Below are 57,671 nucleotides of genomic sequence, written 5' to 3'. Positions count from 1 at the left end.
TGAGCAAGGAAAGTTAGATCCTGTAATCGGACGGGACGAAGAGATACGCCGCACCATTCAAGTTCTACAAAGACGCACCAAAAATAACCCTGTGTTAATTGGAGAGCCCGGTGTGGGTAAAACGGCCATCGTCGAAGGATTAGCACAACGTATTATCAATTCAGAGGTACCAGAAGGACTCAAAAACAAACGTGTGCTTGCCTTGGATATGGGCGCTTTGGTTGCCGGGGCAAAATTCCGTGGTGAATTTGAAGAGCGCCTCAAAGCCGTGCTCAATGAACTGTCTAAAGAAGAGGGCAGGGTCATACTGTTTATCGATGAGTTGCATACCATGGTCGGCGCTGGTAAAGGTGAAGGCGCCATGGACGCCGGGAACATGCTCAAACCAGCGTTAGCCAGAGGGGAACTTCACTGCGTTGGTGCAACAACTCTGGATGAATATCGTCAATACATCGAAAAAGATGCGGCACTTGAGCGTCGTTTTCAAAAAGTCCAAGTGGATCAACCTAGCGTTGAAGATACCATCGCGATACTTCGCGGTTTAAAAGAGCGTTATGAGCTTCATCATTCCGTTGATATAACTGATCCGGCTATCGTCGCTGCAGCATCCTTGTCCCATCGATATATATCGGATCGTCAGTTGCCAGATAAAGCCATTGATCTGATTGATGAAGCGGCCTCTAGCATTAGGTTACAAATGGATTCCAAACCTGAAGATATGGACAGGTTGGAACGCCGAATCATTCAATTGAAACTCGAAGAGCAGGCATTGGCCAAGGAAAAGGATGATGCGAGTCATAAACGGCTCGAGCTTATCGAGTTGGAGCGGGAACAAGCAGAAATTAAATATGGCGAACTGGAGTCAATTTGGAATTCTGAAAAATCGGCGATGCAAGGCACACAATCAATAAAATCTGAGCTGGAGCAAGCCAAACTAGATATGGAAATCGCCCGAAGAGCATCAGATTTGAGTCGCATGTCAGAGTTACAATATGGCCGTATTCCTGAGCTAGAGCTTAAATTGGAACAGGCCGCAGAGAGTGAGCAAACCGAGACGCAACTGGTAAAAAATAAAGTCACCGAAAACGAAATCGCTGATGTACTGTCTCGCTGGACCGGTATTCCTGTAAGTAAAATGCTAGAAGGCGAAAAAGAAAAGCTGCTACGCATGGAAGAAGTGCTCCATAGCAGAGTAGTGGGGCAATCCGAAGCGGTTAGTGCAGTATCGAATGCAATCCGCCGATCCCGTGCAGGTTTATCCGACCCAAGTCGGCCGATTGGTTCGTTCTTGTTCCTCGGGCCGACAGGTGTTGGTAAAACAGAGCTATGTAAGGCGTTGGCAGGATTTATGTTTGATACCGAACAAGCCATGGTACGCATTGACATGTCTGAATTCATGGAGAAACACTCCGTTGCAAGGTTGGTCGGCGCGCCTCCTGGTTACGTAGGATACGAAGAAGGTGGCTACCTCACCGAAGCTGTGCGCCGCAAGCCTTATTCGGTCATCTTATTAGATGAGGTGGAAAAAGCTCATCCCGATGTGTTCAACATTCTTTTGCAAGTGCTGGATGATGGTCGATTGACCGATGGCCAGGGACGCACAGTAGACTTTAAAAATACGGTGGTCATCATGACCTCGAATATTGGTTCGGACGTGATCCAAGATAAACACCTGGAGAGCCAATACGAAGAGATGAAAAAGCTCGTAATGGATATAGTTGGACAGCACTTCAGACCAGAGTTTATCAATAGAATCGATGATTCTGTCGTGTTTCATCCACTTGGAATTGAGCAAATTAAGGCAATTGCAAAAATCCAGTTATTGTCCTTGCGACAACGTCTGAATGAAAAAGGATATAAATTGGAATTATCCCAGCAGGCACTCGAGAAAATTGCTGAAGCAGGTTTTGATCCCGTTTATGGGGCTAGACCGCTTAAAAGAGCAATTCAGACTGAGATTGAGAACCCACTTGCGCAGAAACTGCTTTCAGGTGAATTACAACCTGACAGCACTATTCGGATTGATTCTGATGGGGAAACTTTACAAGTACTCAGTTAACCGGGCAATCACAACTAAAAACGCCAGCGATATAATCGCTGGCGATTTGCTTGTTATCAACTGGCAAGTATTAGTTTATAGTTTTTCCATCAGCAATAAGGCGTCTTGCCGTTCATTGAAGGGATAACTAGTCGATAAGGCTCGATTTAACGAAGACTTAGCCTCTGAGTTTCTGCCTAGTTTATGAAGCGTATAGGCAAGATGGTATTGGTTAGAGGGATCGTCGGAATTCATTGCATAAGCTTTACGCAATATTGTGAGCGCTTCCTGATGTTTGCCATTGAGTGACTTAATCCAACCCTGCGTATCGTAAATTGCGGCAACTTCAACACCTTCTTGAAGTGCTAAATTAATGTATTCTTCCGCTTTATTTAGGTCTTTATTAACGTATATATTTGCCAGGTTATTTAAAATAAATGCTTTGTTGGGTAAGGCATCCACTTCCAATAATCTCTTGTAGTGCGGCATCGCTTCATCCATGCGACCTTGATTAACAAAAAAGTCAGCCAGTAAGTTACGCTGGAAATGATCCTGTGAAGATTCAGCAACAAGTTTTGTAATCCTTTTCTCAAATCCGGCAACGTCTATGCCTTCAGAGGCCAATTGATAATATTTCGCCAGTGCTACACGGTAGCCATTTGCTGCATCCAGTGCTTTTGCATACTCTTGAGCCGCTTTTACTTTGTCTTGTTGTGCTAAATAGACATCTCCTGAGAGTACCAGCAATTGTGGTTCTTGTTTGTCACCTGTTAGCCAAGTGTTTAGCATGTCACGGGCGGTCACGTAGTCATTAGAAGCCAGGTGAACTCGAACAAATTCCGTAGTTAAAAATAAGCTGTCGGGGTGGATTGCATGGGCTTCAGCGATGCTCTGTTTGGCCGCTTCCAATTCACTTGCTCTAAATTGAATTTTACTCAATTCAACTAACCCAACAGGATCATCTGTAACTAAAGACTTTATCTTGCGAAGCTCTCGTTTCGCACGATCAAATTGTTTTAATGCCAAATATAACTCAGCCCTTTGCATTTGGTATTTAGGTTCTTCCGGCTCAGTTTTAATCGCTATATTGAGTTGTCTGACGGCGCGGTCCAGTTCACCGCGTTGAGCATAAATTGTCGCCAACAATTCCAACGCCGTGAGATTATCAATATCCTTTTCTAATACTCGCTGTAGATTATCAATGGCGGGGTCAACAATTCCGGCATTAAATTGATTGCGTGCTAATAACGTTAAAACACTGACTGTGTCTGGACGAATTTGATTGAGCTGATCAACAATGTTTAACGCTTCTTGATGTTGACCGCGAGAACTTAGCAAGTTTGCTTTATTAAACCGTGCGGCAAAGTGCTCAGGGTTAATCGCTAGGGCTTTGTCGAGAAACGTTTCCGCATCGGCCAAACGTTTCAAACGGATTAAAATAGCTGCCTTGATGTTTAAAAAATCGATGTTATCTGGCGCTACTTCCAGCAACTTATCAGCAATCTCATTGGCTTCTTGTATATTCCCCATATCGATATATAGTTGAGCCCGAGTAATAACAAAACGTATGTTATTGACGTTAGGCGAACGATTTAGTTTATTGACTGCCTCGTCGAACTTGCCCCTTGATGCAAGAGTTTTAATTTCCAATAGCTCCACACTAGGGTTGTCAGGATATTGTTCGTTTAGCTTCGAGGTAATTTCTACCGCTTTAAACGCTTTGTTATCGGCGAGATACAATTCGGCAAGCAATAGTGCCGATTCGATATTCTTCATCAACTCTCTTTCGTGCCTTTGCATGGCTTCAAGGGCTAGTTTTTGTTCGTTCAGTTTGACGTGTGTTTGTGCGAGCAATGCAACAGCTTCCACATTGTTTGGAACAAAGTTAAGATATTGAATGAAGTGCGTTTTTGCTTGCAGGTAGTTTTGCAACGCGAAGGCAGAAAGGGCGCTAACATAGATTAAAGAAGGATCTTCTTGCAAGGTTTCGCCTGTGAGTCCTGCTAACTGCGCACTTAAGTTTTCCAGTTCCCGAGCTGCATCATCACTCAATTGATTTTTCGCTAATATCCAAGCTTTGAGTAACATGCCTGTAGGGTCGCCAGGCGTCTGCTTCAATATTTCATCTAACAGTTCTTTTGCTGAATTGATATCTTGTTTTTGCAGATAGGCGGTGACCAATGAACGTTTTATTAGTGGGTCTTCATTGTCTAAGTTATAACTAGTGCGGTAGATCTCTATAGCTTGGTCAACTTGTTTTTGACGAAGATAATAATCGCCTAGAAAACGCCAGGTTTGTGCATCCTGATCATCCAGTTTAAAAGACTGATCTAAGTAAGATTTTGCCAATTCATAATTGCCTTCATTTAACTCCAATGAAGCGAGAGCATTGTGGGTTCGAACGCGATTAGGATCAGTCCTTAGTGCTTTTAAGTAACCCTCTCGAGCCCCTTCAATATTACTTAAATTTTGATTGGCTGCAGCAACAATTATTTGCCAATCTGTTGCTGCTTTGGGAGTTAGATTTTTAAAATCACTATCGATAATTTTATCGTTTTGACCGGTGAATAACCAAACTTTACCAATGGTATCAACCACTAGACTTGGATCAGCTCCTAAGGTCAACGCTTCTTCCAATACTTCTTCTGATTCTTGCAGATAACCACTGATCAACAAAACCTTTCCCATTAGAATTTTGGCAGGTAAGTTATCTTCGTCTTTTTGTAAGCTATTTTTTAGATGAATATAAGACGCTTCAAAATCTTGTTCTTCAAATGAGGCCAGGGCTCTTTCATAGTATTCACTGCTACTTTGGGAAAATGACGCAGTAGCAAATAAGGTTAAACCGATTAATAGACTAGATTTAACTACTTTAATCACGTGAAATCTCTCTTAAATGGAATAGTGGACAAACTGCGACCTCTAAGATACATGAAAGTCAGTATTTTTTACACTGGCTAAATACCATTCACCAAAGGAGATGGCTGCATTCATAAGTACAGCAAGTTTTCTGGCATAGCTCGTTAAAAGTAGAAAAATCAGGCATAAAAAAAGACGGCGAACCGTCTTTTTCCACAATCTATATGTTTATGCTTTTGTCTTACGACGAAAAACTGCGGCAACGCCGGCCAACAATAATGCAAAAGTCGCTGGTTCAGGAACCTCAGTTCGATGAGTGAGTTGAGTGCTTATTGAGCGAAGTTTGAAAACGTCGTTTCCTTCGTGATTAACCGAACCTCCGAAAACCGGATTATAAACGCCAACCAACCAATACTTAGATTCGAATCCAGAAGACACGGCCTCTGAGCCTACTCCAATGTTGAATGAGTCTTGTCTGAAATCCCAACCTTGATTGAGCAAATCGCTCCACTTAGTGTTACCACTAAATGGTGTGCTGCCTAAATCTGTGCCACCTTGATAGCCAAGAATGCTTGCATCAGAGTCGTAGCCGCCTGTCCACCCTATATTGATGGCTGTCAATTCGACTGCTTCATCAAAGCTGAACAAAACCATGTCAAAATCCTTCTCGTCTCTGTTTTGACCGCGACTATCGATAGCATGGTTTGGTGAGTTGTCACTCTCGTCTTCGTTAATTGCACCTAAGCCAGAACTGTAATTTGTGAGCTGAGCTCTTTCGATGAAAGGGTCAGTATCCCTACGAAAGGTATTCCCACATTCTGGGCCCGAATTACACGCTCCTTCACCCGTTGATGACCATGCAGTAACCTTTACGTTAACACCGCCTGCAGACATATTGATCTGAGAGTTTGAAGAACCGCCAGTAACGCTAACGTTGTTAGACGAAAAATCCCAATTTTGCGTCGTAAAAGTTGTGGTGCTTGCATTTGCATAACTTGCTAACGTTAATGCAAAAATGCCTGTCAGTGCTTTTTTCAACATAATTCTTTTTCCGGTATTCTTATAATCTACGGCAATGCCGACTACTGATTCGTAACAAAGCAAAATCTATGCCTACGCTATAAAGTCATTTAAAAACAATGTTTTGACATTGTGATTGGGACTGGTGTATTTCTAGTTGTAAAGTATCTCGACAGTGTTTGGTACTAGTGTTATTGATAGGCGACTAATTTTTTTCCCATGGGCAAATCACCTTCAATATATCATTTCCATGATGGATTTAATATCGTGATTTGTATCCCTGTGTTATCTTATATCGAACAAGCTTGGGAGGATAAATGGCTGAAACGAAACGCAAAGGTATTTATTTATTACCTAATTTACTGACTACAGCGGGACTTTTCTCGGGGTTCTATGCTGTTGTTTCTTCAATGAATGGTCATTTTGAAGCCGCTGCAGTGGCGATTTTTGTTGCAATGGTGTTTGATGGCCTTGATGGTCGTGTCGCTCGGATGACTAACACTCAAAGCGAATTTGGCGCTGAGTATGACTCTATGGCCGATATGGTGTCTTTTGGCATGGCACCAGCGCTGGTTGCTTACAATTGGGGGTTGACTGGGTTAGGTAAAATAGGTTGGTTGGCAGCATTTGTGTATGTCGCGGGCGCAGCCTTGCGATTGGCAAGATTCAATACTCAGCTTGGCACTGCAGACAAACGGTTTTTCCAAGGACTTGCAAGTCCGGCTGCTGCCGCATTAGTAGCCGGATTAGTGTGGGTTGGCGGCGAATACGGATTAAACGGCAATGACTACGGTATTGTAGTCGCTATTGTTACTGGTCTTGCTGGTTTACTGATGGTCAGCAACTTTAAATATAACTCATTTAAAGAGGTGGACTGGCACGGTAAAGTGCCTTTTGTTGCGTTATTAGTGATAATGTTAGTTTTCATTATTGTCGCAACAGAACCGTCCTTAGTTCTTTTCATTGTCTTTGCTTTATATGCCCTTGCGGGACCTGTCAACACCTTTAGAAGTGTCGAAAAAGTTCGGCTTGAAGATGTTGTGGGCGATCATGAAGAAGAAGATAGTGAGTTTGAAGGGGCGACAACTAAAATTGACGAAAATGTCGAATCTCAATCTGAGCATAAAGAATCCTAAAATAACACTGTCAGAAAATTTAACGATCATTCATCTGAGTGACTAAGCTAATATTTTAAGTTGTTGATAGTAAAGGGATAAAAATTTTGGAACGGTTATTGCTAAATCATTCCGCAGAGATCAGCTACGTTAAAAACTGATCGCTCGATTGAAAAAATAATAAAAACAAAAAATAAACTTAGTAATAAAACAAAAATAAGGTCCACTTATGAAGTATTTGAAAAACGTTTTACTCGCAACAGGATTGGTCGCTACTACCCTTGGCATGTCTTTGTCAGCAAATGCTGGTGCAATTATTCAGCAAGATATCTACCTTGACGTTGCAGAATTTGATGCATTTCCTAACGGTTTAGGAATTACTGATGGCATGGACCAACTGATTGGTTCTATTACCTATGCAACACGTGATGCAGACGGTGCTGGGGAAATTTTTGCTGAAGATGTTGATTTAGAAATCAACCTTGGCCCTGTAACCTTAACTGAAGCAGATTTGTTGACAGGTCCATTCCCACTAGCAGTGCTAGTGTTGGATGATACGTCAGTCACTACGGGTGCTGCATTGTTCGTTTCAGATTTTGAATTCGATTTTGCCGGATTGTTATACACAGCTACTGCAATTGCTGATAGAGACTTTGGTGGATTTTTTGAATTGTCAGAAGACTTCTTCCCAGTGGTATTTGGTGAGACTCGTCTTGGTAACGTGACATATGTTCCAGAGCCTTCAGCACTTATCCTAATGCTTGCTGGCCTTGGTATGCTAGTTCGCAGGAAAGTTGCTGCAAAATAAAATATAGCGCTCTACCATGTTGAAAGTAAAAGCCCGGCTCTTGCCGGGTTTTTTATTTTTGTCTTTTCTTTTTACTATGAATTGATCCTCAGGTGTCAAATTAAAGGCGCGCTATTTTGGCGCGGTTGTTGCAAAACCTCCATACATCTCAATAAACGTCAAAAATTCGTTGTATGGAACTGGCAGGCTATTTTAATCGCATCGATAAAAATCAAGTTAAGAACTTCACCAATGGTGTAGGGGCTCCCCTTGTCCTGTTAGCGATTATGGGTATGGTGATATTGCCCATGCCAGCGTTTCTACTCGATATCTTATTTAGCTTTAATATTGCTTTATCGTTAATGGTTATTTTGGTCTCTGTTTTTACCAAAAAGCCGGTCGAGTTCGGTATTTTCCCATTAGTCCTGTTGATAGCCACCGTTTTACGCTTGGCATTAAACGTTGCCTCAACGCGTATTGTTTTACTTGAAGGTCACGAAGGAGGAGACGCCGCTGGTAAGGTCATACAAGCGTTTGGTGAAGTGGTAATCGGTGGGAATTACGCAGTCGGTATCGTAGTATTTGCGATCTTACTGATCATTAATTTTAAAGTGGTTACTGCTGGTGCCGGCCGTATCTCTGAGGTGAGTGCACGTTTTACCTTGGATGCAATGCCAGGTAAACAAATGGCAATCGATGCTGATTTGAACGCCGGTTATATTGACCAAGACGAGGCTCGTAAAAGACGAGTTGAAATTACTACCGAAGCCGACTTCTACGGCTCAATGGACGGTGCGTCAAAATTTGTGAAAGGTGATGCTATCGCAGGATTGTTTATCATGCTGATCAATATTGTTGGTGGGTTGTTCATCGGGATAATTCAGCATGATCTGGACTTTAACGAAGCGATAGAAATCTACACGATTTTGACTATTGGTGACGGCTTGGTTGCACAAATACCCTCGTTGCTACTATCCGTTGCCACTGCAATTATTGTCACCCGTGAAAACGATTCGCAAGAGATGGGTCAAGAAATGCGTCGCCAACTCGGCAGTCGCAAAGCTTTGTATGTTACGGCAGGGATACTCTTTGTGATGGGGATAGTGCCGGGAATGCCTCATTTGGCATTTTTAGGATTTAGTGCCATTGTCGGTGGCGTTGCGTTTTTCAATGACTGGCAAGCTCGTCGCCAAGCAAATTTACCAGAAGTCATTGAGCCTAGTGCTGAGCAAACACAACAACCTGCAGAAATCAAAGAACTCGGTTGGGATGACGTACAGCACGTGGATACGATTGGCTTGGAAGTTGGCTACCGTCTGATTCCGCTTGTTGATAAAACCCAGGGCGGTGAATTACTCACTCGTATTAAAGGCGTACGTAAAAAACTGTCGCAAGAACTCGGGTTTTTAATTCCTCCTGTGCACATTCGCGACAATTTAGATCTCAGCCCCAATAACTATACGATTTCCATGCTCGGTGTGAACGTGGGTGATGCTGAAATTAGTCACGATGACGAATTAGCCATTAATCCTGGGCAGGTGTTCGGTAATTTGGAAGGTAAAGCGACTAGAGACCCAGCATTTGGGCTAGATGCCATATGGATTAGACCACAACAACGCGAACACGCGCAAACCTTGGGTTATACCGTTGTAGATTCTGCCACTGTAGTTGCTACGCATTTGAGTCAATTATTGACTAACAATGCTTATCAGCTGCTTGGTCATGAAGAAGTGCAACAACTCTTAGACATGTTAGGTAAAAGTAGTCCTAAATTAGTTGAGGGACTAGTGCCTGAAATCCTCCCGCTAAGCACAGTAGTTAAAGTATTGCAGACCTTGTTGTATGAGGGAGTACCCATCAGAGACATGCGTACAATCGTGCAAACCCTAAGTGAATATGGCCCCAAAACTCAAGACCCAGATGTACTGGTTTCAGCCGTCCGGATTTCACTTAAACGTCTTATCGTTCAAGAGATTAATAATAACGAATCCGAACTGCCGGTCATTACCTTGGCACCAGATTTGGAACAAATGTTGCACCAGTCATTACAAGCTGGTGGAGAAGATGGTGCTGGCATTGAGCCCGGGTTAGCAGAGAAATTGCAAAACTCACTGACCGAAGCATCTCAACAACGAGAACTTGAAGGTGAGCCTGCAGTGCTACTTACATCAGGTATGTTGCGGCCCGTACTATCGAAATTCTTCAAACATTCGGTGATGGGGCTGCATGTTCTGTCTTACCAGGAAATTCCTAGCGATAAACAAATCAGAATTGTTAGCGCAGTAGGACAATAGATTAAAGGTCAAGAAAATGACACAGCAAACATTATCAACCGCCAAGCTGCCGCGATACAGGGGGCAATGTGAAAATTAGACGATTTATTGGTAGAGACATGCGCGAAGCACTCAACATGGTCAAAAAAGAGTTGGGTGGTGAGGCTGTGATCATGTCAAATAAAAAGGTCACTGATGGCATTGAAATCGTTGCTGCCTATGACAGCCCGGCAAAGCCGACACTGTCGCGGCAGGAGACGAATCAAACTGGTCCTGCACAGGACGTGATGCAATCAGTTAAACATCGTCAAGCCAGCGGCACTGGGTCTGGCGCACAAAGCATGGCCACGAAAAAGCCAATACCCAGCTTAAGTGAAATCATCGGAGATTCCGGACCCGACAGTTTGCGAGAGCTCCTAGAAAAACAGAATGGCCAAACCACTCAGCAGCAATTGGCGAATGGTCGAAATGAAAATAATGGACACCCATCTATTGCTGGTCAAAATCAACCGTTGAACAATTCCGTTGGAACAGCGCACACAGCTAAAGCCGCAACCGATACCAATGCGCAAGCAATGGCTGACATTCGAAGCGAATTGCACTCACTACGTAATGTGCTGCAATTCCAAATATCGGGTTTACTTAAACAAGAGCAAAACCGCCATCACCCGCTGCATGGATACCTCACTTCCAGACTCGAACAGATGGGAATAAGTAGTAAAATTGCCAATGAAGTTATGTCTTACACACCGGCGGATGCCGATGAACGTCAAGCATGGCTGTATCTATTGAAGTTATTGGCAAATAGAATCAACACAAGCGGCAATGCCATTTTAAATGAACAGGGCGCTGTCGCTTTGGTGGGCCCTACGGGTACAGGAAAAACGACGACGATTGCAAAGCTTGCTGCCAGAGCGGCACAAAAATATGGTGCGGACCAAGTTGCACTGGTGACTATTGATTCTTATCGTATTGCTGCGTATGAACAGTTGGCAACTTATGGAAAAATTATTGGTTGTGCGGTAAAAAAAGCTCAAAACGCACAGGAATTATCAGATATACTTTTCCAACTTCGTAACAAACGACTTGTTTTAATTGATACCGCTGGATTTGGGCAAAGAGATTCCAGATTAATCAAACAGTTAGATACCTTGCATCAGGATTCTTGTGCTAATATCAAAAAATACATTGTGATGCAGGCCAATACACAGCATAAAGTCATGGAACAAACATTAAACGTTTTTAATCATGTGGCGCTGCAAGGGTGTATTTTCACCAAGTTGGACGAATGTTATAGCCTAGGAGAGGCGATTAGTGCGGCTATTGAACACAAACTAGCCGTAAGTTACGTAACGGATGGACAAAGAGTCCCTGAAGATATTAAAGTTGCAGATGCAAAATATTTAATCTCAACAGCGGCTAAGCTTTATAAAAAATATGGTTTGATCCATACTGAAAAGCGCGAACAAGATATTCCGGCAATGGCAGTATGATTGAGGACCAGGCGAGTAGCTTAAGACGAATGAATCAATCTCGATTAATTAAAGTAATTGCAGTGACTGGCGGTAAAGGGGGCGTGGGTAAAACCAATATCACCCTTAACACAGCAATTTCAATGGCCAAAATGGGCAAGCGAGTCATGGTCCTGGATGCTGACTTAGGGTTGGCAAACGTGGACGTGATGTTAGGTTTGCGGGTCGAAAAAAACTTGTCACACGTGCTGTCGGGAGAATGCACCTTAGATGACGTGCTAGTGCAAGGCCCTCATGGTGTGCTGATAGCACCAGCAACCTCTGGAACACAGGCCATGACAGAACTGAGTTCAACTGAACATGCAGGTTTGATCAGGGCGTTTAGCGAATTAAGAACAAATATAGATGTTTTAATCGTGGATACGGCTGCCGGCATTTCCGACATGGTGTTGAGCTTTTCTAAGGCATCTCAAGATATTGTCATGGTTGTATGCGATGAGCCCACGTCATTAACAGACGCCTATGCCCTGATTAAATTATTAAATCGTGAGCATGGGGTATTCAAATTCAAAATCGTAGCGAATATGGTTCGAAACAGCCGTGAAGGACAAGAGTTGTTCGCGAAGTTGTCCAAGGTCACAAACCGGTTCCTCGATGTGGCTTTGGAGTTGGTGGCTACCGTTCCCTATGACGAAAATATCCGCAAATCGGTGCGCAAGCAAAAAGCAATTGTCGATGCCTTTCCCAGTTCACCCGCTTCCGTTGCAATTAAAGGTTTAGCAGATAAAGCACTGCACTGGCCTATTCCTAATCAACCTGGTGGACACTTAGAGTTTTTCCTCGAGCAACTCATTGCTGATAAAGTTGTGGGTGGTCAAGGGTGAATAAAAAGGCAGCCGCTTACCAACAACAGGCTGACACAGCCCAGTTGGTAGAAAGACATGCTTCCTTAGTTAAGCGAATCGCTCATCATTTATTGGCAAGGTTACCTGCAAGTGTATTGGTCGACGATTTAATTCAATCCGGCATGATAGGTTTACTCGAGGCGGCTAAGAACTTTGATGGTTCAAAAGGTGCTAGTTTTGAAACTTTTGCGGGAATTCGTATTCGTGGCGCTATGCTGGACGAAATTCGAAAAGGTGATTGGACACCTCGATCTGTGCATAAAAATGGCCGTGCCATCACCGAAGCCATTAACCAGGTAGAGCGAGAAACTGGTCGCGATGCAAGAGATGTGGATGTCGCGGAGAAGCTCGAAGTCTCTCTGGGTGAATATCATCAAATGTTAAACGAGGTTAATGCTGGGAAAATTATTGGCATCGAGGATCTTGGGATTACTGAAGATGTAATCACCACAGAACAAAACAAAGGCAATGACATGCCTTTTCAAGATTTATTACAAGGATCATTTCAAAAAGCGCTTGCTCATGCTATTACTACGTTACCTGAACGAGAAGCGATTGTTTTATCACTGTATTATGACGAAGAACTAAATTTGCGAGAAATTGGAGAAGTACTAGAAGTCAGTGAATCGAGGGTGAGTCAAATTCACAGTCAAGCAATGCTAAAACTTAAAAATAAAATGCAATCTTGGCGGCAGAATGAAGAATAATAGAATACACTTTTTGGGTTTAATCCTCATTGGAGGCAGTTTTGGATAAAAATATGAAAATTCTTGTTGTTGATGACTTTTCAACAATGAGACGTATCATTAAAAATTTACTTAAAGACTTAGGCTTTACAAATGTTCAAGAAGCCGATGACGGGAGCACGGCACTGCCAATGCTTCAACAAGGCGATTTTGATTTTGTCGTGACAGATTGGAATATGCCTGGAATGCAGGGAATTGACTTGTTGCGAGAAATTCGTAAAGACGACAGTTTAAAGCACCTTCCAGTTCTGATGGTCACCGCTGAGGCTAAAAAAGAACAAATCGTGGCAGCAGCGCAAGCGGGTGTTAATGGCTATGTTGTGAAGCCCTTTACCGCAGCAACGCTAAAAGAAAAGCTGGATAAAATTTTCGAGAGACTGGGTTAAGACGCCCCTACAATGAGAAAATAGGAGTGTCTAATGACAGGCTCTGATAAAGCTCCTCTGTCTCTTGATGACGCCAAGAAACTAGTAGAGCTACTTGAAAGTGGCGAAAACCAAGCCGCCACAGAATTACTCGAAGAAGCATCACTCACCGATTCGGTCGAACTATTTGCCGAAGTTGGAAAACTGACTCGTCAGTTGCATGACTCACTAAACAGTTTTCAACTGGATCCTCGTATTTCAAATCTGGCCATCGAGGACATACCCGATGCACAAAGCCGCCTGACCTACGTAATTGAAACAACAGAGAAAGCTGCCAATACCACAATGGACGCTGTGGAAAGTAGTATGCCTATCGCTGAGAAACTGCATGTCGGCATTGCTAAGATCCTTCCTGAATGGAAAAAGTTGATGAACCGTCAGCTTGAACTTGGTGAATTTAAGACCCTATGCTATGAATTAGATACCTTATTGGAAGATTCGTCTGCAGATACTGTCAAGCTCAACGAGTTACTGACTGAAGTTCTTATGGCACAGGGGTATCAGGATCTAACTGGGCAAGTCATACGACGAGTCATTGAGTTAGTCAAAGAGGTTGAGGATAGTTTAGTTCATATGCTCACGGTGTTTGGCGCACCAGAGACTGCGGGTCTTTTGTCAAAAGTTGATGAAAAACCTAACAAATCTGAAACTCAGACCGATAAAGTGAAAGCAGAAGGACCAATCATCGATGCAGATTCGCGCGATGACGTAGTGTCGGGTCAGGATGACGTAGACGACTTACTATCAAGCTTAGGGTTTTAAGAGGAATTGATTCATGTCTTTTGAAGTTGACGAGGATATCCTACAGGACTTTTTAGTCGAGGCCGGTGAAATACTGGAACAATTGCAAGAGCAACTCGTTGACCTCGAAAACAATCCGGAAGACTCAGATCTACTCAACGCAATTTTCCGCGGTTATCACACTGTAAAAGGTGGTGCAGGATTTCTGGCACTAACTGAACTTGTCGATATTTGTCACGGTGCAGAGAATGTGTTTGACGTCATGCGCCAGCAGCAACGTACACTGACTCCAGAATTGATGGATGTTATCCTTCGCGCGACAGACGTTGTGGTCGAAATGTTTGAAAACGTGAAAGCGCGTGAGCCGCTAGAGCCGGCAGACCCCGAACTACTTGATATACTTCACAAGCTAAGTAAACCCGAATCTGAAGATGAAGTCGTCAGTGAGGCGCCAGCTGCTGAACCAGAAGTTGTTGAAACGCCAGAAGCACAGCCTGCTGCCTCAGCCAAAGCTGAAAGTAGCGGCGACATTGATGAGATAACTGAAGATGAATTTGAGGCTTTGCTTGATGAATTGCATGGCTCTGGTTCACCTTCTTCTGCTTCTCCCGCGCCTGAAAAATCTGAAGCACCGACTTCCGCGGGTGGTGATGATGATATTACCGATGATGAATTTGAAGCCTTACTCGATCAACTTCATGGTGAAGGCAAGTTTGTTGCGGAGAAATCTGCAGACACTCCACCAGCCAAAAAAGAACAGAATGCGGAAACGAGTGCGTCAGGGTCAGACGATGAAATCACTGATGACGAATTTGAAGCACTTTTAGATCAGCTGCATGGTTCAGGCAAAGGCCCTGCGGAAAAGGCGCCAGAAAAGCCTGTTGCTGCGCCACCTCCGCCGCCTCCTCCGCCACCACCAAAACCCGCTGCTACTGCTAAAGAAGCGCCAAAACAAGCAGCGCCCCCTAAAAAGGCTGCGGCCCCGAAAAAAGATGATAAAAAAGCACCACCAGCTGCAAGCCAAGGTGAAACGACGGTAAGGGTAGATACCAAGCGTCTTGATCAGATTATGAACATGGTCGGTGAATTAGTATTGGTGCGTAACCGGTTATTAAGCCTGGGCATCAACATTGCCGATGAAAGCATGTCTAAAGCGATTGCCAACCTAGACGTAGTAACAGGTGATTTGCAAGGCGCGGTGATGAAAACTCGCATGCAACCCATTAAAAAGGTGTTCGGACGTTTCCCTCGCGTTGTCAGAGATTTGGCGCGAACACTTAAAAAGGAAATCACCCTAGAGCTTGAAGGTGAAGAAACAGATTTAGATAAAAACTTAGTTGAGGCCCTAGCCGATCCGTTAGTCCACTTGGTAAGAAATTCTGTTGACCATGGTATTGAGATGCCAGCTGATCGCGTCGCGGCTGGTAAGGCATCAATGGGTATCGTCAAATTGTCCGCATCACAAGAAGGTGATCATATATTATTGACCATTGAAGATGATGGTAAAGGAATGGATGCAGACAAGCTAAAGGATATTGCGATTAGTCGTGGTGTACTGGACGCTGATGCGGCGGCCAGAATGTCCGATGTTGAAGCCTTTAATTTGATTTTTGCACCTGGATTCTCTACAAAAACCGAAATTTCTGATATCTCAGGACGAGGTGTCGGTATGGATGTGGTTAAAACAAAGATTAATCAATTAAATGGTACAGTGAATATTGACTCACAGTTGGGCAAAGGCACGCGGCTAGAGATTAAAGTTCCATTAACTCTAGCTATTTTACCTACGTTGATGATTGTTGTTGGTGAACAAACCTTTGCGCTGCCTTTAGGAGCAGTAAGCGAAATCATCAATATGGACATGAGTAAAATGAATACTGTTGACGGGCAATTGACCATGATTGTTCGCTCTAAAGCGATTCCATTATTCTATTTGCGTGATTGGCTTAAAAATGGTCGAGGTGCAACGGACAAAAACCAAGGGCATGTTGTTGTTGTGCAGATTGGCACCCAACAAGTTGGCTTTGTTGTTGATGCATTGATCGGCCAAGAAGAAGTGGTTATTAAACCACTAGATGCTCTGTTACAAGGTACACCTGGCATGGCTGGTGCTACGATAACCAGTGATGGTGGAATTGCCCTTATCATTGATATCCCGAATCTGCTGAAACGGTATGCTAAAAAGACTTAGTTACCAAATTACCACATAGAGCAAGCACGAGGACGCGGTTGAGCGATGGCATACAGAGTATTGGTAGTAGACGACTCAAGTTTTTTCTGCCGTCGAGTAAAAGAGATCTTAAATCAAGACTCACTTCTTGATGTAGTGGGCACTGCGCGTAATGGCGAACAAGCCATACAAATGGTTCAGGAGCTGAAACCGGATGTAGTCACCATGGACGTTGAAATGCCTGTAATGGATGGGATCACTGCCGTTAAGCGGATCATGTCGGTTAACCCAGTGCCTATATTAATGTTTTCCTCACTCACCCATGATGGTGCTCAAGCGACACTGGATGCGTTGGATGCAGGAGCGCTGGACTTCCTACCAAAGAAATTTGAAGATATCGCGGCAAATCGAAAAGAATCTATTAGTTTGCTGCAAAGCAGGGTTCGTGCGCTGGCCTCAAAACGTTCGTTGGTGGGTCGCAAAAGCCCTCTTTCTACTGCGCGTTCGCCTGGCTCAACCCCAAGAACCCAGGTTTTCATGCGCTCTAGCAGTATGTCGGTTGAGCCTGCTGCAACGCCATCTCGCTCAATCAATAAAAATACCTTTGAACGTTCATCTGGTAAGCGATATAGCGTACTCGCGATTGGCACGTCAACGGGAGGACCTGTCGCATTGCAAAAGGTGTTAACAAATTTGCCTGCAAACTTCCCTCATCCAATTATACTGGTTCAACACATGCCAGGGAGCTTCACATCTGCATTTGCACAACGATTGAATGATGCGTGTAAGATCGCTGTAAAAGAAGCTGAAAATGGCGACAGGCTCGCTGCTGGTTGTGCGTACCTCGCGCCGGGTGGCAAACAAATGTTAGTTGAAGGTTCAAGCAGAGATGCAAGACTGAAAATCGTTGAAGCCGATAGTCAGGATCACCTGCTTTTTAAACCTAGCGTCGACCTGACTTTTAGTGCCTTGGCAAATACCTTTGGTGGCGATGTGCTTGGGATTATTTTGACGGGAATGGGATCTGATGGCAAAGAAGGCAGTGCAACGCTTAAGAAACGCGGTGCTAAAATCTGGGCTCAAGACGAAAATACCAGTATTGTTTATGGGATGCCGCAAGCGGTGACAACAGCAAATATAGCAGAACGAAATATTGCGATTGATGAAATTGCAGCAAGCATCCTGACTGAAATGCAGGTAAAATAGAGAGCAATTTGTGCATATTGCTACTGGGGTAAGATCTTGATTGTTTGGGCTGTGGCCAATCAAAAAGGCGGAGTGGGAAAGACTACAACAACAGTTACACTCGGTGGCTTACTCGCCCAACAAGGTAAGCGTGTGCTTTTAGTTGATACTGATCCTCAGGCGTCGCTAAGCTATTATTTTGGTATCGATTCAGAAGAATTGTCGAGCAGTGTATATGATGTGTTTAAAGCTGCGCAAACATTAGACAAAGATAAAGTCCTTGATTGCTTATGTCCTACAAAATTGGACTCTTTGTTTATTCTACCCGCCTCAATGGCACTGGCGACATTGGACCGTACAATGGGTGCGCAAGGTGGAATGGGGTTGATTCTGAAAAAAGCCTTTGCACTTGTAGAAAACGAATTTGATTATGTGCTTATTGATTGCCCCCCTGTTTTGGGTGTGTTGATGGTTAACGCGGTTGCCGCATGTGAACGCTTATTGGTCCCCGTGCAAACTGAGTTTTTGGCACTGAAAGGCTTGCAAAGAATGATGCATACATTAGAAATAATGGCCAAAACACAAAAACGGGAATTTCAGCATTTAATTATCCCAACCATGTATGATAAGCGCGTTAATGCTGCAGCTGATGCCTATAAAGTGTTATGTGAAGATTATAAAGGTCAAGTTTGGTCTGGTGTGATCCCAGTGGACACTCGATTTAGGGACGCCAGTCAACGACAATCACCACCGTCAGTATTCTGTCCTAAGGCTAGAGGTGTATTTGCGTACCAGACCCTTTTGAAACAACTGCAAACCACAATCAGAACGATATAAAAGAGTGTGATGAAATGAACAGTGGGAATTTCGCAAAAGAAGAATTGGTCGAAGAATATTTGTCTTCTTTACTAACGGAAGAGACATCTGTCGATACCGTGCAACAAGATAGTGTTGCGAAATTGCTTGAGTCTGCAAAACTTAGTGAACATTCCGCGGCAATTGAAAGCCCTGTCGCAGAAACACAACCGGTCGAAATCAGTGCTAAAGAAAGCGTTGCAAAGGTCGAAATAAAAGAAGCAATTGATACGCCTAAATTAGACACTAGGCAAGCGTTAAGGCCGACAGCGGAGTTTCAGGCATTATTTTTTAAAGTTGCGGGTTTAACTTTAGCGCTTCCTTTGACTGAGCTAGGCGGGATCCACAAGATTGAAAAGATTGGTCCGTTGTTCGGTAAACCCGATTGGTTTATGGGTGTTATGTTACACCGAGAGGATAATTTGAGTGTTGTAGACACTGCAAAATGGGTTATGCCAGAAAAATATGACGAAAAACTGGCAGAATCTTTAAAATATCAATATCTTATTATGTTAGATGATAGTGGTTGGGGCCTAGCATGTGAAAGTTTGGTCACAACGTCTACCCTTCTTCCTGACGATGTAAAGTGGCGAGATGCCAATTCAAAGCGTCCTTGGTTAGCGGGTATGGTAAAAGAAAAAATGTGTGCTTTGGTAAACGTAAAACAACTCATTGAATTACTGAACCAGGGCCTAGGTAGTAACGATAAATAGACGCAGCTTGTAGGGAGCGAGTCATATGAATGACGAAAGAATTGCCAATAATGCCGCAGTAGATAGCAATGATGAGGTTTTGCAGTGGGTAACATACCGACTCGGCGAAGAAACCTATGGTATCAATGTTATGCAGGTACAAGAGGTGCTTAGGCATACTGAAATTGCTCCTGTGCCTGGTGCTCCTGAATATGTGTTAGGTATAATAAATCTTCGCGGTAATGTCGTGACTGTCATTGACACACGCACACGCTTTGGTTTGCCACCTACAGATATCACCGACAATACACGTATTGTTATCATCGAGTCGGATGAGCAGGTGGTTGGCATCCTGGTTGATAGCGTTGCCGAAGTTGTCTATCTGCGTTCATCAGAAATTGACAGTGCGCCGAATGTTGGAACAGAAGAAAGTGCCAAATTCATTCAAGGCGTGAGTAATCGCGATGGAGAATTGTTGATTCTTGTCGACTTAAACAAACTGTTAAGTGACGAAGAATGGGATGAAATCAGCGGTCTGTAAAAGGCTTTTGGCAAGTATTTGATAAAAACCCTGGTCTATTGAGCAGGGTTTTTTGTTTAATCACTTTTTTAGTCTAACGAGGACATAATATGACATCGCAAGAGCTGGTAATTTTAGCTGCTGGATTGGGGTTGTACATCGTTCTCTTAGTATGCGTACTGATATTATTTAGCCGTTTAAAATCCCTCTCTCATCAATATTCTGATCTTGAAAAAAGATTCTTCAAAAGCCTCAAAACTCAATCGCTCTTGCAAGAAGAGCTAAACGAAGTTCGCTCAGGAGCTATCGGTTTAAGTAACAAAGTAAAAGAACTTGTTGTAAATGTGATTGGATTGTCAGATAAGCTCAATGAAATCGAGTATCTTGATCCAGAAACCAGGTTGTATGCGCAAGCAACCAAGATGGTAGAGTCTGGTGCGACTTTAGAAGAGCTGATGGAAGAATGCGACTTGCCTCGTGCCGAAGCTGAATTACTCATGTCAGTTAAACAGAATAGATCTTAAACATTTTTATCTATCAAAGCTCTCGTTTTAGGCTGCTAAAACTCAGACCCCTTGGCCATTCCAATTTACTGTTTTCGTATTCGATGCGAACATTTAATCGCTTTCAGATAAGCACCTGAGTGTCATGGCGTAGGCCTTCTTTAATTTTTGTCTGTCTATCAACATTGATTTGCGAGGTTCGTTTTTCAGCAGAACATTGGTAGTGGTTTTTCAGTGAATTGACGTGGGTGTCCAATCAACGCATTGGTGGGTGTCCACGCAATGCACACGCAATGCATTAATGCCCAATCAATGCACTAATGGGTATCCAAGCAATGCACTGCTAGTGGGTGTCCATTATCTTTCAATTTGTCCACACATTACTTATAACATTGTTTTGAATGTTGTTTTTGTGGTCAATCGCTAATCATTTCAATGAGCGTTTAGACGTCTAGACGTAAAGATGTTGACTTTTGAGGTGGATTAAGACAAATTTGCGTCATCTTTAAGTTTATCGGAGTTTCTATGCCTATTCGTATTCCTGCTGAATTGCCAGCGTTGAATGTGCTAAACGGAGAAAATATCTTCGTGATGGAAACTGAAAAAGCGGCTAAGCAAGATATCCGGCCCCTTGAGGTCGGGATTTTAAATCTAATGCCCAATAAAATCGAAACGGAAATACAGATTCTTCGTTTGTTATCGAACACCCCACTGCAAATTAATATTGACTTGATTCGCATCGATAACCAGGCACCTAAAAATACGCCACAAGCGCACATGGATAATTTTTATTTGTTGTTTGACGATATTGCACATAAAAACTATGACGGGTTGATTATTACCGGTGCGCCTATCGCGCATCTTGAATATTCCGATGTTAAGTATTGGGACAAGATCACGACAATCATGGAATGGTCGAGACGACACGTGCAATCCACACTATATTCATGTTGGGCTGCACATGCGGCCTTTTATCATTTCTACGGGTACAACAGAAAACTAAGAAAGCACAAATTGTCAGGTGTGTTTGAACACCAAGTTAATCACAAGCATGACGAATTATTGCGTGGTTTTGATCCGATGTTTTGCGCACCTCATTCACGATTTGGTGAAGTACCAATTGAACGCTATCAGTCAACACCAGGTCTGAGCGTTTTGGCCAGCTCTGAGGAGACGGGTGCCTACATAGTCGCATCGCAAGACAAACGTATGGTGTTTCTGACAGGACATCCTGAATATGATCCTGATACCCTTGATCAAGAATATAATCGCGATATTGGAAATAACTTATCTCCAAGTGTTCCACAAAACTACTATGAACAAGATGACCCTAGTAAACCTTATCGGGTAACATGGCGTTCACATGGCACATTACTGTTCACCAACTGGCTAAATTATTACGTTTATCAAACGACGCCTTTTGATCTGGCTAAATTGCCAAAAAACCAATAAGAGGTATTTGCGTGAGTGACGCAACGACGACATTTAAATCCTTGGCAGAACAACGCATTCTGATTTTAGACGGTGCTATGGGTACTATGATCCAAAAACACCAACTGGAAGAAGATGATTATCGAGGAGAGCGCTTTGCTGATTGGCATTGCGACGTTAAAGGCAACAATGATTTGTTGGTATTGTCGCAACCAAAAATCATTTATGACATTCATTGTGAATATTTGCAGGCTGGCGCAGACATCATCGAAACTAACACCTTCAATGCGACGACTATCTCTATGGCTGATTATGATATGCAATCACTTGCCAAAGAAATTAACGTAGTTGCTGCGCAATTGGCAAAAAAAGCTGCAAACGAATTTACCCAGCAAAACCCGGATAAACCGCGTTTTGTCGCTGGCGTTTTAGGGCCAACTAATCGTACTGCTTCAATTTCACCAGATGTTAACGACCCGGGCATGCGCAATGTTCATTTTGATCAACTTGTTGAAGCCTATAAAGAGGCGACGTTAGGATTGATTGAAGGCGGTGCTGATTTTATTCTAATTGAAACAATTTTTGATACGCTAAATGCCAAAGCAGCAGCGTTTGCAGTTGATGTAGTCTTTGAACAGCTTGGCATCACTTTGCCGGTAATGATCTCTGGGACCATTACAGATGCCTCAGGTCGGACTTTGTCAGGGCAAACTGCCGAGGCGTTTTATTATTCATTGCGCCATATTAATCCAATCTCTTTTGGACTTAATTGTGCGCTTGGTCCGGACCTACTTCGGCAGTATGTTGAGGAAATTTCCGATAAGGCAGAGTGTTTGGTGTCAGCCCATCCAAATGCTGGTCTACCAAACGAATTTGGTGAATACGATATGGATGGCGATGAGATGGCCAGCCACATTCAAGAGTGGGCACAGTCAGGTTTAGTTAATATCGTTGGTGGATGTTGTGGTAGCACCCCGGAGCATATCGCTGCGATTGCAAAAGCTGTTGAATCTCTTGCGCCAAGAATCCCCGCTCAGCCAGACAACAAAATGCGCTTGTCTGGGCTTGAACCATTTGTGCACTAGTAGGAGTGATTTGTGTCTCAAACCCAGCAAACTAGCGCGACTTTCATCAATGTCGGTGAACGAACTAATGTCACTGGCTCCGCGATGTTTAAAAGGCTCATTTTAGAAGGTGACTATGAAACTGCTTTAGATGTTGCACGGCAGCAAGTCGAAAATGGTGCGCAGATCATTGATATCAACATGGATGAGGCCATGTTGGATTCAGAAGCCGCGATGGAACGATTTTTAAATCTGATTGCTTCCGAGCCAGATATTTCGCGAGTTCCTATTATGATTGACTCGTCAAAATGGAGCGTTATTGAGGCGGGACTCAAGTGCGTTCAAGGAAAAGCGATTGTTAATTCGATCAGTTTAAAAGAGGGCGAAGCGCCTTTTTTACACCAAGCATCGTTGATTAAGCGATATGGTGCGGCAACCGTGGTTATGGCATTTGACGAAGTGGGGCAAGCTGACACTCAAGCGCGGAAATTCGAGATTTGCCAACGTAGCTATAAATTACTGACTGAGAAATTAGGATTTCCTCCAGAAGATATTATTTTTGACCCTAATATTTTTGCTGTCGCAACAGGCATTGATGAGCACAATAACTATGCCGTCGATTTTATCGAAGCAACGCGGCAGATACGCCAACAACTTCCCCATTGTCACGTGTCGGGCGGATTGTCGAATATTTCATTTTCATTCCGCGGAAACAACCCAGTTAGAGAAGCGATGCACTCGGTATTTCTATTTCATGCTATTAAAGCTGGAATGGACATGGGGATTGTCAACGCTGGGCAATTAGAGGTTTATGACGAGATCCCAAAAGAGCTAAGGGATGCTGTTGAGGACGTCATACTTAACCGTCATCCTGAAGCAACAGATAAGTTACTTGCCATTGCTCCGAATTACCAGGGTGATGGTAAAGCTGCGGTTAAAGAGAACATGGAATGGCGCGAGCAACCAGTAAATAAAAGGTTAGAGCACGCGCTAGTCAAGGGAATAACAGATTTTATCGTCGAGGATACTGAAGAGGCCCGTCAATTAGCGGACAAACCATTGCATGTCATTGAGGGTCCATTGATGGATGGCATGAACGTGGTGGGCGACTTATTTGGCGAGGGTAAGATGTTTCTGCCGCAGGTGGTTAAATCCGCACGGGTTATGAAGAAAGCCGTTGCTTACTTAGAGCCGTTCATTGAGCTTGAGAAGGAAGCTAGCAACACCAACGGCAAAATCCTGCTAGCAACAGTTAAAGGTGATGTACATGATATTGGTAAAAATATTGTTGGCGTCGTTTTACAGTGCAATAACTACGAAATCATCGATTTGGGTGTAATGGTACCCGCGGCGAAAATACTTCAGGTTGCCAAAGAAGAAAATGTCGATATGATTGGATTATCTGGTCTGATAACACCCTCTTTAGATGAAATGGTTCATGTTGCAAAAGAAATGCAGCGATTGAATTTTAGTTTGCCTTTGTTAATCGGCGGTGCCACCACTTCTAAAGCGCACACTGCGGTGAAAATTGAGCAAAATTACAGCTCTCCTGTGGTGTATGTCCCCAATGCGAGCCGTGCGGTAGGTGTATGCCAAAAACTGTTGTCTGATGAACACCGGCCCGCTTACGTAGAGCAACTGCAAAAAGAGTACGATGTAGTTAGGGAACAGCACGCTCGCAAAAAACCGCGTAGCAGGCCTGTTAGCTTGGAAAAGGCTCGTGCCAACGGGTTTGAATGTGACTGGCAGGTTTACCAGCCACCGGTACCAAAACGACTTGGCGTAACAGCGGTGAGTGTTTCAATCAAAGAGCTTGTACCTTACATTGATTGGACCCCTTTCTTTTTAACATGGTCATTAGCTGGTAAATATCCGAGAATTTTAGATGACGAAATTGTCGGTCAAGAAGCTCGCAAACTCTTTGATGATGCGCAAAACACATTAAACACTCTAATCAAGCAGGATTTGTTAAAAGCAAAAGGCGTAATGGGGTTGTTTCCTGCCAACAGAGTAGGTGATGATCTCGAAATCTATTCCGACGAAACTAGACAGTCGATTATCCATCGCGCTTGTCACTTGCGTCAGCAGACCGAGAAGCCAAAAGGTTTTAATTATTGTTTGAGCGATTATGTCGCGCCTAAATCTTCACAGGTTGCGGATTATATTGGCGCGTTTGCTGTGACTGCTGGTATTGGTGAAGATGAATTGGCGCAAAGTTTTATTGATGATGGAGATGATTACAACGGCATCATGATCAAGGCGATTGCCGACAGGCTCGCGGAAGCGTTTGCAGAATACTTACATGAAAAAGTAAGGAAAGAAATTTGGGGATTTGCTCCGCAAGAGTCGTTGAGTAATGACGAATTGATTCGTGAAAAGTATCAGGGGATCCGGCCGGCTCCAGGCTATGCTGCATGTCCCGAGCATACTGAGAAACAAGTGATTTGGGATTTGCTGGACGCTCAAAATGCCACAGGAATGAAACTTACCGAGAGTTATGCAATGTGGCCGGGGGCATCGGTCTCTGGATGGTATTTCTCTCACCCTGATGCAAGATATTTTGCTGTTGCTCAAATTCAACAAGATCAACTTGAAGATTATGCGCAGCGCAAACATTGGTCAGTGGAAGAAGCGACAAAATGGTTGGCTCCGAACCTTGGCTGATTTGTCATCGTTGATGAGATTTTCTCAAGCGTGTGAAAATAACAAAATGCCAATCTTGGCGCAGCTTAAGTTGCATTTGGCTGGCGTATCAAAGGTGTTGGAAATTGGCTCGGGTACTGGACAGCATGCTGCATTTTTTGCTCACCACATGAAGCACCTTGTATGGCAACCTTGTGATGTGAAGGAGAACCACCAAAGTATCCTAGCCTGGGTTGCTCAGGCAAAATGTGACAATGTGCTAGCGCCTGTACCCTTTTTTATTGGTGTTGACCAATGGTATTTTGATGACGTAGATGCAATATATACTGCAAATACAGCGCATATTATGCAGCCAGATGAAGTGAAATTGATGATGGAAACCGTTGCAACCCACCTTCCAAACGGTGGCTTGTTTTGTCAGTACGGGCCTTTTTGTGTGAGCGGCGAATTCACCAGCCAAAGCAATGCAGATTTTGACACCAGTCTGAGGCAACAAGGATATGGCGGAATACGCGACATCGCAGAGCTCCAATCTTGGACACCCACCTTAACGTTAACCCAAATAGTTGAAATGCCGGCAAACAATTTCTTATTGGTCTGGCAAAAATAAATAGCGAACTCCAATATTGGACATCCACTCGTTCAAATTCAATCCGAGGGTCAATAGGGTTTATAGTGGACACCCACTCATTCAAAGTTAAAAGAGGTTTATAGTGGACACCCACTTATTCTAGGTTAACTGTGTTTATAGCGGACATCCATTCATTCAAGGTTAACTTTGGACACCCATTTTGTTCATTGGTTGATTGTTTGGACCATCACATTCGAAGTTAATCAGTCGGTAAGCTTGTATGGAAGTATTTTTTCTGCACTAGTTTTGTACGAGTAAATGCCGGGAGTCTCTTGTTGGATAAATCTAATCACAGCATCATTAAAATTAGGTTCTGCCAAAAAATGATTTGAATAGCAAAATGTCGGTTCAAACCCTCTTAATATTTTGTGTTCTCCCTGAGTGCCGGGATTAAAGATTTGAATTCCTTTTTCGATGCAGAATTCAATTCCTTGGTAATAACAACATTCAAAATGCAATCCATTAGCTTCCTCCAAGGCCCCCCAATACCTACCATACAAGTGAGTCTCATTAAAAAAATAGAGTGCACCTGCAATTGGTTTGTCGTTTCGTGTCGCCATAACAATCAGAAGGTGGTCTTTCATCCTGTGGAGAATTTCAGTGAAAAATTCCTTGGTCAAATAGCCTAAATGGCCGCTTCGTTTTCTATATGTTTGACAGTAGCACTGATAGAAAAAGTCCATTTCAACTAGAGTTAGCTGATTTCCATGATACCTAGCAATGGAAATAGCTTGGTGTTCAATTTTTTTGCGTTCTTTTTTAACGCTTTTTCGACGCCTCGCGGTGAAGTTAGACAAGAAGTCATTAAAATCTAGGTAGTCTTTGTTGAACCAATGGAATTGAACACTTTTGCGCATAGTCATGCCATTTTTGTTCAAATTTTCACTCACTTTTCGTTCTGGAAAAAGGCAGTGAACTGAAGAAACTCCTAACAATGGTAATTGCGCTCGAATGTGTGCCATACATTTATTCATTACCGAAATAGGGTCTTGATTTGTTGCTACCAGACAACGAGGGCCAGTAGCGGGTGTAAACGGAATGGCATTGACCAGTTTTGGATAATAGTCTATTTGATGCCGGTGATAGGCATCGGCCCACGCAAAATCGAACACGTATTCACCGTAACTATGGCTTTTTTTATACAAAGGTAGGATACCAACCACTTTATCCTCTTGATATGCTACCAAGTGAAAAGGCTGCCACCCGGACTGTTCGCCTACTGATCCTGAATGCTCCAGAGCGGCCAAAAAATTGTAACAACAAAAAGGATCTTGATTTTGAAATGGTGTGTCCCAACTGGACTTAGGAATTGCGTCGATAGATTCAATGAATTCAAAGTTCAACGTTAGTTTCCCTAGAAAGTGACCGCTCATGGACAATAATATGGCAGACAATGATACTAAGATCATTAACCATTCCATCACTAGGTTGTTGGCAAGGCGAGAGCACAGTCAGCAAGAATTAATTTTTAAGCTAAGTCAAAAGGGCTTTAGCGAACATGCTATCCGAAGTCAATTGCGATTGTTTGTCGAAAAGGATGTGCAAAGTGATAGTCGATTTGTTGAGAGTTTTATACGCTCGAAAGCGCAACGAGGAGTAGGGTGGCAAAGAATCGAAAAGGAACTTCAACAGCACAACATCGATCAGCGCCTAATTTCAGAAGGCTTAATTGAAGCTGATATCGATTTTTATCAGATTGCAATGCAGGTGTACGGAAAAAAATATGCGAAAAAGCCATGTAAAGATTGGCAAGAAAAACAAAAGCGAATGCGTTTTTTACAATATCGCGGATTTAATTCGGATCAAATCCAGCATGCTTTAAAAAACCAGCAAGATGAGTAAGTTGTGCTCTTAACATAGGCCCAGTATCTGTGCTATTGTTCGCCGCTAAACGCGCCCTAGTAAGGCGTTACAAATGAAAGTGTAGTAAATCAGAATAGGAACGTTAATGAGCAAGACCACCGCAGAAATTCGAAGTGCTTTTTTGGACTACTTTTCGGAACATGGCCATCAAGTTGTAGCTAGCTCTTCTTTGGTACCTGCGGATGATCCTACTCTTCTGTTCACCAACGCGGGAATGAATCAATTCAAAGATGTATTTCTTGGTGCTGAATCGAGAAATTACAGTAAAGCTGTTTCTTCGCAACGATGCGTTCGAGCAGGCGGTAAACACAACGACTTAGAAAATGTTGGCTATACTGCCAGGCATCATACGTTCTTTGAAATGTTGGGAAACTTTAGCTTTGGCGATTATTTCAAAGAACAAGCCATTCAACTTGCGTGGAATTTTCTAACAAATACCTTAGGTTTAGACAGCAACAAGCTGCTAGTGACAGTTTATCATACGGACGATGAAGCATTTGATATATGGAATAAGGTAATTGGGTTACCTACAGAAAAAATAATACGCATTTCAACCTCTGATAATTTTTGGTCTATGGGTGACACTGGTCCATGTGGGCCATGTTCTGAAATTTTTTATGATCATGGCGAGCATATTTGGGGGGGGCCTCCCGGTACACCTGAAGAAGACGGTGACAGGTTTATCGAAATATGGAACCTGGTGTTTATGCAATTTAACCGCACCGCAGATGGAGAGATGAACCCTTTACCCAAGCCATCTATTGATACAGGGATGGGACTCGAGAGAATCTCTGCAATTATTCAGAACGTGCACAGTAATTATGAGATCGATATTTTTGAAAATCTTATTAAATCGGCTGCGTCTATCGTTGGCACAGATGACAATAGTTCTAAATCACTGCGAGTAATCGCTGACCATATTCGTTCTTGTGCGTTTTTGGTTTGTGACGGTGTCATGCCATCAAATGAGGGCCGTGGTTATGTGTTACGCAGAATTATTCGCCGTGCCGTGCGTCATGGTTATAAACTCGGTGCAGATGACATCTTCTTCTATAAACTTGTTGAAGAGCTATGCGTTGAGATGGGGGAAGCTTATCCAGAGCTAGTCGAGCAAAGACCTGTTATAGAAAAAGTTTTACGCGTTGAAGAAGAGCAGTTTTCTCGAACATTAGCGAGAGGCATGACAATTCTTAACGACGCTCTCTCGCAGATGCAAGGGGAAGTTGTACCCGGCGAATTAGTGTTTAAGTTATATGATACTTATGGGTTCCCAGCCGATTTGACTAATGACGTGGCTCGCGAAAAAGGTTTTAGTATTGATGAAGCCGGATTTGAATCATCAATGCAACAACAGCGGGAACGAGCACAACAAGCGAGTCAGTTTGGTAAAGACTACAATGAAGAAATCCGCAGTGAAGTATCAAGTGAATTCACTGGCTACGAATATGAATCGGGTCAATCAAAGGTAGTCGAACTATTTGATGAGAATGGTCCTGTTGAGCAGCTGGCTCCAGGGCAAAATGGTATGGTTGTGTTGTCGGAAACACCGTTCTATGCGGAGTCTGGCGGTCAGGTAGGTGATACGGGCTTTATACACGCTAATGATGGCCAGTTTGTTGTTATGGACACAGTCAAACTAAATGATGCTGTTTCACACAAAGGCAAATCAAACACGGTTTTAAAAGTGGGGGATAGCGTAGAGACTCAGGTTGACTCAAAACGCAGAGCCGCAATTAAACTTAATCATAGTGCGACTCATTTGATGCATGCAGCGTTGAAAAACATTTTGGGAGATCATGTTAATCAAAAGGGTTCGTTGGTTGATGAGCAACGATTACGTTTCGACTTTTCACACTTTGAGGCGATGACAGCCGAACAGCTAGGAGAAATCGAGGATATGGTTAACCAACAAATCCGTCAAAATCACACATTATCAACACAGTTGATGGGGCTAGAAGAGGCTAAAGCATCCGGAGCAATGGCCCTTTTTGGAGAAAAATATGATGATGATGTAAGAGTCGTAACTATGGGGCCTTTTTCAATGGAGCTCTGTGGCGGCACACACGTGAATCGAACGGGTGACATTGGGCTATTTAAAATAGTTAGCGAAAGCGGAATTGCTTCTGGTGTGAGGCGTATCGAAGCCGTTACTGGTGAAGCTGCATTAGAATTAGTACAACAGCAGGCAAACCTAATTTCGAGGCTTTCTTCTCTTTTTAAAACCGAGCAATCAAAACTAGAACAAAGGGTCGGCTTTGTCTTAGAACATAATAAAGAACTTGAAAAGGGCATAGAAAAACTTAAGCAACAGCTTGCTAATCAAGCAGGTTCGGATCTCGCCTCCAAGATTATTGAAATTAAAGGGGTCAAAGTCTTGTCTACTAAGGTAGAAGGAGTTGAAGCCAAGGCACTACGTATGATGGTTGATGATTTAAAAAATCAAATAGGCAGTGGCATTATCGTACTTGGTTTAGCAAATGAAGAGAAAGTCAGTGTGATAGTAGGTGTTACTAAAGATTTGACTAATCAAATTAAGGCTGGAGATTTGGTGAATTACGTTGCAGGTCAAGTTGGTGGTAAGGGCGGAGGTCGACCAGACATGGCTCAAGCCGGAGGGAATATGCCTGACAAGCTTGATCCTGCAATTGCGTCTGTACGTACTTGGATAGAAGAAAAATTGTAAAGAATTTCAGTTGGTTTTTGTAAGTGACGACAAAAACAAGGAAAGCTGATTGCGTAATTTTCTGGAGTTACCTGATAATTGCGCTAATTTTAACTAAGGACGACTTTGGATTAACGGAAAAGGAGCAATAGAATGCTAATTTTAACCCGTCGTGTTGGAGAAACCCTTATGGTTGGTGACGAAGTCACTGTTACTGTTTTGGGTGTTAAAGGAAATCAGGTAAGAATTGGGGTAAATGCACCAAAAGAAGTATCTGTGCACCGCGAAGAAATATATATGCGAATTCAAGCTGAAAAAAACGGTCAGGCAGGTGACCGCTCAGGCAACAGAAGCGAAGACGACGCATAAAAAGAGAGGCTGGTATTCCAGCCTTTTTTATTCCTCTCTTGGACACCCATCTAGTTACATTTTGCTCAATGTTCAACGATTAAACACCCAATTTTCCATATTCTGGACACCAATTTTCCATATTCTGGACACCCACATCAAAATCTCCGAAACAAAATTTAGGTCATTGTCCCTGCTTTGATAATGTTGGCAAGTCTTCCACAATTAGCGTAGTTAATAGCAGATAGGTTAAATTCAAAGCAAGTGGCAGTAATTGAGGTAAAAAAGGTTTGACTTCCTTTCCCGATTCAGTAAACTTCGCTCCCACATTTGGAGAGGTGGCCGAGTGGCTGAAGGCGCTCCCCTGCTAAGGGAGTATAGGGTTTGTAGCCCTATCGAGGGTTCGAATCCCTCTCTCTCCGCCATTTGTTTTTAAATGTGTTTTTCAAGACAACGCGTGTGTAGCTCAGCTGGATAGAGTACCTGGCTACGAACCAGGCGGTCGGAGGTTCGAATCCTTCCACACGCGCCATTTCTTGATACTTACCTTTATGATTTGGGTAAAACGCAGTTATTTATCTGTTGTTCTTCTATTTGGAAATTCAATCAGATATTATAGTGTTCTTCGCGTGTGTAGCTCAGCTGGATAGAGTACCTGGCTACGAACCAGGCGGTCGGAGGTTCGAATCCTTCCACACGCGCCATTTTTTGAAAACCGCTTAATTGCGGTTTTTTTGTATCTGGCTTAGTAAGAGTTATTTAGTCCGCAATATTGCTTCTTTACCAACAAAGTTACCGTAACATTTTTCAAAATGTGTTGTGGCTTTGTGCCATTGCATTTCAGTAAAGCCTGCGTCTCTGATAAAAGAATAAGTAACAATATTCTCAGCAGGTAGATGGGATTGGTGTTGCTTACGGGACGTTTCTTCGAGCAACTTAATATAATTATACAGTGAAATAGGGATGCAACGTTTTTGTAAGCAATTAATATCCTCTCTGAAAGGCATAAGGTTAGATGGGTGATGCCCTTTTTGCTTCTTCACAATGCGATTATGAATGCTGGTATAGCGTGAACTTACGATGTGACAAGCAATATTCGCTCGTATTGGATTTAAATCTACATATGCCATACACGCCAACAATGCAGATTCATCCAAAAGAGCTTGAGATTTAAATCGACCTTCCCAAAACCTGCCCGTACAGTCATCTTCTTTATTTGCTTTTCGAGCTATATATTCGTTTAAGAGTCGCATAAACCAGCTAATATCAATTAGTCTTTTCCGGTATATATTAATAGTACTTAAAACCGTCTTTATTTCGGCCTCAGACATCTTAGCTCGAGAGTACTGCTCAAGGAATTGCCTAGTTAACACTGTGCCTTTAAATAGTTTGTGCCAACGCAACAATACTTCTTCATTGGTCCATTTCTTCGCTTTTTCTTGATCCACACACATGACGATATGAGTATGGTTGCTCATTACTGCATAGGCGCATATGTCGATTGAAAATATCATGGACAGATGCAGTAGTCTTTTTTCAACCCAGTTTCGGCGGTGTTCATAGCTTTGACCTGAATACTCATCGTGCCCGCACAAGTAAGCTCTGCGTACACATCGTGAAACGCAATGATAGTAAGGAGTGTCTTGAAGGCATATAAGGCTTTTCCTAGGCCTAGGCATTTGCGGGTCCTGTTGTCTGGCAATATATAAAGCTTAGCTGTCCACTCAATTGACGTAGTATAGTTTTTACAGCGTTTTAGACTCATATTTTTTTCCAGTAGCCCTAATCTATATCAATCATATTTGACTCAATTTTTAACGTAAATTTTTGTTATGGGGCGCCCACTAAAACACTAAATGTGGATGTCCAATAATTCCCTTTTCTGTCAAAAGTAAGTGGGTGTCCAATGTAAAAAAAGTGTAAATAAGTTTCGTTTTTTGAGTATAAATTCACAAAATCAGAATAAATATCTCAAATGTGGGAGGTTTTTGAGTGAATTATGGTTGAGTTTTCAAATCTTAAATGTTACTTATCTGCATCAAATAGTAAAGATGAAGCTAAGTATGCAAGCACCTATCTCCGAACTTCTTACTGAAGCGGCAACCTTAATGGTAGTCGGTATGATTGTGGTTTTTGTTTTTCTGACACTACTAATAGGCGCAGTTAATCTTATAGCTTTTATAAATTCAAAGTTTCCAGAAGAGGTTACACCTTCCGTTTCTGGTGTTAACCGCGCAAAACAGACGGCTAGCGGTGGGAGTGAATCAACTCCGATTGCAGCTATTTCTGCGGCTATTCACAAATATCGTTCTAAACGATAGTACTGCATTCCATTTATCTAGGAGAAAGCATGAGTAATCCACTTAAGATCACAGAATTGGTGTTGCGTGATGCACATCAGTCCTTATTGGCAACACGCATGCGTATTGAAGATATGCTGCCCATAGCTGATAAGCTCGATCAAGTTGGATTTTGGTCAATGGAGTCATGGGGAGGGGCTACTTTTGATGCATGTATTCGTTACCTAGGGGAGGATCCGTGGGAGCGAATTAGACGCCTTAAAAAAGCGATGCCGAACACCCCTCAACAAATGCTCTTGAGGGGGCAAAATTTATTGGGCTATCGTCATTATGCCGATGATGTAGTTGAGAAATTTGTTGAGCGTGCTCACAGAAATGGTGTGGATGTCTTCCGTATTTTCGATGCAATGAATGATACCAGAAATCTACAGACAGCGATTAAGTCGACAATTGCAGTTGGAGCCCATGCTCAAGGGACCATATCTTACACTGTGAGTCCTGTGCATACGCTTCAGCGATGGTTAGACATGGCAAAAGAACTCGAAGATATGGGAATCCATTCACTCTGTATTAAAGATATGGCAGGTTTGTTAAAGCCCTATGAATGCGAAGAATTAATCACCAAATTGAAAGAATCTATAGGCGTTCCCATCGCCATGCAATGCCATGCTACAACTGGGTTAAGCACTGCTACTTACCAAAAGGCAATCGATGCCGGAATAGATATGCTGGATTGCGCTGTCTCTTCAATGAGCATGACATACGGTCATAGTGCTACAGAAACTATCATGTCTATCGTAGAGGGCACTAAGCGAGACACAGGACTTGATATGGTGTTACTTGCAGAAATCGCAGGTTATTTCCGGGAAGTTCGTAAAAAATACGCAAAATTTGAAGGAAGTTTGAAAGGGGTCGATGCGCGGATCCTTATCGCCCAAGTTCCGGGTGGAATGCTGACGAATATGGAAAATCAGCTGCGAGAACAAGGCGCAGAAGACAAGATGGACGACGTATTGCAGGAAATTCCTCGAGTCAGGGAAGATTTAGGCTATATCCCTTTGGTAACACCAACCTCGCAAATCGTGGGTTCTCAAGCTGTACTAAACGTTCTCACTGGTGAACGTTATAAAAGTATTACTAAAGAAACTGCCGGGGTACTTAAGGGTGAATACGGTGCTACTGCAGCTCCAGTCAACGCTGAGCTGCAAAAGCGTGTTCTAGGTGAGGAATCAGTGATTACTTGTCGTCCAGCAGACGCACTGGCACCTGAATTAGACAAGTTAGATAGTGAATTGACAGAAATTGCAGACAAGCAATCCATTGCGCTTGCCAATGACAAGGTTGATGACGTTCTTATCTATGCGCTATTTCCACAAGTTGGCCTCAAATTCCTCAAGAACAGAGAAAATCCATCGGCATTTGAACCTGCACCGGGATTGGAAGAAACATCCTTACCACCTGCAAAATCTTCGACTACCCAAACTGAAATTGAACGTTATTCAGTGAAAGTTGATGGCAAGCTCTACGATGTGGAAGTAGGTCCAAGTGGCCAACTCACCTCTGTACAAGCCATGACACCATCAAAAGTCGAACAACAAGTAACGCCGGCTAATAATTTAAACGCACCATTGGCAGGTAACATATTTAGAATTCTGGTTAGGGAAGGCGATTTGGTTAAAGCTGGCGACGTCGTGCTCATTATGGAAGCCATGAAGATGGAAACAGAAGTACGCGCGTCATCTGACGGCACCGTCAATGCCGTTCTCGTTAATGAAGGAGATGCAGTGCAATCTGGACAGCCTGTATTGAGTTTAGGCTAAACTCATGGAGAAGTTAGAAACGTTATGGCAAAGCACGGCACTTGCCCACTTCGAGATTGGCCAAATCGTTATGATGCTGGTGGGTTTGGGGCTTTTGTACCTCGCTATCGTCAAAAAATTTGAACCATTACTACTGTTACCAATTGGTTTTGGAGCAATGCTTACGAACATTCCGTTGGCAGGATTCTCTGAAGTTGGTGGGTTATTGCATTATGTCTACGAAGTAGGTATCGGCACCGGCGTCTTCCCACTTTTGATTTTTATGGGCGTTGGCGCCATGACAGATTTTGGCGCCCTCATTGCAAATCCAAGAATGTTACTGTTAGGTGCGGCGGCTCAGTTTGGGATTTTCGCCACCTTACTTGGCGCCATTCTACTAAACTATATTCCTGGGTTAGAATTCACTCTTCAAGATGCCGCAGCGATCGCAATTATAGGCGGTGCAGATGGACCAACGGCGATATTTTTGGCATCAAAGCTTGCTCCTGAGTTGTTGGGAACAATCGCCGTGGCGGCCTATTCATACATGGCGTTAGTACCCATCATTCAGCCGCCAATTATGAAGGCATTAACCAGTAAAAAAGAGCGCGAAATAGAAATGGCTCAATTGAGAGTTGTTTCCAAGCGTGAAAAAATTATCTTTCCGCTAGCTGTATTGTTGATGACTATACTGTTTTTGCCAACTGCTACACCACTTGTTGGAATGTTTTGCCTCGGAAATTTGATGAAAGAGTGTGGTGTTGTAGACCGGTTAAGCAATACCGCTCAAAATGAACTTATTAATATCGTGACTATCTTTCTAGGATTGGCCGTTGGCTCTAAACTCTCTGCAGACAAATTCCTCAAAGCGGAAACTCTCGGTATCCTTGCACTTGGAGCTGTGGCATTTGCGATAGGGACGGCTACAGGGGTTATCATGGCAAAAATCATGAATAAGTATAGCAAAGCTGACATCAATCCTTTGATCGGTGCAGCTGGCGTCTCAGCGGTCCCTATGGCTGCACGAGTTGTAAACAAAGTTGGATTAGAATCAAACCATCATAACTTCTTACTGATGCATGCTATGGGACCAAACGTGGCAGGCGTTTTAGGTTCTGCGGTGGCGGCAGGGATATTGCTGGCATTGGTTGGCCCCTAGAATCATTCTTTTTAAATTCTATTTAGCAAAGGTACTGGCGGTTTAAATTCCAATATACTCACATTCGTTAAAATGCTTGTTACCAACGGATGGGTAGTTCAGCCTATTTGTTGTGGGTGTCCAAAATATCTCGATGCAGGCTTATAAATGGGTGTCTGACAATATTTATAGTGGGTGTCCAAGTATTATTTTGGTGCAAGAATTATTTTCGGAGTGGGTGTCCAAGTATTATTTTGGTGTTACGAGAGATTGGTGAGACTTCATCAGTTTCTCTGTGTATTCGTTGTTTGGCCAATTGAATATGGCGTCGGTTTTACCTTTTTCTACAACCTTTCCATTTTGCAGGATCAATACCCGATCACTGATATGCCGAACTATGCCCAAATTGTGAGAGATAAAAATAAATCCTAATCCTAAGTCTTGTTGTAGTTTCATGATCAAATTGATTGTTTGCGAACGCACCGAAGGGTCAAGTGCGGCAAAAGGTTCATCTGCAACAATTATTTGAGGGTTCAGTATTAATGCTTTTGCAAGTGCCAGACGCTGCCTTTGGCCATCCGATAACATATGTCGATAAAAAAACATGTGTTCACTAAGCAGCCCAACGAGGTTTAATGTCTCATCAATTTTTTTTAGCCTGTCTGGTTGAGATAGCTGAGTATTTAAAAGCAACGGCTCTTCGAGGATCTTCGCAACTGTGATCCCTGGGTTGAGTGACTCATTGCTGTGTTGAAAAATCATCCGAATGCTTAAACATCTTTGTTTGAGATTTCGTTCAGACAGCTTTTGCCCATTTAAATAGATGTTACCACTTGTTGGTTTTGCCGCACCTACCAAGAGTTTACCTATCAATGATTTTCCAGAGCCATTTTCCCCGACAATCGCCAAGGTTTCCCCGGCATTTAACGAAAAACTTAGTGGTTCAAGTTGAAAGCCAGATACCTTCTTAAACCAGCTTCCCCCTGGCTTCTGGATAAAGCTCAGTTCTTCAACATTTAACAGCGCCGTCATTGTTTTTCTCTCTCTCTAATGAGTGGGAAATGACAGCTATAAAAATGGTCTTGCACGTGACGTAGCTCCGGTGTGCGAACACACTCCTTTTGTGCTCGAGGGCAGCGAGGCCCTAATCGACATCCAATAGGAAGGTGTTGCAAGGTCGGAATGGTGCCATCAAGGGCAGCAAGAGGAGATTTCGGTGCCAAATCTTTTCTAAAGCTGGGTGCGCTATCCAGCAACGCCTTAGTATAAGGGTGCAATGGGCGTTTGCGTAGTTGGCTCATTTTTCCATCTTCAACAGTCTGACCGCAGTAAAGAACTGTCATTCTGTCAGACATGCTTGAAATAGCCAAAAGGTCATGGCTGACAAACAAAATACTTAAATTTCTTGTTTTATTTAAACGGGTTAAAAGCTTTAGAATTTGTGTCTTGGTCGTAATTTCCATTCCACGTGTGGGGTCGTCTGCGATTAACAGGCGGGGAGAAGATACTAACGCACAGGCAATCAGAAATTTCTGTCCAATATCGTCTGCTATTTGATGAGGATAAGCGCCGAGATATTTTTTATGTTCTTTAATCCCGACTTTATGGAGTAGCTTAATCGCCATTTCACGCCGTTTTTTTGTGCGCTGCCAGAACCACCTTCCACTTACTAAGTTACCGGGAATACTTTCCATCAACTGTTCGCCTAATGTCGCGGAAGGATCAAGCGACAAAAGGGGATTCTGAAATATTACTGCGATTTCTGAGCGCATAATTTTACGCCGTTCGATTTGACTCATGGTAAGCAAATCTTTACCTTTCCAGGTCATACGATCCGCGGTAACGCGCCAATGTTCTGGAATAGCGCCGACTACAGCACGAACAATCAGACTTTTACCGGATCCTGATTCCCCTACCAAGGCTCGAATCTCGCCTTCTTCAATGCGCAAACTCACTTTGTCCAGTGCTTTCATCCAGCCGCTGGAACCATCAATTTCTAAAGTGAGGTTTTTGATATCTAATAGTGCCATCAGTGACTCAACCTATTCCGCAATGCAGAACGCAAACCATCACCTACAACATTGATAGATAACACCATCAAAAATATGGCACTACCGGGAAGCGCTATACTCCACGGAGATTTATAGGCCACTTTCAAACCCTCAGAGAGCATCGTTCCCAATTCTGGAGAGGGCGGCTGCGCACCTAATCCAAGAAATCCTAATGCCGTGACGTCCAAAATAGCTACCGACAAAGCCATGGTGCATTGTACGACAAGCATTTCGTACATATTGGGCAAAATACAATAAAAGAAAAGGTGAAACCTACGAGCCCCGTCGAGCTGCGAGGCTAGAACGTATTCTTTTTGCATTTCAGCTCTGACAACTTCCCGGGTATTATGCACAAACTGTGGTATCAAAGCTAAGCTGATAGCCCACATGCTATTGACTAAACCAACTCCTAAAATACCAACAATCACGATGGCAATAAGCAGAGTAGGAACAGCCATGATTGAATCCAAAAGATGATTTAAGATACTCGAGCGCACTCCACGACTCATTCCCGCAATTGCACCGATAGCAACGCCGACAAGCATTGACAAAAATACCAACAGAATACTTAATCCCAATGTCATTCTGCACCCGTAAATGAGCCGAGAAAGTAAGTCTCTACCTATACTATCGGTGCCAAAGACGTGTCGTATAGATCCATTTGCATCCCACGCTGGTTCAATTAAAAAAGCATTGGGGTTTTGCATCAATGGGTCGAACGGTGCAATCAATGGCCCAAATATCACCATTGAAATAAAAAATGCCAAAACCCAAAGCCCCAAAACTGCAATATGACTTTTGCGAAACTCCAGCCATGTGTGAACCAGGGGAGAAGGATGGAATTCTTCTTGGTACATATTAAGATTTGCCATGAATTTTGCCCACGAGTTCAGGGTTTATCAATTTTGCTAGCAGCTCTGTTGACACGGTTACAATAATCACCAGAGTTGACACCGCAAGCATGCCTGCACGAATGGCGGGATAATCTCTTTGATTTATTGCCTGGATCAGCCAATTTCCAATGCCTGGCCAGGAAAACACAACTTCTATTATCATAGCGTTGGTTAACAAGACAGCGAATTGCATACCAAACAGTGGAACTATAGGTAGTAGCGCATTTCTGACTCCATGGCGCATAACAACCTGAAAGTTGCTCAAGCCCCTAGTATAGGCCGTCTGAATGTACTGACTAGACATCACATCTATCAATGAGCGTCGGGTCAACCTGAAAATAATCGCAGCGGTGACAATCGTCAGCGTTAATGTTGGCATAATAAGATGTTGCAAGGCGCTTTTGGCCGCCGCAGACTTATACAGTGAGTCACTGAGGAAAATATCAATCAAAATAAACCCTGTCTGATGAGGGATATCGAACAATAAGTTTATTCGGCCAGACAACGGTAACCAACCCAATTGCAATGAAAAAACTAGAATAAGGATAAGTGCCAACCAAAATATAGGGGTTGAATAACCAATCACGCTGGCTGCCAATAATCCAAAATCAGCAGGTTTATGATGTTGGAACCCCGCTAAAAATCCTAGTGGTACACCAATCAATAAAGACAACACAAGTGCATAGGAACTAAGTTCAATGCTGGCAGGAAATGTCTGAGTTATTTCTTGCCATAAAGGGAGTCCAGAACTGAAGCTGTACCCCCAATCTCCATCAAATAGATTGGTCATATAATACCAGTATTGATGAAAATAGGATTTATCAAAGCCATGCATTTGAATGAGTGCATCATAGTGGGCTTGAGATATGTTACGTTGCCCGGTCAGGTTAACGATAGGGTCACCTGGAAACAAGTACACCAATGAAAAAGAAAATGCGCTCAGTACAATTAAGGTTAGCACTAAGAGGTTAAATTTCCGGATGACATGAGCGAGCATCATTGCTTGTTCACATCGCCAAAACGAATGGCCCCAAATGGATTAATTAGTAGTCCCTCTAAGTCATTTCTGTATGCCCGGTAACGATAGGCATGGGCAAGGGGGACTAAGGGAACTTGTTCGGCGATCAGCGCATTGGCTAACCGGTAATAGCGATTTCTTTGATCTATTTCAGTGTACTTTAGTGCTTGATTAATCAGCGAGTCATACTCAGGAGAACACCACATTGCTCTATTTGTCCCTGATTCAATCGCTGAACAGGTTAGGAGAGGTCGATAGAAGTTGTCCGGATCGCCATTGTCAGCAGACCAGCCTATTAACACCGAATCATGAAGACCCTCTTTTAAACGCTCGCGAAAAGCAGACCATTCGTAACTAACAATATTGACAGTAATCCCTACCTGATTGAGATAGTTTTGTATAAGTTCAGCCATTTTCCGCGCATTAGGATTGTACGCTCGTTCAACCGGCATTGCCCAAATGTTCATCGTAAAACCTTCTTCAATACCACTTTCGCGGAGCAATTGTCTGGCCATGACCGGGTTGTAATTAGTATCGTTGAGGTTTGCCTGATAGGCCCAAGAAGATTCTGGGAGTAATCCTCTAGCACCCACTGCACTGCCAAAGTAAACCGCTTCAAGCAAAGTTGCTTTGTCAATCGCCATGGCTAAGGCTTTTCTAACCTTCGGATTATCAAAAGGAGGTTTAGAAGAATTAAATGCCCAAAATCCCACATTTAATCCGGGTTTTTCATCAAGTTTTAAGTCAGTTCTCTCTCTAATTAAATCCAATTCGCTGTTTGCAGGAAAAGCGATGGCATCACATTCTCCGGTAATTAACTTTGCGAGCCTCAGCGAGCTTGAAGGGGTAATGTCAAAGATCAGATTGTCTGGTGCGTTTTGATGTTGCCAGTAATTTTCATGCTTTGCATAGCGAATAAAACGATCTTTCTTAAAATCCACAAATTTAAAAGGCCCAGTACCGATAGGGTAACTGTCAATACGCTCTTTATTGCCGCTATTTTCCAGGAATTGTGCATACTCTGACGACAAAATTACCGCGAAATCCGTTGCCAAATTTGCCAAAAACGAACTGTCCGGGCGGTTGAGTATCAGCTCAACACGATAACCATTGATACGTTTCACATCAACGATCACATCACTGAGCCCTAAACTTGAAAAGTATGGATAACTGCCCCCCGAAACTTGATGATAAGAGTGCTCTGCCAATCGCCAACGATTAATACTAAAGATCACGTCATCAGCGTTAAAATTTCTGCCTGGTGAGAAGTAATTGGTTTGATGAAACTTTACACCTCTTCGCAGTTGAAAGGTGTAAGTTAGACCGTCTTGGCTAACTAACCAACTACTTGAAAGTGCCGGCACTATGGTTCCCGTTAACGGGTCGAAATTAATTAATCGATCATAGATTTGATGAGAAGATGCATCGGATGTCGTTCCTGAGGTATCCAGTTGAGGGTTGAAACTGCTTGGGTTTCCTTCTGAGCAGTAAATCACCCCTGATTCGGGCATTTCCAAGTCACTATTAAAACAACCTGTCAGTACCAAGGTGGCACACAAAAACATCGGTTTTGCTAGGGATATCGACTTGTAAAGCAGTTTAATCACCTTAATCTTCCACTTCCTCGTTGGGACCTTCGAGTAAATTATACTTCTTCAAATATCCCCTTAACTGATGATAGGTCAAGGATAGTTTTTCTGCGGTTTTTTTCTGATTAAATTGGCTATCTGCCAAGGCTTGTTTAATGAGGTCGATTTCGAAATCTTGAGACAATGTTTTTAGGTCGACAGGGAACTCAAAATTTTGTGTTGCAGTAGAGAAATCCTCAGTTTTCTTCTGTAACGCCGGTGATTCAGCGATTGATGCAACCTGTTCGGAAACGGGTTTAACCGTAATCCGGTCTTGGGTTTTGATTCTGCCTTGAGGTCTAAAGACGGACTCGAATGGGTCAAGCACAATGTTGTGTACCGGAACATGGGGGTTGTTATTGCGGTAGACCGCACGCTCCACGACATTTTTCAGTTCACGAATATTGCCAGGCCAGTCATACTCCAACAAGGTCCGTTTTGCTTTTTCGGTGAAACCGCTAAACAACTCCATCTCCAGCTCTCGGGCCATGTTAATGGCAAAATGTTCAGCTAGCATCATGATGTCTTCAATTCTTTCTCGAAGCGGTGGCAAAGTGATAACGTCAAACGCTAATCGATCGAGTAGGTCGGGGCGAAATTCCCCAGAATCGGCCAGCGAAGGCAAATCTTCATTGGTTGCAGCGACCAAACGCACATCCACCTTAACCGAACGTGATCCGCCTACACGTTCAAATTCACCATATTCGATAACGCGAAGCAGCTTTTCTTGGATAAGACCTGATGTGTTTGCCAATTCGTCAAGGAACAAAGTGCCATTGTGGGCAACCTCAAACCTTCCTTCTCGTCTTTTTTGTGCGCCGGTAAAAGCACCTGCCTCATAACCAAATAATTCACTCTCTAATAGACTTTCACTCAACGCTGCGCAATTTAATTTTAAGTAGGTTTGTTCCCAGCGCTTAGATAAATAATGAAGGCGAGCTGCCACGAGTTCTTTACCCGTACCCCGCTCTCCAATAATCAGAACCGGTTTGTTCAAAGGTGCTATTTGAGATATTTGCTCCAAGACCTCCAAAAAACTGTTAGATTGCCCGAGTAAATTATCTTGTTGGCGAAATCGGCTCATTACCGGTTATCCTTTAAATCTTATTCTGTTGGATTTATACCTTAATTTTCAATGGTATAGGCTTATCGGGCGCTGATTCATCTCAGGCTGTTCGTCGATTATGCCTAAAAATTTAAAAAGTGGTCTAATCCGCTAATATATGGTTGATAATCATAATACGCTAAAAGAGGTAAAATAAGGAAGAATTATTAATATCTTTAAAAAACAAAGAATTAGTAATCATTTTTTGATTGGCCCGGTTATTGAATAAAACACTACAGTAATGCATTTTGCATCAATTTTTATCAATAAAGTTAGAGGAAAAGATTATGGGTATCTTCTCGCGTTTTACTGACATAGTGAATTCAAATATTAACTCGTTACTGGATAAAGCTGAAGATCCAGAAAAAATGGTCCGTCTAATTATACAAGAGATGGAAGACACTTTGGTTGAAGTGCGTTCAGCATCGGCGAAAACCTTAGCGAATAAAAAAGACATTTCGTCACAAATCACCAAATTACAAAACGAAGCTGAAGATTGGCAATATAAGGCCGAGTTGGCTTTAAACAAAGATCGTGAAGACCTAGCCAGAGCTGCTTTGCAAGAGAAGAAAAAATGCACAGAACACAGTGAAGTGTTGGCAAAAGAACTGGCGGTTATTGATGAGCAAATCGGTAAACTGCAAGGAGAAATTGGTCAATTGCAAGAAAAGCTGGCCGATGCAAAAGCACGTCAAAAAACAATTATTATGCGTCAAAAAACCGTTAGCTCCCGTTTGGAAGTTAAACGCACGCTGGACAATTCTAAAGTTGATGCGGCGATGGGACGTTTTGAACAATACGAGCGGAAAATCGACGATTTAGAATCTCAGGTTGAAGCTTATGATTTAGGTAAAAAGACGTTGGCGGATGAATTTGCTGACTTGGAATCAGATGATAAGATCGACGATGAGTTAGCTGCTTTGAAGAAAAAAGTACAAACCAAACCGACAAAAGCAAAAACGGCTGCAAGTAAAGCTAAGAAATAGTGGTAGGTTGCCTGTAAAGGAGTAAGACAGTGGAAGATATATTAATGTTTACAGTGGGGATTCCCACGATTATTTTCATGACGATTGTCGCGCCAATCTGGCTGATACTTCACTATCGCAGTAAAAAGCAGGTGAGCCAGGGATTGTCTGAAGATGAATATTTAACCCTTCAAGACTTAGCCAACAAGGCTGAAGCGATGGCAGATCGTATTCAAACTTTGGAAGCAATTTTAGACGCGGAAACACCAGATTGGAGAAACAAAGCATGACAGTTCGTAAACAACTTCAGCGAGATCCTCAACAAGGAAAGATCGCCGGAGTCTGTGCTGGCATTGCAGAGTACTTTGGCATCGAAACTTGGTTAGTGAGGATTATGACCGTCGCAGCGACTCTGTTGCTTGCGGGCCCCTTTGTACCTGTTTTTTATATTGCTGCCTGGTTTATTATGGACAAAAAAACACCTGAGCATGGACATTCTGGTCATCGAACCGCTACATTTAACAGAGCGAGTGGTGTCAAAGGCTGGCGCAACGATATAGATGAAGAAGACGAAGACAAAAAAGTCGAGGTCAAATCAAAGGTATGGCAAGCAGGCGAACCGCCACGACAAGCCTTTTATGATATTAAACAACAGTTTGTTCGTATTGAATCACGACTCAGAAAAGTTGAAACTTATGTGACTTCGTCGGAGTATCAACTAAACAGAGAAATTAACAAACTCTGATCGAATGAAAAAAGATCCATTAGCGTGGAGGGCGGTAAGCCCCTGAGAGAGCGGCCTTCGGGCCGCTTTTGTGTCTTGAGCTTGAACCACAGAGAGAAGTATCTTGCTTAACAAAATTACGCAAAACCCTTCCGTACAGAAATGGCAGGACCAGGCCAAGGTGCTTGGCAACCGCCTGGCCGATCACCATATAAGTTTGGCGGTAACCGGTTTAAGTAAAAGCGGTAAAACAGCCTTCATTACTTCATTGATTAATCAACTAATTAATGCACGAGACGGTGCCCAACTTCCCTTTTTAAATGTGGTATCCGATAATCGCCTTATTGGTGTAAAACGCGAAGTTCAACCGGATGTCACGGTTTCACGTTTTGCTTACGAACAAGGCATGGAAAACTTAAGCAATATCCCTCCACTTTGGCCTAATTCAACTAATGGTGTTAGCCAGGTCAGATTGCTCATCAAGTATAAAAGTCAATCCAGATTGCGCAGGTTGGTTTCACAACATAGTACGCTAACATTAGATATCACTGATTATCCAGGGGAATGGCTGCTTGATTTACCACTGTTAGAAACTGACTATCAAACATGGTGTGAAAGGTTTTGGGAAGATGTTAAAGACGGTGACAAAGCAACACTGATAGCGCCATTTAAAGAGGCGCTAAGCGCAATAAACTTGCATGACGAAGTCGACGAAATGCAATTGCAAAGCATAGCACTGCGATTCACCGAGTATCTTCATGCTTGCAAAGACGCTGGGTATCAGCTTATCCAACCCGGCCGTTTTGTTTTGCCTGGAGAATTAGACGGTGCACCTGTATTACAATTTTTCCCAATATCGTTGGAGCAGTTGGCATCTACTAAAGATCATACGCGTTCAATAAGTCAACATAGTCCCGCATCACTGTTGCAACAACGATTTGAACAATATCAATCTAAAGTGGTGAAGCCATTCTACAAAAAACACTTTAAGCGATTTGATCGTCAAATCATTCTTGTAGATTGTTTGTCAGCGCTGAATCTGGGCGCTCATAGTTTTAACGATCTGAAAAAAGCAATTAATTGGTTATTGGGTAGCTTCCATTATGGGCGCAGTAACATTCTCAAACGAATTTTCGCGCCTAACATTGATAAATTGATATTTGCTGCGAGTAAATCAGATCACATTACACCCGATCAACAACCAAATTTAGTCAAACTGTTGGAGTCTATTGTCCACGAGGCAAGGCAACATATCCAATATGAGGGTGTTGCCACCGAGTCAACTGCGTTCAGCGCTATTCGGACTACGAGCGTGGGACAAAGCCAAGTTAATGGGAAGCCAATTCAGGTGCTTAGTGGTGCAAAGGAAGACGGCTCGATTTTGAACTTATACCCTGGTGATGTGCCTAGCCAATGTCCTGAGGATGATTTTTGGGATAAACAAGGGTTTTCATTTCCCAATTTTATGCCAAAAGCCTTAGCACACGATCGGCAGGCTCTTCCGCACATTCGCATTGACCATATTTTGCAATTTGTCCTGGGTGACAAATTAGAGTAACCAACCATGACCGAAAAAAACACGACTCATCAAGCAGACATTCAAAAAGCCGTAATATTTGAACAAAGCGATGTTCAATTAAATGAACCCAATGGCACAGCCGCAGAATCTCAAAGCAATGAGGTTATAATGCCAGCGACAGCAGTCGCAAATAGTTATTCTTTTGAACAGGTTGTTATTGAACGAGAAGATAACGATGAGACGTCAAACTCGGGAAGAAAGTGGGTTTGGTTTGCAGGGATTGTAATTCTATTATCATTGATTGAAGCAGGATTTTGGATAGAGCATATTTTAACCCAAAGTGACTGGCTCAGTGGCGCCTGGCTTATCGTAATTGTCGCTGCATTAATTTTTGCAGTAAAGGCTTTTATAAGTGAACTACGAAGCTTGCGACAGCTCAAAAAAACCGAACAACTTAGAACACAATCTATCGCGTTTTTAAGCGCCCCCACCATTGGCCAAGGCAAGGCTTTTTGCGAACAATTAACTCCTCTATTTTTACCCTTATATCCTAACCAAATAAATCAATGGCAACAGGCGATCCAGCCTCATCATGTCGACAAAGAAGTCCTTCAGTTGTTTGAAACCAATGTTTTATCTGCGGCAGATAAACATGCGTTACAGGTTGTGACTAAACACGCATCGGCATCAGCAGCGATGATTGCTGTGAGTCCATTTGCCTTGTTAGATATGATCATAGTTCTTTGGCGTAATTTAGTCATGCTTAAACAGGTGAGCCAGTGTTACGGTCTGCCTCTGAGTTATTGGGGAAGAATAAGATTGATAAAGCAAGTCTTTAAAACCATGCTTTTAGCAGGTGCGACCGAAATCATAAGTGATGCTGGAAACTATGCAGTGAGTGCAGGGGTCACAGGCAAACTTTCAACTCGACTGGCACAAGGTATAGGTGTTGGCGTCATGACCACAAGGGTTGGTATTAAAGCAATGCAAACCTGTCGTCCTATGCCCTGGAATGCCCTAGCAAAACCGGGCATAAATCAGCTCACCCAACAACTACTAAGTGATTTAAAATCACTGACAAAAAAATAGCTACAATGCGTAAAAAAGAATTTACATAAGTGCTTTTTTAAATTTTTAATTAATTGAAATATAAGTCATTATTTATACTAATGTAAATTAAGTGTTACATTATTTCAGATTCTATATGTGCACCCAAAACTGTTTCTTTTGCGGGAAACCAGTAGACTTTTGATATCAGATTAATTCGAGCTGATGCTCAAATAAACCGATTTTGAACGTATCAAAATCAAGGATTACTTTATGTCAAAGTCAACCAAATATGTGTCCAATCCCGCCGACGAAAATGGCATTGTCAGTTGGACAGAAGAAGAGAATAAAATTTGGCAAGATTTGATAGAACGCCAATTAGAAGTTATTAAAGGGCGTGCATGTGATGAGTTTATGCACGGGCTAGAGTTGCTGGATTTACCGCACAACCGTGTTCCACAATTACATGAAATCAACCAGGTTCTGGGAGAACATACAGGATGGCAGGTTGAGCAAGTCCCGTCGCTAATTAATTTTGATGCGTTTTTTACTTTATTGGCAAATAAAAAATTCCCGGTCGCGACTTTTATCCGCTCCCGTGATGATTTTGACTACTTACAAGAGCCCGACATTTTTCATGAAATATTTGGTCACTGTCCACTATTGACTAATCCAGCTTTCGCCCATTTTACTCATACCTATGGAAAGCTTGGGCTGGCCGCAAGTAAAGAAGACCGTGCATACTTAGCAAGACTATACTGGTTTACTGTCGAGTTTGGCTTATTGAACACGGCAGAAGGGACACGAATTTACGGTGGCGGTATATTGTCATCGCCAGGTGAAACCGTTTATGCACTTGAGAGTGATAATGTGATAAGGCAAACGATGAATCCACTTGAAGCTCTTCGCACGCCATATCGAATAGATATCATGCAGCCTGTATATTTCACTTTGAATCGCTTTGAGCAACTTTTTGAATTGGCCGATATGGACATCATGGCACTGGTAAATACAGCCAAGAAGCTTGGGTTACATGCACCCAAGTTTGCACCTAAAAATCAGCTCGCCAGCTAGAGCGTGTTTACCTTTGCTGTATGAAATTTGTTCTGTTTGTATGCGCTCTGATCGCGGCGCAGGTTTGCAGTCCTAGTGATTCTAAGTCAAGAACACGCAACAAAGAGCAGGGCGCATGTAAACTGAACCCAAATACCACTCAATTCGCTGCAAAATTATACAGCAAAGGTAAGCACGCTCTAATTAACCTCTGTTTAATTTTACTTATCCCGCCCACACAAATTGTGTGGGCTTATCGCATCTCGTCGAACACCTAGGTAATTTATCTCACTGATATTGCAGACAGCTTCACCAATTTGTAATAATATCTTTACATTACAAATTTAGGACTTCTCTTTTCAATGCGATTGGAAATCATTTGCCAGGACCGTGTAGGTATTACGCAAGACGTGCTGGACATTCTTGTTAATTATAAGATTGATCTTCGTGGAATCGAACTTGATTCAGCCGGAAAGATATTTCTCAACTTCCCTAATATTGAATTTGCTGATTTTCAGCACCTAATGCCGGAAATTCGTCGAATTGAGGGAATTGAAGACGTTAAAACAACTCCTTTCATGCCTATTGAGCGAGAACAGAACCAACTTCGTGCGTTGCTTCAAACCTTGCCCGATCCGATATTTTCGTTTGATACGAAAGGCCGCATATTGCTGGTAAATGATGCTGCGGTGAGCAGCATCGAACAGCCTTCTGAAAAATTGTTGGGGATGGAAATCAGCGAATTTGTTCGTGGCTTTAACTTTCAAAAATGGCTCGACGGCAAAGTGGTTGCAGGACAAACTCAAAAGGTGAATTTTCTTGAGCAAGACTTTCTTGCCGATATTTTACCCGTCATGATCCCCGACGCAGAAGGCGAATCTATTCTCGCCGGCGCCTTACTAATGTTGAAATCTGAATTTCGTTTGGGTCAACAACTAACCGTGTTTCATCAAGTTAGCAGCGATAGCTTTGCGTCAATTCAAGCCAGTAGTAATTTGATGAAAAAAGTTGTCAAAGAAGCGACGCGGATGGCGGAGCTTGATGCACCTATATTGATTTGGGGTGAGTCTGGTACTGGCAAAGAAATGATTGCTCGTGCCAGTCACGAAGCGAGTCGACGAGCTAGCGGTCAATTTGTTTCCTTTAGCCCGGCGTCGTTATCGGATGAGCAAATCGATACGGAATTGTTTGGAAGAGAAGAGACTGAAAAAAGTGGTCATTTAGGGCTATTGGAAGAGGCTTCCGGGGGTACTCTATTTATTGACGAGATTGGAGATCTCACACATAACATGCAAGGTAAATTGCTGAATGTTTTACAAAAAGGATCTTTTGGCAAAATAGGTAGCAACGAAGAGGTAAATCTTGATTTGCGGATCGTTTCTACCACGCAAAAAGACATGAATAAATTAATCGAAGATGGGCATTTTAGAGAGGATCTCTATTACCGTCTCAATGTATTGAGCATGGTAATCCCGCCGTTGAGAGACAGGCGTTCAGATATTATTCCTTTAGCTGACCGCTTTATTAAACAGCAAAGTATGAAATTAGGCCGGCGCGCGCCTAAATTAAACAAGTCTTGTATTGATTACCTGCAAGCTTATCCGTGGCCGGGTAATGTAAGACAATTGGAAAACACACTTTATAAAGCAGTTTCATTGTTAGAAGGCAACGAATTAAGCATCGAACATATTAAACTGCCCTCAAGTGCTACCAGTGTAAGTTTTGTTCCCGAGGAATTCGACGGCAGTTTAGAAGACGAGGTTAAGCGCTACGAAAAAAGCTTGCTGAGACGACTTTATCCTTTTTATCCCAGCACCCGCCAGTTGGCGAAAAAACTAGGCTTAAGCCACACAGCAATCGCAAACAAATTGCGAGAATACGGTATAAATAAAAAGACCGTTAAAGTTTAATATCTCGTCCATAATGAATATATGAGAATGTTAAGATTTGCTACATTGGCAGCAACCAAAACGTTAGCATTTTCTTGAATAAATAAGTTGGAGTAGTTTCTATGAGTTTGCATTTACATGGTTATTGGCGTTCTTCTGCTACCTACAGGGTACGGATAGCCTTAAATCTAAAAGAACTTGAATACAATTACGTACCTGTGCACTTAGCGAAAGATGGTGGACAGCAATTTAGCGATAGTTATACATCACTCAATCCGGCTCAATTAGTCCCAACCTTTATCAATGACGACGCTGATATTTTTCTCAACCAATCGATGGCAATTATTGAATACTTGGATGAGCGATATGAAGAACCAGTTAAACTACTACCCAGTCATAGAATTGATCGGGCCAGAGTCAGAGCTCTAACCCAGGATATTGCTTGCGATATTCAACCTGTCGCAAATTTACGAGTGTTAAATCAATTATCCCAAGAGTTTGATGCTTTGCCTGAACAACGTAATCAGTGGTGTAAACATTGGATTGAAAAAGGATTTACTGCAATTGAAAGGCGCATACGCAATAGTGCCACGGATTATTGTTTTGGTTTTGACTTAACGCTTGCAGACATTTTTTTGATCCCTCAAGTTTACAATGCAGAGCGATTTGACGTTGATATGGGACAATATCCTACCATCCAGCGCGTTGCCCAAAATTGCAATGAATTACCAGCGTTTATTCAGGCCAAACCCGAAAATCAAATAGACGCAGTTTCTTAAAGGTAGGGCAGATGCCCTACTATTGGCTTTTAATTGGCAACTCGGTGGTGTTTTTTACCTGTTTCAAAGCGAAGGTTGAGCTGAGATGGTCGACCAGTGGCAAATGCGTCAGTTTACTTTTTAGCAAATGCTCGTACTCTTCAATACTTTCGACTATTACTTTTAATAAATAATCTTTATCGCCGCTGGTCGTGTGGCATTCTACAATTTCATCAATATTCTGAACTGAGTCCTCAAAATCGTTGAGAGAATCACCGTCATGGTTTTTCAACGTTACATAAATAAATACTGATACGCCCAAATTGAGCTTTTTGTTGTCCAGCAATGTAACTTTTTGTTTGATGATCCCTTCGGCTTCCATGCGCTTAACACGACGCCAACAAGGGGTATGAGACAATCCAACTTTCTGGCTAAGCTCAGCCATAGAAACCGTTGCATCTTTTTGTAGTACACGAAGGATCTCGCGATCAAACTTGTCAAATTTCATATATTTTCTTTGTTAAAAGTTAGGCTCATACCATTTTGTGCAGCATGCGCAAAAACTTCATCTTTTTCAACCAATAAAACTAGAGCGTGATTATCTTTGTTGTAAGATTTTGCAGCGCATGGAGTGGAATTTGAGCAATGCATTGCGATTGTTATGTAGTTGCTCTGCATGAATGAGCGATAAAGCTGAACAAATGCCGCTCAAACGCTGCCCCTTGGGTTCAGTTTATATGCGTCCTGCTCTATGTTGCGCATTCTTGGCGCAGAACCACTAGGACTGCGAACCCGCGCCGCGATCAAAGCACTTATCACCAGAACAAATTTCACACAACAAAGATAAACACGCTCTAGGATATTTATCCTACTTGTTAGAAAACTAGCGTTACGGGTTTGCACTTTCTATTCTCTGACCAAAAAGTTAGCAACACTTGTCCTCGTGCCCATGGGCTACTATTGTGCAAAACAATAACCAATAAAATAGGTACCTGCATGTCGGTGTTTGATCACAAAGAATTTGATAATCATGAGCAAGTTGCTTTTTTTAGCGACAAAGCATCAGGGCTCAAGGCGATTATCGCTGTGCATAACACAAATTTGGGACCGTCCTTAGGCGGCTGCAGAATGTGGCCATATGCTAATAGCGAAGAGGCACTAAATGATGTGCTTAGACTGTCAAGAGGAATGACCTATAAAGCTGCTATGGCGGAACTAAAGCTCGGTGGCGGAAAATCCGTTATTCTGGGAGATCCTCGATTACATAAAACGCCGGAAATGATGCAGGCGATGGGACGATTTGTTGAACAAGTTGGTGGCCGTTACATTACAGCCGAAGACTCAGGAATCGCGGTCAGTGACATTCAGCTCATGGCACAAAATACCCAACACGTGTCTGGGATAAGTGCAAAATATCGCTATGATGGAGGAGAAGCTGATGGAAATCCGGCACCTTCTACTGCTTACGGTGTTTTCGTTGGATTGCGAGCTAGCGTGGAGTATGCGCTAAAAACAGACTTAAAAGGTGTAAGAGTCGCTGTCCAGGGATTGGGGCACGTTGGATTCCGCTTGGCGAAACACCTACATGAGCATGGGGCGGAACTCATTGTAACAGATATTTACCCTCAAGGGGTGGAGAAGGCCGTTGAGGAATTTGGTGCAACCGCAGTGCACCCAGATGAAATATTTGATTTGGATGTTGATGTTTATGCACCTTGCGCAATGGGCGCATCGGTCAATCAAGACACAATTCGCAGAATCAAAGCGAAAGTCATTGCTGGTGCAGCCAACAATCAATTAGCTGAAGAGTCTTTGGGTGAAGTGTTAAGGCAAAAGGGTGTGCTCTATGCTCCTGACTATGTCATAAACGCTGGCGGGGTGATTGATATCTATCATCAACGCATCTTAAGCACCGCTCAGGCAATGAGAAGCCATATAGAAGGTATCGCTGACAATTTGACGGAAATATATAACCGATCTTCTCAACAAGGGTTGCCAACGAATGTGGTATCCAACAAAATTGCAGAAGAGCGCTTTAAGAAATAAAGCCAGAACAATTTAGTTGAAAATAAAGACGAAATCGAAAACTGCCTGTTCTTTAAGCGAAAGGCTTTTTTCAGCTCGAAGCTCCTTGCATATATTGCAGTCATTGGTCATAATGCGCGCCGAATCGTTGCTTGAGCAACGTTTCGACGGTTTCAATGGTGGTCTTTTGGTCCTTCCGCAATGATACTCTGTGAACCCGGTCAGGCCTGGAAGGGAGCAGCCGCAGCAGACGACTCATGTGCCGGAATGTGGCTGGAGGACCGCCACCCAACCCTCTCTCATCTATTTAACCCCAATCCCGGATAAGCAACGCCTGTAAGCACCGCTATTTATCCCCCTATCATCGTTGTTCATTATGCGTTTAGAGCGACTAGACAACATAATTCTCGCCTTGATAAGGTAATAAATCACGGCACTTACCTATTAAAAACCAATATCAAAATGACGATAGCTTCTATTTTATTGATAAAGCTTTAAAAACTAAGCTATTCCGACATTTCTTATCCAGAATTGGGGTTATTTACTCTTTGGCTTTTTCCCTTTCGGTTCATCTAAAAACCGCATGGCTTTAGAGATCGCGTTTTCCACATTCATTTCCATTTGTTGCCGTTCACTTTGTGGCAGATAAAATGACATGTCGACTTCATATCGAATATAACGAGGCGGCACCTGGTTTAACGCCAAGCAACACAAATCTGCAATATAGTCATTGCTTTTACTAGCATTGAGATCCAACTTTTCAATTCTTTCTAGAATTAAATGTTCATAATAATTGTGAATATCGTCGTCTAATTTCATTGCGCAATTCTTTATTATTGTTAGAAAACACTAGAGTAGTAGAAACGGCAAAAATTACCAAGCGGCTATTCTTAAACTGTGAATCGTAGAATCCCGATTTATTCATGCTAGCCAGCTAAATGACATTTTGATTGGATGAATTTTGCGAATTTACTATGACTTATACTAAAGTTTGAACCGTCAGAGATTGCCTAAAAACAACCTACGAAGTTCTACGTAGAAAGTATTTCCAATTTGTTACATTAATTTTTTGAAAAATAACAAGTTAGTGAAATCCAAAAAAAATTCAAAATTTTTCAACCGTAAACAAATGCTTACTCAACTGAGTGAAAATCGACTAAAAATAATTTGAACTTTCCTGAAATACACTGATACAACCAGTTGACCAGAGCATCACTATGTGTTTATTATCTGTCGCGAGGTTCACTACCTTACTAATAAAAAGTCGCAAAAGCGGCAAAAACTCACACTATTTAATAGTGGTCCAGGGAGACATACATGTTTACAAATTCCAAGTTGGCGAAGTCAATTCGCCTAGCTATGGCTTTTGGCGCTGCGTCAACAGCTATGGTTGCCTCTAACGCTGCTGTTGCTCAAGAAGCAGCTGCTGAAGAGTCAGTAGAAAAGATTGCCGTAACAGGTTCTCGTATCCGTAAAGCTGATTTCGTTTCTAACGCACCAGTTGCAACTATCGGTCAAGAGCAGTTTGCTTTGACAGCGACAGTTAACACTGAGTCGCTACTAAACACTCTACCTCAGGTTGTTCCCGGTCTAGACCGTACATCTAACAACCCTGGTAACGGTACAGCAACTGTTGACCTTCGTGGTCTAGGTACTAACCGTACGTTGGTTCTAATCAATGGTACGCGTGCTGTTCCTACTACTTCTGGTGGTACAGTTGATATCAACAGTATTCCTACAGCACTAATTCAAGACGTTGAAGTACTAACTGGTGGTGCATCAGCAGTATACGGTTCTGACGCTGTTGCAGGTGTAATCAACTTCATCCTTAAAGATGACTTTGAAGGCGTTCAAACAAGTGTTGGTTACGAAGTAACTGACGAAAACGACGCTGCTATCTGGAGCGCTGACTTCACAATCGGTGGTAACTTCGCTGACGGTAAAGGTAACGTTGTATTTAACTTGAGCTACACAGACCGTGACGAATTGTTCCAAGGCGATCGTAGCTTTGCTGAAACAGCATTGTTTGATAACGCTGACAACTCTGGCCTAGAGCCAGGCGGTTCTTCAGGTGTTCCTCAGGCAGGTATCTTCAATGGTGGCCTACCAAATGGTGTTATCTTCGAACAGAACGGTGACCTACGTCAGTTCGTTACTGGCGGCGACGTTAACGATTTCTATAACTATGCACCAGTTAACTACATTCAACTTCCTCAAGAGCGTCACCAAATTACTGCTCTAGGTAGCTATGAAGCAAACGAAAATCTTGAGTTCTACGGCCGTGCAATGTTCACAGATAGCCGTGTACCTCAACAGTTGGCTCCTACGCCAATTTTCCAAACTTCAACTTTCTCGCTAGACAACAACCCGTTCCTAACGGCTGAGTCTCAAGAATTCCTAAGTGGTAACAACACAGATTATGTTGGTATCGGTGTTCGTGAAGCGAAAATCCTTGATCCAAATAACTTTAACGACCCAACTGCTATCAATGCTGACGGTATCAACACATCTGGTAACGTATGTTTGAACTGTATCTTTGATTCAACTGCTGGTTCAGACAATGTTCAAGGTTGGAACGATACAACTGCTATCGTCGATACAGATGGTGACGGCATTGCAGACAACGCTCGTGCATTGTTACGTCGTCGTCTAGAAGAAGTTGGGTTCCGTCGTTCTGAAGACGCATTCAACTCTTACCAAATGCAAATCGGTGTGCGTGGTGCAATCGGTGAATCTAGCTGGACCTACGATGCTTACTACCAAACTGGTAAAGTAAACAACACAACTGCTCAACTTGGTAACGTAAACCGTGACCGTTTTGACCAAGCAATGTTGCTTGCTTCTGAAGGTGGTAACGTAATCGTTGGTGCTGATGGACAACCTACTTGTTCTGACACATCTTCAAATGGTGCAACAGTTGGTTGTGCTCCTTTGAATATCTTCGGTGAAGGTAACATTTCTGAAGATGCTGCTGCATTCTTGAGAACTGCTGTTGCTTCAACTGCTGTATTCGACCAAAAACTATTTGCTGTAACCTTAGCGGGTGACACAGAAGATATGTTTGAACTACCTGGTGGCCCAGTTGGTATCGCGGTAGGTTACGAGCACAGAGAAGAAGCTTTTGAATTCTTGCCTTCTCAAGATTTGGCTGCAGGCACAATCGCTGGCTTTAACGGTGCTCCACCTCTAGCTGGTCAATACAGTGTATCTGAGTACTACATCGAAACTTACTTGCCAATTCTAGATGGTGTTGAGTTTGCAGAGACTCTTGACGTAGAACTAGCTTACCGTTCTGCTGACTACTCTACTGCTGGTCAAGTAGAAAGTTATAAAATTGCCGGTTCTTGGGCACCAGTTGATGAACTACGTTTCCGCGTAGGTTTCAACACTGCGGTACGTGCTCCTAACATCGGTGAATTGTTCGCGCCACAAGGCGAAGGCTTCCCTGGTGCACTAGATCCATGTTCTGAAAGCGGTGCTCCTGCTGGTGCTGGTGACGCGTTGCGTAACCTATGTATCGCAACTGGCGTACCTGCTAATGCAGTTTTCAGTGACGCAATTGACCCTGCATCTGGTCAGGTTCGTTCAATTGGCGGTGGTGATCCAAATCTGAAAGAAGAGAAAGCTGAAACATTGACTATTGGTTTTGTTGCAGAACCAATGGAAGGCTTCACATTCAGCTTAGATTACTTCGAAATTGAAATCGAAGACGCTATCTCTGGTATCGGTACTAACAATATCTTGGATACTTGTTATAACAGACCAGAAGGTGGTGTAGGTTCGTTGTTCTGTAACCTAGTTAATCGTCGTTCTGACGGTACTATCGACTTCGTTTCTGATACATCGCAAAACGCTGCATCAACTAACTTGTCTGGTTATGACTTGATCGCTAGCTACCAAATGGAGCTAGGTGAAGGTACTCTAGATATCGATTACTTGGGTACTTACACTGAAGAAGCTAGCTTCCAGTCATTTGCTGCAGGCGAGATTCTAGAGTGTGCGGGTAAATTCGGTCAAAACTGTGGCGAACCTACGCCAGAGTATAAGCACCGCATGACATTCAAGTACTCTGCTGACGAATTCGTTGCACAGTTATTGTGGCGCTTCGTAGGCGAAACTAATGACGACGACGACGGTGCTGAGTACACAGTTGAACGTATCGACGGTTTCAGCTACTTTGATGCATCTGCTACCTATTACATCAACGACAACTACCGCGTAACTGCTGGTATTGACAACTTGTTCGACAAAAAGCCACCTATCCTTGGTGCTAACGACGAGCAGTCAAACACATACCCAGCTACTTATGACGTATTTGGTCGTACTTACTACGTGAACTTCACTGCAAGCTTCTAAGTAGTAGTTAAAACTGAAAAAAGGTGAGCTTAGGCTCACCTTTTTTATTGGAAGGTCGTAAATGAATAAAGAAAAAGAAAACTGGTCTCAGTATTGGCAAAAAGAGAGTGCCAAGGGCGAAGTATTTGTAAACAAAGATGGCAATAAACATCAAGGTTTGCGCGATTTTTGGCGCTCGAAGCTGGATAATTTGCCAGCGGCTTCACGTATTGTTGATCTGGCATGTGGTGCTGGTTCAATTTATGCGGATTTAGAAAATGCTGCTAACTTTGACTTATTTGCCGCGGATTATTCGCAAAGTGCATTGGAGCAGCTTGTCAAACGCATGCCCGACGTAAGCATTAAAGTGTGCTCTGCCAATGATCTACCTTATGAAGACAACATGTTTGATGGTGTTGTGAGTCAATTCGGAATTGAATATGCCGGATTAAGTGCGTTTGTTGAGGCAACGAGAG

Annotated in this window: 48 protein-coding genes, 3 tRNA genes and 1 other RNA gene (2 of these 52 only partly in view); 40 read left to right on the top strand and 12 right to left on the bottom strand. The window is 42.8% G+C overall.

Going from position 1 to position 57,671, the window contains the following annotated elements; all coding sequences use genetic code 11:
- Nucleotides 1–2,059 carry the 3' portion of an ATP-dependent chaperone ClpB gene (clpB, locus tag FM019_RS19120; protein ID WP_143837652.1) on the top strand. Its footprint begins 515 nt before the window's first position, so 2,059 of the gene's 2,574 nt are visible here — the last part of the coding sequence; the start codon falls outside the window, past its left edge; its stop codon occupies nucleotides 2,057–2,059.
- Nucleotides 2,060–2,134: 75 nt separating this feature from the next.
- Here the strand turns inward: clpB and prsT are convergent, their stop codons facing one another.
- Nucleotides 2,135–4,918, bottom strand: coding sequence for an XrtA/PEP-CTERM system TPR-repeat protein PrsT (prsT, locus tag FM019_RS19115; protein WP_143837650.1), 2,784 nt, complete (start codon nucleotides 4,916–4,918; stop codon nucleotides 2,135–2,137).
- Nucleotides 4,919–5,125: 207 nt separating this feature from the next.
- Nucleotides 5,126–5,938, bottom strand: coding sequence for an exosortase-dependent surface protein XDP1 (gene xdp1 / locus FM019_RS19110; RefSeq protein ID WP_143837648.1), 813 nt, complete (start codon nucleotides 5,936–5,938; stop codon nucleotides 5,126–5,128).
- A 296-nt stretch (nucleotides 5,939–6,234) separates the two neighbouring features.
- Between xdp1 and pssA the strand changes: the two genes are divergently transcribed.
- From pssA to FM019_RS19020, 18 genes are all read left to right on the top strand, one after another.
- Nucleotides 6,235–7,053 (top strand): CDP-diacylglycerol--serine O-phosphatidyltransferase, encoded by an 819-nt coding sequence (pssA, locus tag FM019_RS19105; protein ID WP_143837647.1) that lies wholly within the window; start codon nucleotides 6,235–6,237, stop codon nucleotides 7,051–7,053.
- Between the two features lie 208 nt (nucleotides 7,054–7,261).
- On the top strand, nucleotides 7,262–7,840 hold the full coding sequence (locus FM019_RS19100; protein WP_143837645.1) for a PEP-CTERM sorting domain-containing protein: 579 nt from the start codon (nucleotides 7,262–7,264) through the stop codon (nucleotides 7,838–7,840).
- Nucleotides 7,841–8,013: 173 nt separating this feature from the next.
- On the top strand, nucleotides 8,014–10,113 hold the full coding sequence (gene flhA / locus FM019_RS19095; protein WP_143837643.1) for a flagellar biosynthesis protein FlhA: 2,100 nt from the start codon (nucleotides 8,014–8,016) through the stop codon (nucleotides 10,111–10,113).
- Between the two features lie 68 nt (nucleotides 10,114–10,181).
- Complete coding sequence (flhF, locus tag FM019_RS19090) at nucleotides 10,182–11,585, top strand: flagellar biosynthesis protein FlhF (RefSeq protein WP_143837642.1); 1,404 nt, start codon at nucleotides 10,182–10,184, stop codon at nucleotides 11,583–11,585.
- A complete protein-coding gene (locus FM019_RS19085) occupies nucleotides 11,582–12,448 on the top strand; it encodes a MinD/ParA family protein (protein WP_143837640.1) in 867 nt (288 codons plus the stop codon). Before flhF ends, FM019_RS19085 begins: the two co-directional genes overlap by 4 nt.
- On the top strand, nucleotides 12,445–13,176 hold the full coding sequence (locus FM019_RS19080) for an RNA polymerase sigma factor FliA (RefSeq protein ID WP_143837638.1): 732 nt from the start codon (nucleotides 12,445–12,447) through the stop codon (nucleotides 13,174–13,176). The genes FM019_RS19085 and FM019_RS19080 overlap by 4 nt, the downstream gene beginning before the upstream one ends.
- A 41-nt stretch (nucleotides 13,177–13,217) precedes the next feature.
- Complete coding sequence (gene cheY, locus FM019_RS19075; RefSeq protein ID WP_143837636.1) at nucleotides 13,218–13,601, top strand: chemotaxis response regulator CheY; 384 nt, start codon at nucleotides 13,218–13,220, stop codon at nucleotides 13,599–13,601.
- Nucleotides 13,602–13,634: 33 nt separating this feature from the next.
- Nucleotides 13,635–14,402, top strand: coding sequence for a protein phosphatase CheZ (locus FM019_RS19070; RefSeq protein WP_143837635.1), 768 nt, complete (start codon nucleotides 13,635–13,637; stop codon nucleotides 14,400–14,402).
- A gap of 13 nt (nucleotides 14,403–14,415) precedes the next feature.
- Nucleotides 14,416–16,572, top strand: a complete 2,157-nt coding sequence (locus tag FM019_RS19065) for a chemotaxis protein CheA (protein ID WP_143837633.1) — start codon at nucleotides 14,416–14,418, stop codon at nucleotides 16,570–16,572.
- A 45-nt stretch (nucleotides 16,573–16,617) separates the two neighbouring features.
- Nucleotides 16,618–17,757: a chemotaxis response regulator protein-glutamate methylesterase gene (locus tag FM019_RS19060; protein WP_143837632.1), complete on the top strand. Its 1,140-nt coding sequence runs from the start codon at nucleotides 16,618–16,620 to the stop codon at nucleotides 17,755–17,757.
- Between the two features lie 36 nt (nucleotides 17,758–17,793).
- Complete coding sequence (locus FM019_RS19055; protein ID WP_143837630.1) at nucleotides 17,794–18,573, top strand: ParA family protein; 780 nt, start codon at nucleotides 17,794–17,796, stop codon at nucleotides 18,571–18,573.
- Nucleotides 18,574–18,587: 14 nt separating this feature from the next.
- Nucleotides 18,588–19,304 carry a chemotaxis protein CheW gene (locus FM019_RS19050; RefSeq protein WP_143837628.1) on the top strand — a complete coding sequence of 239 codons (717 nt, stop codon included), beginning with the start codon at nucleotides 18,588–18,590 and terminating at the stop codon, nucleotides 19,302–19,304.
- A gap of 25 nt (nucleotides 19,305–19,329) precedes the next feature.
- A complete protein-coding gene (locus FM019_RS19045) occupies nucleotides 19,330–19,824 on the top strand; it encodes a chemotaxis protein CheW (protein ID WP_143837626.1) in 495 nt (164 codons plus the stop codon).
- An 89-nt stretch (nucleotides 19,825–19,913) separates the two neighbouring features.
- Nucleotides 19,914–20,327: a DUF2802 domain-containing protein gene (locus tag FM019_RS19040; protein ID WP_143837625.1), complete on the top strand. Its 414-nt coding sequence runs from the start codon at nucleotides 19,914–19,916 to the stop codon at nucleotides 20,325–20,327.
- A 504-nt stretch (nucleotides 20,328–20,831) separates the two neighbouring features.
- Nucleotides 20,832–21,758, top strand: coding sequence for a homoserine O-succinyltransferase (gene metA / locus FM019_RS19035; protein ID WP_143837623.1), 927 nt, complete (start codon nucleotides 20,832–20,834; stop codon nucleotides 21,756–21,758).
- A gap of 11 nt (nucleotides 21,759–21,769) precedes the next feature.
- The gene (locus tag FM019_RS19030; protein WP_260681676.1) at nucleotides 21,770–22,822 is read left to right on the top strand and encodes a homocysteine S-methyltransferase family protein; all 1,053 of its coding nucleotides are present in this window, start codon (nucleotides 21,770–21,772) and stop codon (nucleotides 22,820–22,822) included.
- Nucleotides 22,823–22,834: 12 nt separating this feature from the next.
- Nucleotides 22,835–25,465, top strand: coding sequence for a methionine synthase (gene metH, locus FM019_RS19025; protein WP_143837621.1), 2,631 nt, complete (start codon nucleotides 22,835–22,837; stop codon nucleotides 25,463–25,465).
- A gap of 13 nt (nucleotides 25,466–25,478) precedes the next feature.
- Nucleotides 25,479–26,054, top strand: a complete 576-nt coding sequence (locus FM019_RS19020; RefSeq protein WP_143837812.1) for a DUF938 domain-containing protein — start codon at nucleotides 25,479–25,481, stop codon at nucleotides 26,052–26,054.
- A gap of 224 nt (nucleotides 26,055–26,278) precedes the next feature.
- Here FM019_RS19020 and FM019_RS19015 read toward each other — a convergent pair whose 3' ends face one another.
- Nucleotides 26,279–27,484, bottom strand: coding sequence for a GNAT family N-acetyltransferase (locus FM019_RS19015; RefSeq protein ID WP_260681675.1), 1,206 nt, complete (start codon nucleotides 27,482–27,484; stop codon nucleotides 26,279–26,281).
- Between FM019_RS19015 and FM019_RS19010 the strand changes: the two genes are divergently transcribed.
- The 6 genes from FM019_RS19010 (at nucleotide 27,459) to FM019_RS18985 (ending at nucleotide 31,652) form a co-directional block, all read left to right on the top strand.
- Entirely contained in the window at nucleotides 27,459–27,917 is a 459-nt protein-coding gene (locus tag FM019_RS19010; protein ID WP_185969349.1) for a regulatory protein RecX, read from the top strand. The genes FM019_RS19015 and FM019_RS19010 overlap by 26 nt on opposite strands.
- A gap of 106 nt (nucleotides 27,918–28,023) precedes the next feature.
- Entirely contained in the window at nucleotides 28,024–30,621 is a 2,598-nt protein-coding gene (gene alaS, locus FM019_RS19005; RefSeq protein ID WP_143837619.1) for an alanine--tRNA ligase, read from the top strand.
- Between the two features lie 132 nt (nucleotides 30,622–30,753).
- Complete coding sequence (gene csrA / locus FM019_RS19000) at nucleotides 30,754–30,969, top strand: carbon storage regulator CsrA (RefSeq protein ID WP_143837617.1); 216 nt, start codon at nucleotides 30,754–30,756, stop codon at nucleotides 30,967–30,969.
- A gap of 311 nt (nucleotides 30,970–31,280) precedes the next feature.
- Nucleotides 31,281–31,373 (top strand) — tRNA-Ser (locus FM019_RS18995).
- A 30-nt stretch (nucleotides 31,374–31,403) separates the two neighbouring features.
- A tRNA-Arg gene (locus tag FM019_RS18990) sits at nucleotides 31,404–31,480 on the top strand.
- A gap of 95 nt (nucleotides 31,481–31,575) precedes the next feature.
- Nucleotides 31,576–31,652 (top strand) — tRNA-Arg (locus FM019_RS18985).
- Between the two features lie 51 nt (nucleotides 31,653–31,703).
- Here FM019_RS18985 and FM019_RS18980 read toward each other — a convergent pair.
- Entirely contained in the window at nucleotides 31,704–32,426 is a 723-nt protein-coding gene (locus tag FM019_RS18980; RefSeq protein WP_143837615.1) for a transposase, read from the bottom strand.
- Between the two features lie 510 nt (nucleotides 32,427–32,936).
- On the opposite strand from FM019_RS18980, the gene FM019_RS18975 reads away from it, so the two are divergent.
- From FM019_RS18975 to FM019_RS18965, 3 genes are read left to right on the top strand one after another with little or no spacing between them, the layout of a single operon-like run.
- Nucleotides 32,937–33,269: an OadG family protein gene (locus FM019_RS18975; protein WP_260681674.1), complete on the top strand. Its 333-nt coding sequence runs from the start codon at nucleotides 32,937–32,939 to the stop codon at nucleotides 33,267–33,269.
- Nucleotides 33,270–33,298: 29 nt separating this feature from the next.
- Entirely contained in the window at nucleotides 33,299–35,068 is a 1,770-nt protein-coding gene (gene oadA, locus FM019_RS18970) for a sodium-extruding oxaloacetate decarboxylase subunit alpha (protein WP_143837613.1), read from the top strand.
- A 4-nt stretch (nucleotides 35,069–35,072) separates the two neighbouring features.
- A complete protein-coding gene (locus tag FM019_RS18965) occupies nucleotides 35,073–36,206 on the top strand; it encodes a sodium ion-translocating decarboxylase subunit beta (RefSeq protein WP_143837611.1) in 1,134 nt (377 codons plus the stop codon).
- Between the two features lie 228 nt (nucleotides 36,207–36,434).
- On the opposite strand, the gene FM019_RS18960 is transcribed toward FM019_RS18965, so the two are convergent.
- From FM019_RS18960 to pspF, 6 genes are read right to left on the bottom strand one after another with little or no spacing between them, the layout of a single operon-like run.
- Complete coding sequence (locus tag FM019_RS18960) at nucleotides 36,435–37,217, bottom strand: ATP-binding cassette domain-containing protein (RefSeq protein WP_143837610.1); 783 nt, start codon at nucleotides 37,215–37,217, stop codon at nucleotides 36,435–36,437.
- Nucleotides 37,214–38,215: an oligopeptide/dipeptide ABC transporter ATP-binding protein gene (locus tag FM019_RS18955; RefSeq protein ID WP_143837608.1), complete on the bottom strand. Its 1,002-nt coding sequence runs from the start codon at nucleotides 38,213–38,215 to the stop codon at nucleotides 37,214–37,216. The genes FM019_RS18960 and FM019_RS18955 overlap by 4 nt, the downstream gene beginning before the upstream one ends.
- Nucleotides 38,215–39,108, bottom strand: coding sequence for an ABC transporter permease subunit (locus FM019_RS18950; protein ID WP_143837606.1), 894 nt, complete (start codon nucleotides 39,106–39,108; stop codon nucleotides 38,215–38,217). Before FM019_RS18950 ends, FM019_RS18955 begins: the two co-directional genes overlap by 1 nt.
- Nucleotides 39,095–40,126 (bottom strand): ABC transporter permease subunit, encoded by a 1,032-nt coding sequence (locus tag FM019_RS18945; protein WP_143837809.1) that lies wholly within the window; start codon nucleotides 40,124–40,126, stop codon nucleotides 39,095–39,097. Before FM019_RS18945 ends, FM019_RS18950 begins: the two co-directional genes overlap by 14 nt.
- Complete coding sequence (locus tag FM019_RS18940; RefSeq protein WP_143837808.1) at nucleotides 40,126–41,712, bottom strand: ABC transporter substrate-binding protein; 1,587 nt, start codon at nucleotides 41,710–41,712, stop codon at nucleotides 40,126–40,128. The genes FM019_RS18945 and FM019_RS18940 overlap by 1 nt, the downstream gene beginning before the upstream one ends.
- Before the next feature lie 43 nt (nucleotides 41,713–41,755).
- Nucleotides 41,756–42,859, bottom strand: a complete 1,104-nt coding sequence (gene pspF / locus FM019_RS18935) for a phage shock protein operon transcriptional activator (RefSeq protein ID WP_143837604.1) — start codon at nucleotides 42,857–42,859, stop codon at nucleotides 41,756–41,758.
- 308 nt (nucleotides 42,860–43,167) lie between these two features.
- Here pspF and pspA point away from each other — a divergent pair, with 308 nt between their 5' ends.
- The 8 genes from pspA (at nucleotide 43,168) to maiA (ending at nucleotide 50,856) form a co-directional block, all read left to right on the top strand.
- On the top strand, nucleotides 43,168–43,866 hold the full coding sequence (gene pspA, locus FM019_RS18930; protein ID WP_143837603.1) for a phage shock protein PspA: 699 nt from the start codon (nucleotides 43,168–43,170) through the stop codon (nucleotides 43,864–43,866).
- 44 nt (nucleotides 43,867–43,910) lie between these two features.
- The gene (gene pspB, locus FM019_RS18925) at nucleotides 43,911–44,135 is read left to right on the top strand and encodes an envelope stress response membrane protein PspB (protein ID WP_409553419.1); all 225 of its coding nucleotides are present in this window, start codon (nucleotides 43,911–43,913) and stop codon (nucleotides 44,133–44,135) included.
- A complete protein-coding gene (pspC, locus tag FM019_RS18920) occupies nucleotides 44,132–44,590 on the top strand; it encodes an envelope stress response membrane protein PspC (protein WP_143837600.1) in 459 nt (152 codons plus the stop codon). Before pspB ends, pspC begins: the two co-directional genes overlap by 4 nt.
- Nucleotides 44,591–44,693: 103 nt before the next feature.
- The gene (locus FM019_RS18915) at nucleotides 44,694–46,127 is read left to right on the top strand and encodes a YcjX family protein (RefSeq protein WP_143837598.1); all 1,434 of its coding nucleotides are present in this window, start codon (nucleotides 44,694–44,696) and stop codon (nucleotides 46,125–46,127) included.
- Nucleotides 46,128–46,133: 6 nt separating this feature from the next.
- Nucleotides 46,134–47,177 carry a YcjF family protein gene (locus FM019_RS18910; RefSeq protein ID WP_143837597.1) on the top strand — a complete coding sequence of 348 codons (1,044 nt, stop codon included), beginning with the start codon at nucleotides 46,134–46,136 and terminating at the stop codon, nucleotides 47,175–47,177.
- A gap of 231 nt (nucleotides 47,178–47,408) precedes the next feature.
- The gene (gene phhA, locus FM019_RS18905) at nucleotides 47,409–48,209 is read left to right on the top strand and encodes a phenylalanine 4-monooxygenase (protein WP_143837595.1); all 801 of its coding nucleotides are present in this window, start codon (nucleotides 47,409–47,411) and stop codon (nucleotides 48,207–48,209) included.
- 341 nt (nucleotides 48,210–48,550) lie between these two features.
- Nucleotides 48,551–50,098, top strand: coding sequence for a transcriptional regulator TyrR (gene tyrR, locus FM019_RS18900; protein ID WP_143837594.1), 1,548 nt, complete (start codon nucleotides 48,551–48,553; stop codon nucleotides 50,096–50,098).
- Nucleotides 50,099–50,199: 101 nt separating this feature from the next.
- A complete protein-coding gene (maiA, locus tag FM019_RS18895; RefSeq protein WP_143837592.1) occupies nucleotides 50,200–50,856 on the top strand; it encodes a maleylacetoacetate isomerase in 657 nt (218 codons plus the stop codon).
- Nucleotides 50,857–50,875: 19 nt separating this feature from the next.
- On the opposite strand, the gene FM019_RS18890 is transcribed toward maiA, so the two are convergent.
- A complete protein-coding gene (locus tag FM019_RS18890; protein WP_143837590.1) occupies nucleotides 50,876–51,343 on the bottom strand; it encodes an Lrp/AsnC family transcriptional regulator in 468 nt (155 codons plus the stop codon).
- Nucleotides 51,344–51,831: 488 nt separating this feature from the next.
- Here FM019_RS18890 and FM019_RS18885 point away from each other — a divergent pair, with 488 nt between their 5' ends.
- Both FM019_RS18885 and ffs read left to right on the top strand, forming a co-directional pair.
- Nucleotides 51,832–52,881: a Glu/Leu/Phe/Val dehydrogenase dimerization domain-containing protein gene (locus tag FM019_RS18885; protein WP_143837589.1), complete on the top strand. Its 1,050-nt coding sequence runs from the start codon at nucleotides 51,832–51,834 to the stop codon at nucleotides 52,879–52,881.
- Between the two features lie 164 nt (nucleotides 52,882–53,045).
- Nucleotides 53,046–53,142, top strand: an RNA gene (gene ffs, locus FM019_RS18880) — signal recognition particle sRNA small type.
- Between the two features lie 255 nt (nucleotides 53,143–53,397).
- Here ffs and FM019_RS18875 read toward each other — a convergent pair.
- Complete coding sequence (locus FM019_RS18875; protein WP_143837587.1) at nucleotides 53,398–53,679, bottom strand: late competence development ComFB family protein; 282 nt, start codon at nucleotides 53,677–53,679, stop codon at nucleotides 53,398–53,400.
- A gap of 498 nt (nucleotides 53,680–54,177) precedes the next feature.
- Between FM019_RS18875 and FM019_RS18870 the strand changes: the two genes are divergently transcribed.
- Complete coding sequence (locus FM019_RS18870; protein ID WP_260681673.1) at nucleotides 54,178–57,216, top strand: TonB-dependent receptor domain-containing protein; 3,039 nt, start codon at nucleotides 54,178–54,180, stop codon at nucleotides 57,214–57,216.
- A gap of 61 nt (nucleotides 57,217–57,277) precedes the next feature.
- Nucleotides 57,278–57,671, top strand: partial view of a class I SAM-dependent methyltransferase gene (locus FM019_RS18865; protein ID WP_143837586.1) — the 5' end (the start) only. Its footprint extends 524 nt past the window's final position; 394 of the gene's 918 nt are visible here — the first part of the coding sequence; it begins with the start codon at nucleotides 57,278–57,280; its stop codon lies off the right edge, out of view.

The organism is Aliiglaciecola sp. M165 (genome assembly GCF_007197995.1).
In the GTDB taxonomy this organism is placed as follows: domain Bacteria; phylum Pseudomonadota; class Gammaproteobacteria; order Enterobacterales; family Alteromonadaceae; genus Aliiglaciecola.
This window is presented reverse-complemented; position numbering and strand designations above follow the sequence as displayed.

What these genes read in the sequence shown, in the direction of transcription:
- FM019_RS19100 (WP_143837645.1), top strand. Translation starts at nt 7,262, where the DNA reads ATGAAGTATTTGAAAAACGTTTTACTCGCAACAGGATTGGTCGCTACT.
- FM019_RS19020 (WP_143837812.1), top strand. Translation starts at nt 25,479, where the DNA reads ATGAGATTTTCTCAAGCGTGTGAAAATAACAAAATGCCAATCTTGGCG.
- FM019_RS19040 (WP_143837625.1), top strand. Translation starts at nt 19,914, where the DNA reads ATGACATCGCAAGAGCTGGTAATTTTAGCTGCTGGATTGGGGTTGTAC.
- FM019_RS19015 (WP_260681675.1), bottom strand. Translation starts at nt 27,484, where the DNA reads ATGATCTTAGTATCATTGTCTGCCATATTATTGTCCATGAGCGGTCAC.
- pssA (WP_143837647.1), top strand. Translation starts at nt 6,235, where the DNA reads ATGGCTGAAACGAAACGCAAAGGTATTTATTTATTACCTAATTTACTG.
- pspB (WP_409553419.1), top strand. Translation starts at nt 43,911, where the DNA reads ATGTTTACAGTGGGGATTCCCACGATTATTTTCATGACGATTGTCGCG.
- FM019_RS18980 (WP_143837615.1), bottom strand. Translation starts at nt 32,426, where the DNA reads ATGAGCAACCATACTCATATCGTCATGTGTGTGGATCAAGAAAAAGCG.
- FM019_RS19060 (WP_143837632.1), top strand. Translation starts at nt 16,618, where the DNA reads ATGGCATACAGAGTATTGGTAGTAGACGACTCAAGTTTTTTCTGCCGT.
- csrA (WP_143837617.1), top strand. Translation starts at nt 30,754, where the DNA reads ATGCTAATTTTAACCCGTCGTGTTGGAGAAACCCTTATGGTTGGTGAC.
- tyrR (WP_143837594.1), top strand. Translation starts at nt 48,551, where the DNA reads ATGCGATTGGAAATCATTTGCCAGGACCGTGTAGGTATTACGCAAGAC.
- FM019_RS18945 (WP_143837809.1), bottom strand. Translation starts at nt 40,126, where the DNA reads ATGCTCGCTCATGTCATCCGGAAATTTAACCTCTTAGTGCTAACCTTA.
- metA (WP_143837623.1), top strand. Translation starts at nt 20,832, where the DNA reads ATGCCTATTCGTATTCCTGCTGAATTGCCAGCGTTGAATGTGCTAAAC.
- maiA (WP_143837592.1), top strand. Translation starts at nt 50,200, where the DNA reads ATGAGTTTGCATTTACATGGTTATTGGCGTTCTTCTGCTACCTACAGG.
- FM019_RS19085 (WP_143837640.1), top strand. Translation starts at nt 11,582, where the DNA reads ATGATTGAGGACCAGGCGAGTAGCTTAAGACGAATGAATCAATCTCGA.
- FM019_RS19045 (WP_143837626.1), top strand. Translation starts at nt 19,330, where the DNA reads ATGAATGACGAAAGAATTGCCAATAATGCCGCAGTAGATAGCAATGAT.
- FM019_RS18910 (WP_143837597.1), top strand. Translation starts at nt 46,134, where the DNA reads ATGACCGAAAAAAACACGACTCATCAAGCAGACATTCAAAAAGCCGTA.
- xdp1 (WP_143837648.1), bottom strand. Translation starts at nt 5,938, where the DNA reads ATGTTGAAAAAAGCACTGACAGGCATTTTTGCATTAACGTTAGCAAGT.
- FM019_RS18870 (WP_260681673.1), top strand. Translation starts at nt 54,178, where the DNA reads ATGTTTACAAATTCCAAGTTGGCGAAGTCAATTCGCCTAGCTATGGCT.
- FM019_RS19070 (WP_143837635.1), top strand. Translation starts at nt 13,635, where the DNA reads ATGACAGGCTCTGATAAAGCTCCTCTGTCTCTTGATGACGCCAAGAAA.
- oadA (WP_143837613.1), top strand. Translation starts at nt 33,299, where the DNA reads ATGAGTAATCCACTTAAGATCACAGAATTGGTGTTGCGTGATGCACAT.
- FM019_RS18950 (WP_143837606.1), bottom strand. Translation starts at nt 39,108, where the DNA reads ATGGCAAATCTTAATATGTACCAAGAAGAATTCCATCCTTCTCCCCTG.
- FM019_RS18890 (WP_143837590.1), bottom strand. Translation starts at nt 51,343, where the DNA reads ATGAAATTTGACAAGTTTGATCGCGAGATCCTTCGTGTACTACAAAAA.
- alaS (WP_143837619.1), top strand. Translation starts at nt 28,024, where the DNA reads ATGAGCAAGACCACCGCAGAAATTCGAAGTGCTTTTTTGGACTACTTT.
- pspC (WP_143837600.1), top strand. Translation starts at nt 44,132, where the DNA reads ATGACAGTTCGTAAACAACTTCAGCGAGATCCTCAACAAGGAAAGATC.
- phhA (WP_143837595.1), top strand. Translation starts at nt 47,409, where the DNA reads ATGTCAAAGTCAACCAAATATGTGTCCAATCCCGCCGACGAAAATGGC.
- pspA (WP_143837603.1), top strand. Translation starts at nt 43,168, where the DNA reads ATGGGTATCTTCTCGCGTTTTACTGACATAGTGAATTCAAATATTAAC.
- FM019_RS18960 (WP_143837610.1), bottom strand. Translation starts at nt 37,217, where the DNA reads ATGACGGCGCTGTTAAATGTTGAAGAACTGAGCTTTATCCAGAAGCCA.
- FM019_RS19010 (WP_185969349.1), top strand. Translation starts at nt 27,459, where the DNA reads ATGGCAGACAATGATACTAAGATCATTAACCATTCCATCACTAGGTTG.
- FM019_RS18885 (WP_143837589.1), top strand. Translation starts at nt 51,832, where the DNA reads ATGTCGGTGTTTGATCACAAAGAATTTGATAATCATGAGCAAGTTGCT.
- FM019_RS18955 (WP_143837608.1), bottom strand. Translation starts at nt 38,215, where the DNA reads ATGGCACTATTAGATATCAAAAACCTCACTTTAGAAATTGATGGTTCC.
- FM019_RS19050 (WP_143837628.1), top strand. Translation starts at nt 18,588, where the DNA reads ATGAACAGTGGGAATTTCGCAAAAGAAGAATTGGTCGAAGAATATTTG.
- FM019_RS18965 (WP_143837611.1), top strand. Translation starts at nt 35,073, where the DNA reads ATGGAGAAGTTAGAAACGTTATGGCAAAGCACGGCACTTGCCCACTTC.
- pspF (WP_143837604.1), bottom strand. Translation starts at nt 42,859, where the DNA reads ATGAGCCGATTTCGCCAACAAGATAATTTACTCGGGCAATCTAACAGT.
- FM019_RS19065 (WP_143837633.1), top strand. Translation starts at nt 14,416, where the DNA reads ATGTCTTTTGAAGTTGACGAGGATATCCTACAGGACTTTTTAGTCGAG.
- FM019_RS18875 (WP_143837587.1), bottom strand. Translation starts at nt 53,679, where the DNA reads ATGAAATTAGACGACGATATTCACAATTATTATGAACATTTAATTCTA.
- flhA (WP_143837643.1), top strand. Translation starts at nt 8,014, where the DNA reads ATGGAACTGGCAGGCTATTTTAATCGCATCGATAAAAATCAAGTTAAG.
- FM019_RS18940 (WP_143837808.1), bottom strand. Translation starts at nt 41,712, where the DNA reads ATGTTTTTGTGTGCCACCTTGGTACTGACAGGTTGTTTTAATAGTGAC.